The sequence below is a fragment of the Streptomyces sp. NPDC058231 genome (assembly GCF_042882275.1).
In the GTDB taxonomy this organism is placed as follows: domain Bacteria; phylum Actinomycetota; class Actinomycetes; order Streptomycetales; family Streptomycetaceae; genus Streptomyces.
The window spans coordinates 1-55,602 of sequence record NZ_JBHVWN010000049.1 but is presented as its reverse complement, the minus strand read 5'-3'; the positions used below and the strand labels follow the sequence as shown (position 1 = coordinate 55,602).

Genomic DNA, 55,602 nt, shown 5'->3' with positions numbered 1-55,602 from the left:
CCCGGATCGAGTCCAGGACCGCGGCTTCCTTGCTCGTGAAGTACCGGCTGAAGGTGCGCCGGTCGACGTCCGCGTGTGCCGCGATCTCCTCGACCGTCACATCCTTCAGGCCCCGGTCGAGTACGAGCTCGAACGCGGCCTGCGCCAGTGTGTCCCGGGTGCGGCGGGCCTTTCGGTCCCGCCTCTCCGGGGTCTTCCGTTCCGGATTCATAGATGCACAGTACACCTGAAAATGTCCCGTCGGGACAGAAGTCCCGTCGGGACACCCGAGAGGGCATCGGGCTTGCCTCGACAGCGACCGCACCCCCCGCCGACCGCCCGAAATCATTACGGCCTCGTGAACGCTGCGCCGCCGGGAATACGTGCATGTCGAATGGACTTTTCCCTGCTGTAGCAGGCGGTGCAGGCGATGTCATGAACCGGAGCGAGGAAGCTCATGCCCAAGGCGTACGTATTCACCCGCAGCGGCGGACCGGAGGTGGAGGCCTTCATCGATCAGGAGGTGCCCGTCCCCGGGCCGGGGGAACTGCTCGTCGCGGTTCGGGCGGCCGGGGTCAACCCGGTCGACGCGAAGCTGCGCCACGGCTACACCAGGCCCGGCAGCACGCCACCGGAGTTCCCCGCGGTGTTCGGCAGCGAGGTGGCGGGTACCGTCGAGGCGGTCGGCCCCGGCACGGACGGGTTCGCCGTCGGGGACGCGGTCTTCGGCAACCCTCTGACCGGCGGCTACGCCGAGTACACCCTGCTGCCGGTCGCGGTCACCGCGCACAAACCGGAAGGTCTGCCGTTCATCGAGGCGGCCGTGCTGCCGGTCGCGGCCGCCACCGCCTACGACGGCCTCCGCCAGCTGGACCTCGCACCCGGCTCGACCCTGGTGATCACCGGCGCCGGTGGCGGCGTCGGAGTGGCCGCGGTACAGCTCGCCCGCCACTTCGGTGTGCGGGTCATCGGCACGTCCAGCGCGGCCAAGAAGGACTTCGTCGAATCGCTCGGCGCCGTGCACGTCCCCTCGGGCCCCGGGATCGCCGAACGCGTGAGGGCGGCGGCTCCGGACGGTGTGGACGCGATCTACGACCTGGTCGGCGGCGACGACCTGCGAGCCGTGGCCGCCCTGCTCCCGGACCGCAGTCGACTGATCAGTGCCGGAGGCAAGCTCCTGGCCGTGGAGCTCGGCGGGGCGGCCGTGGTCCGTGCCCGCAACGCGGAGGTCCTCGGTGAAGTGGCACGACTGGCCGTCAGCGGCGCCTTCAGGACCTACGTGACGCAGACCTTCCCGCTCGCCGACGCCGCCGCCGCGCTGCGTGCCGTGGAGGGCGGACACACCCGCGGCAAGATCGTGATCGAGGTGGCCGCCTGATGAGCACCGCGCACTCCCCCGGCTCCTCGGGGCACCCGCTGGACAACCCGGTCCACGCCTCGCTGACCGGGCCGCACGCACATTTCGCCAGAGCGCGGGGACGAGTCCTGTGCTACCCGGCCGAAGTCGCGCCGTGGTTCGCGCTGCCGGACGTCCCCGAGCCCGGCGACTGGGACGACGTCGCCGCACTGGCCGGCCCGGGCGGGTCGGTCACCCTCACCGCGCTGCGTGACCTGCCGCCCGCCGACTGGGAGATCACCTTTCAGGCGGAGGGTGTCCAGCTCGTCGACGAAAATCTGGCCGCCGCTCCTGATCCCGAGGCCGTCCGGCTGGGTCCTGCCGATGTGCCGGAGATGCTCGACCTGGTCGACCGCACCCGTCCCGGTCCGTTCCTGCCACGCACCGTCGAGCTCGGCACCTATCTGGGCATCCGGCGCGAAGGAGTCCTTGTCGCGATGGCCGGAGAGCGGCTCCGGCCGACCGGCTACAGCGAGATCAGCGCCGTCTGCACGGACGAGTCGGCACGCGGACAGGGGCTCGCCGGCAGACTCGTCCTCGCTGTGGCGCACGAGATCAGGGAGCGCGGCGCCACACCTTTCCTGCATGCCGCCGCGAGCAACACCAACGCGATCAGGCTCTACGAGTCGCTCGGCTTCCGGCTCCGCCGGATGACCTCGTTCCTCTCCGCCGTGGTTCCGCAGACCCTGCCGGCGGCCGGCTCCACCGACGGCGCGGACGAGTCGCAGTTCCCGGCCCTGCGCTGACCTGCCGGACGTCTTCCTGCCGTGCGGTACGGGTGAATTCGGCCCGGGCCGTCCACCGTCGCTCACCGGTCGCGCCCCATTCGGCCGTGGCGTGTGGCAGGCTGGAGTCGACCGCCCCACCGGGCTCCCCCGTACCGGTGGGGCGGTTCTGTGCTCTCCTGCCGCTCGCCCGGATCGATCTGATGCCGGATCACAACCAATCCCGGCCATTCACGCCGCGCGGCCCGATCGCGCTGCTCCTCCATGCATGGGTGCCCCTCCCGGGGGCAGGGGCTTACACCTGATGGCCTACGAGCAGGGAGCGTGACGAGATGACGGCGCACACTGCGCGGACCGTCGGTGCCGGCACCCGGAACCTGGCCGGCCCCACGGACGATCTCCCCTGGATCGAGGACGCCGGAAAGGTCGCCCCGAAGGACGCGCGCATCCTGTCGCGGCTGTTCTTCGACCGCCTCCAGCTTCTCGAGGAGGGCACCCCCGATCATCAGTACGCGCGGAACACACTCATCGAGATGAACCTCTCCCTCGTCCGGTTCGCCGCGGGCCGGTTCCGGAATCGGGGAAGCGGCGACATGGACGACATCGTCCAGGTCGGCACGGTCGGGCTGATCAAGGCCATCGACCGGTTCGACCTGTCCCGCGAGGTCGAGTTCACCTCATTCGCGGTGCCGTACATCGTCGGTGAGATCAAGCGGTTCTTCCGTGACACCAGCTGGGCGGTCCATGTGCCGCGCCGGTTGCAGGAACTGCGGGTCGACATCGCCAAGGCGAAGGAGGCGCTGGCGGTCGGACTCGACCGTGACCCCACGGTGCAGGAACTCGCCGAGGAGCTCGGTATCACCGAGGAGGAGGTCACCGAAGGCATCATCGCCGCCAATGGTTACACCGCGGGATCGCTGGACATGCCGGCCGACACGGCGGAGGCAGGACGCCTCAACCCGCCGGGACGCACGCTCGCCGACGCCCTCGGTGCCCCGGATCCCGGCATGGAGACGGTCGAGAATCTGCACACCCTCGCCCCGCTGCTGGTCCATCTGGACGCGCGCGAGCGCCGCATCATCGACATGCGCTTCGGCCAGGAGATGACACAGTCGCAGATCGGGGCCGAGCTCGGCATCTCGCAGATGCATGTGTCACGACTGCTCAGCCGGATCCTGCGGAAGCTCCGCAGCGGCATGCTCGTCGAGGAGTGACCCGGCGTGTGCCGTCAGCTGTCCGCAACCGCGACCGGCAGCAGAACCGCGCGGCGGACGGTCCGGCCGGAGCACCGATGACGCAGGCCACTGAGGTCTTCTCGGCAACGTGATGGTTGCGGTGTGTGACGGGGTGCGGGTGCGCGCTCGCGGCCTAGTTCTGCGGTGCCAGGGTGCGTAGGACGTCGAACTCGTTGCCCTCGGGGTCAGCCATGACCACCCAGCTCAGGTCTGAGCCCTGGCCTACATCCGTCGTGGTGGCGCCGAGGCCGAGCAATCTGGACACCTCGTCCTCGGTGCTGCCGTCGATCGGGCTGACGTCGAGGTGAAGCCGGTTCTTGACGGTCTTGCCCTCGGGCACCTGGATGAACTGCAGGGTGGGCGGCATCTGGCGGGCCCGGACATCCTCGACGGTCGGCACCCAGGAGCCGATCTCGACCTTGCCCTCGCTCCGGTCGATCACCTTGAAGTCCAGGACCGCGCACCAGAAGGCCGCGAGCCTCTCCGGATCACGGCAGTCAACGGTCAACTCGGTGAACCTACTTGTCATGACTCTCCCAGATAGCGCGGACGGCGCTCAGAGTATGCCGCCCGTCGGACGGACCCGAGAACCTTCTGGCTGGACGGACTTGACCCTGCATCAGATACACGTGGAGCCCCTGGTGGGAACAGGTCTGCGAAGAACAGGTTCCGGGTACCGAGGGGCTGCACACGTCGGCCAGTTGGTCGGACATGCACAAGCACCACGGCGGCAACGTCCAGGTAGCTCCGCTGACCGGCGAATCATCGGGTCGCACTTGAGCCGCGCACTCGGGATGGAACCGGAGTACGAGCGATATGTGCCACACGCCAGCCTGCGCGTCATCGCCACCGAGCTCGTCAACCCGGCAGGCTTCTCTCCGCCACCACGAGCGCCGGGGGCGCGGCCGGGACGAATGCTGCGGACCGCCCGGGAGAGACAGCGTGGGCCAGGCATCGGCCGCACATTACGTCCGAATGAAATCGAGCCTGCTTCCGGCAGCCTGCAACCGCCGGTCACCCCGACCCCTGTACAACCGTCCATGCCGGAACAATGACCCAGGTCAACGGCGTTCTGCGCAGGAGACGGACGGTCCGGCGGCCGGTGTCGGCGCTCGGCTCGTGCATCGGCCGCCGAGAGTCCAACCGTGTTGACGCCCTCCCTGGCCCGCTGTCACGCTCGCCGCATGTTCGCGACCACGACTCTCGTCTCGCGGCGCCATGTCGACCTGGGACGCGTGGCGTCCGCCGTCTGTCGCCGCGGCCTCCGCTGCGACCGGCCCCGCTGAACTTCCGTCTCCCCGTACGGGCCTTGCCGCAGCGACGACTCCCGGCACAGCGGTGCCGCAGCTCACTCCTCGCTCCCGCACTCATGAACGATTCCGTAGGGAAAGGCTCCGTCATGACCTCCGCGCCCGTCGTGATCACGTCCGACGCCTCCAGCACCCCCGTCACCGTTCAGAAGCTCGGCGGCCGCATCGGCGCCGTCGTCTCCGGAGTACGTCTCGGCGGCGATCTCGAACCAGCGGCCGTGGCGGCCGTCCGCGCCGCCGCCCTGGAACACAAGGTGATCTTCTTCCGCGGCCAGGACCACCTCGACGGCGAGAGTCACGAGGCTTTCGGCAGGCTCCTCGGCACCCCGGTCGCACACCCCACCGTGCCGTCCGCGGACGGACGTTACGCGCTCGGCATCGACTCCGACCACGGCGGCCGGGCGAACCAGTGGCACACCGATGTCACCTTCGTGCCCGCCTATCCGGCCTTCTCCATCCTGCGCGCCGTGACCATTCCCCCGTACGGCGGAAACACCCTGTGGTCCAACACGGCGGCCGCCTACGCCGAACTGCCCGATCAGCTCCGGTCCCTCGCCGACGGTCTCCGGGCGATCCACTCCAACGACTACGACTACGCGGCCCTGCGCCCCGACGCCAGGCCCGAGGCGTTCGCCAAGTACCGCGACGTGTTCACCTCGACCAAGTTCCGCACCGAGCATCCGGTGGTGCGCGTCCACCCGGAGACCGGCGAACGAGTGCTGCTCCTCGGCAACTTCGTCCAGCGCATCGCCGGACTCACCAGCCGGGACTCGCGGGTCCTGATCGACCTGTTCCAGTCCCACATCGAGCGCCCGGAGAACACCGTGCGCTGGCAGTGGCGGACCGGGGACGTCGCCATCTGGGACAACCGCGCCACCCAGCACTACGGCGTGGACGACTCGGACTCCCACGACCGCAAGCTTCGCCGGGTCACCGTGGACGGCGACATACCGGTCGGCACGGACGGCCGCCCGTCCGTCCTGATCAGCCCGGAGACCGTGCCGGCACCCGAGTTCGGAATCCCGTCCGGCGCGTCCACGGCCGCCTGATCCACCCGACCGCCACCATCGTGCGAGGAACGTCATGAGCCAGCCCGTCGATTCCGTCACCGCAGGACACACCCCCGAGGACCAGGACCGCAGGTCCGCGTCCACGGGACCTGCCTGGTCCTTCGAGACCAAGCAGATCCACTCCGGCGCCCGCCCCGACCCCACGACCGGCGCCCGCGCGGTCCCCATCTACCAGACATCGTCGTTCGTCTTCCGCGATACGCAGCACGCGGCCGATCTGTTCTCGCTCGCCGAACCCGGCAACATCTACACACGCATCCACAACCCCACCCAGGACGTCCTGGAACAGCGGATCGCCGCCCTGGAAGGAGGAGTTGCCGCCGTCGCCCTCGCCTCCGGCCAGGCCGCGGAGACCCTCGCCCTGCTGACCCTGGCGGGCGCCGGGGACCACATCGTCTCCTCCACCTCGCTCTACGGCGGCACGTACAACCTGCTGCGCCACACGCTCCCCCGGTTCGGCATCGAGGTGTCGTTCGTCGACGACCCCGACGACATCGGTGCCTGGACGGCGGCGATCCGCCCGAACACCAAGGCGCTGTTCGCGGAGACACTGGGCAACCCGCGCGGCGACGTGCTCGACATCCGCGCCGTGGCCGACGCCGCGCACGCGGCGGGGCTGCCGCTGATCGTCGACAACACCGTGCCCACCCCGTATCTGCTGCGCCCGATCGAGCACGGCGCGGATGTCGTGATCCACTCGGCGACGAAGTTCCTCGGCGGGCACGGCACCACCATCGGCGGAGTGGTGGTGGACGGCGGAACGTTCGACTTCGGCGCGCAGGCCGAGCGGTTCCCCGACTTCTCCGCACCCGACGCGAGCTACCACGGGCTGCGCTACTGGCCCGACCTCGGGCCGGGCGCCTTCGCGGTGAAGCTCCGGGTCCAACTGCTGCGCGACCTGGGGCCCGCGCTCTCCCCGCACTCGGCGTTCCTGCTGCTGCAGGGCGTGGAGACGCTGAGCCTGCGGCTGGAACGGCACACCTCCAACGCCCTGGCACTGGCCACCTGGCTCGAGCAGCGTGACGAGGTGTCGGCCGTGCACTACGCGGGTCTTGAGTCGAGCAAGTGGTACGAGGCGGGGCGCCGTTATCTGCCGCGCGGGGCGGGGGCGGTCCTCGCCTTCGAGCTGCGGGACGGAGTGGAGGCGGGCAAGCGGTTCGTGGACGCGGTCGAGCTGTTCAGCCATCTGGCGAACATCGGAGACGTACGGAGCCTGATCATCCACCCGGCGTCGACCACGCACAGTCAGCTGACCGAGGAACAGCTGGCGGCCACCGGCGCGACCGCCGGACTGGTCCGCCTCTCGGTGGGTCTGGAGAACGTGGACGACCTCAGGGCCGATCTGGAGACGGGGTTCCGCGCCGCGAAGGCGGCGTCCTGAACCGGACGGGCCTCTCACCTCTCGCACTCCCCCTCCCGCCGGCCACCGGAGGCTGGCAGGAGGGGGACCTGCCGGGCCGCCGGCGCTGGGTGACGTTGCGACAGCCGCTGGCGCTGGAGTCCGGTGGCACGCTGCCGGGTGTGCGGCTGGCCTACGAGACCTGGGGGCGGCGAGCAGCGGACGGTTCGAACGCCGTGCTGGTACTGCACGCGCTGACCGGTGACAGTCACCTGGCCGGACCCGCCGGCGAAGGACACCCGAGCGCCGGCTGGTGGGATGCGCTGATCGGCCCGGGAAAGGCCCTCGACACCGACCGGTGGTTCGTGGTCGCCCCGAATGTGCTGGGCGGCTGCCAGGGCAGCACCGGCCCGTCGTCGCGGCGCCCGGACCGCGACGCCCGCTGGGGCGGGGAATTCCCACACCTGACAGTCCGTGACCAGGTTTCTGTCGAGGCGGAGTTGGCCGATGCTCTGGGGATCGAGCGCTGGGCGGCGGTGGTCGGCGGGTCGATGGGCGGCATGCGGGCGATCGAATGGGCGGTGACCTTTCCGGAACGCACCGGATCCCTGCTGGTACTGGCTGCCCCGGCGGCCGCGACCGCGGAGCAGATCGCCTGGGGGTCCCTGCAGGTCTCCGCCATCCGCACCGACCCGGGATGGCAAGGCGGTCACTATCACGAGGCGGCCCCGGGCGGCGGTCCGCACCGCGGCCTCGGGCTGGCCCGGCGGATCGCCCACATCACGTACCGCAGCGAACCGGAGCTCGGAGCGCGGTTCGGCAGAGCACCACAGGCGGGCGAAGTTCCCGGACACGGCGGGCGTTACCAGGTGGAGTCGTATCTCGACCATCATGCGTCCAAGCTGGTGCACCGCTTCGACGCGGGCAGTTATGTCACGCTCACCGACGCCATGAACGGCCACGACGTCGGGCGGGGCCGGGGAGGGATCGCACAGGCGCTGCGCCGTGCGACCATGCCCGCCCTGATCGCGGGCGTCGACTCGGACCGGCTCTACCCGACGGCGCAGCAGGCCGAGTTGGCGGCGCTGCTGCCCGGATCGGACCGGCTGCGGATCATCACATCGCCCTACGGGCACGACGGCTTCCTGATCGAGACGTCTCAGGTAGGCGCCCTGGTGCGGGAGTTGCTCGCCGGATCCACCGGCCGTACGCCCGTCAGACCCGCCGGCCACCCGCCCGGGCCCTGAAGCCGGCACGGAGTGCGGGCAGCACGGGGCGGCGGGAAAAAGCGCTGGTCACCCCGCTGTCTGCGCTGGTAGAACTTCGGCATGTCGAACCACTTGCCTGCGCCCCTCGACCCGCTCGACCTGCTGCTGGCAGAACGGGCCTGCGAACGCCTCGTCATCGACTTCGTCCGCCGTCTCGATCTCGGGGAACCGGGTACGGTCGCCGAGCTGTTCACCGCCGACGGCGTCTGGAACTGGCCCGCCGGTGAGCGCCGTGTCGAGGGGCGTGAGGCCCTGCGGGACTACTTCGGCGGACGCCCGTCGGACCGACTGTCGCGGCGGATGTGTACGAACATACTCGTCACGGTGGATTCGGCGACGACCGCGTCGTCGACGACGTACTTCGCGACGTACCGGGTCGACGGCAGGGGCGACAGTCTTCCGTCGCCCCGTCTGCCCGCCAACATCGGGCACTACGAGGACACCTTCCGCAAGGTCGACGGAGTCTGGCAGCTCGCCTCGCGCACCCTGTTCCTGGCATTCGGCGGAGACACCGAACGCGTGGCCCCGGCGCCCGCCGCGTCCGGCGACGGTCAGTCGCCGGTCCTCTCCGCGGGGAGGCCCGCGTAGTAGGTGGCGATCATGTCCTCGGCGCCGTGTCCGGCCGCCTCCGCACGAGCGAACCGGGCGGCCGACGCGGCGACCAGATCGAGCATCACCCCGGACTGTCCGGCGGCGTCGAGGATGAGCCGGGTGTCCTTCAGCGCGGTCGACAGGGCGAAGTCCGCGGTGAGATCGCCGGAGAGCACCGCGGCGGACTTGCCCTGGAGGTACGCGGAGTCCAGCGGCCCGCCCTTCATCGCGTCGAGGAACGACTGCGGGTCGATTCCGAGTCCCTCCGCCAGATTGAGGCACTCGGCGACGCTGCTCACCATATTGATCACCCAGGTGTTGACCACGAGCTTCAGCCGCGAAGCCGCGCCCGGTGCCTCGCCGACCCAGACCGTGCGCTGCCCGATCGCGTCCAGCACCGGCCCGACGGAAGGGCGGGCGGCGGACGGGCCGGAGACGAACACCGTCAACTTGCCCTGTTCCGCGGGCTGTCGAGTTCCGGACACCGGCGCGTCGAGGTAGACGAGCCCCAAGTCCGCTGCCCGCTGCGCGAGTTCGTTGGTGGCTTGGAGTCCGACGGTGGAGCTCTGCAGCAGCACCTGGCCGCGGTGCACCCCCGACGCGGCGGCGGTGAGTGCCGCGGCAACGGCGAGGCCGTCGTTCAGCATCGTCACGATGACGTCGGCGCCGCTCACCGCCTCCTCCGCCGTTTCGGTGACCGTGGCACCGTCGGCGGCGAGGGGGGCGGCCTTGGCCTGTGTACGGTTCCAGGCGCGGACGTCGAGTCCGGCCCGGAGCAGGCTCCGGGCCATCCCGGAGCCCATGATCCCGGTGCCGAGGACGGCCACGGTCGGCCGCTCGGATGTGGCGTGGACGGGGATGGACGTCATGGCAGGAGGGTCCTTTCGTGGCTGCGGCGCGGTCAGCAGGTCAAGACTGCCGCAGAGCGCCTTCGAGTACGGCGGTGTGGACGGCCCGGGCGAGTCGCGATCCCCACCGCGAGCGGGGTCCCGCGAACGGCTCCGCCGCGGCGGCGTTCGCGGGTCGGGGCGCGGCTATGCAGACGGCGTCCGTGGGAGTGCCGGAACAGTCGAGCCCCGCGTCCAGGAGCGCCTGGACCTTCGCTTCCGTGGCGGTTGCGACGGCGTTGACCAGGGCCGCGTCCGAGAGCGCAACGGGCACGGTCACCACGATGTTGACCGTGCCCGGTGGCAGTGGTCCGTCGGTTCCCGCGGCGGGACCGGCCGCCCAGCCCCGTACACCGAGACCGCTGGTGACGGTGACGGTGACGCCCTCGTCGACGGCGACGGTACGCGCGGTGACATCGGCCGCGGTCATCAGCCCGGCGCCGGGGCCGGTGAGCCCCTCGGCGTCGGCGATCTCGGCGAGGTGCCGGTCGGGGTCGAGCCGCGGATAGCCGCCGGGAACCTGCGCGTTGAGGATCCATTCGCGCGGTCCGATGCCGCCGCCGAGGACGGCGCTGCTGCACACCCGCCAGCCGGGGCCGAGCCGCCAGACGAGGTGGTGCAGGCCGACTCCGTCCTCCTGCCGGGCCAGCAGTTCGCCGCGGAACCCGGGCGGGCGTACGTCTACGGAACGGATGGTGCACCCCCGGAGGCAGAGCGGGAAGACGGTCGGCGACGGCCGGTCGATCATATGCGGCGGGCCGGCCGTCCTCCGTGCGGTGCCGCGTCTCAGCCCGCGGCGGAATCCGCATCGGGCCGGAGCCGTACCCGCAGGGTCCGCACCCCGTTGCCGACGAAGCTGGCGTGCCTCGGCAGCTCCGGGTCGGGAACGGTGACCTCCAGCGCCGGGAACCGGCGGAACAGCTGTTCCAGCGCGATGGTCGCCTCCATCCTGGCGAGCGGAGCTCCCAGGCAGTAGTGCGGACCGTGCCCCAGGGAGAGGTTCCGGACCGCCGAGGCACTGGCCGGCCGCGTGACGTCGAAGCGGTCCGCGTCCGGACCGTGCGACGCCGTGTCACGTCCGGCCGCCGAATACCCGGCGAGTACCGGGGTGCCCTTCGGGATGACGGTCCCGTCGACAGTCAGGTCCCGGGTCGGATAGCGGAACGGGAAGTAGCTGACCGGACTGTCCCAGCGCAGCGTCTCCTCCACCACGTCCGGCCACCCGGCCCGGCCCGAGAGAACCAGGTCGAGCTGGTCCCGGTGGGCGCACAGGGCGCGCACGGCGTTGGCGATCAGGTTCAGCGTGGTCTCATGGCCCGCGATGATCATCAGGAGCAGGGTGCCGATGAGTTCGTGCTGGCTGAGCCGGTCGCCGCCCTCGTCGCGGGCGGCGATCAGCGCGGTGGTCAGGTCGTCGCCGGGCTGCTCGGCCCGGGCGGCGGCGACCGCACCCAACAGTTCCACCAGCTCCCGGTTGGCGGCCATGGCTTCCGCGGGGGCGATGTCGGTGGAGACGATCTGGTTCGACAGGTGGTGCAGACGGTCCTGATGCCGCTCGTCCACCCCGAGGAGCTCGCAGATGACGCCCAGCGGCAGCGGCAGCGCGAACCCGGCGCGCAGGTCCACCGTCCCGTCCCCCGCCGCGGCCACCGCGTCGACGCCGTCGAGCAGTTCGGCGGTGAGGAGTTCGATGCGGGGCCGCAGCTGCTCCACCCTCCGTGCGGTGAACGCCTTGCTGACCAGCGAGCGGAGCCGCCGGTGGTCCTCGTCGTCGGCGGTGGTCATGCCCTGCACGGTGGCGAATGTGCTCAGTGGCCAGCCGTCGGGGATCCTCCCCTCGCCCAGTGCGGTGAAGTGGCGTGCACCCTTGGCCACATCGGGGTGGGCGAGGAACTCCTTGAGTGCGTCGTGCCCGAGCACCGCCATCGCCGGTACCTCCCCGGGCAGCACGACGGATGCCACGGCGCCCCGGGCGAGCAGCCGCGCGTTGTCGGCGTGCGGGCATCCTCCGGCCGGGTCCATCCGGTGCGGTGCGGCCTGGTCACGTATCGGCGGAGTGTTCAACGGGCCTCTCCTGTACGGTCGTCGGCTCGAACCGGCGGCGGGTCGGGGCAGCCGGTCGGGGTCGCCGAGGCAAGGATGCAGATCCTACGGTCGTCGGCTCGAACCGGCCGCGGGTCGGGGGCTGCCGGCTCAGGCCGCTGGGGGCCACCGTCCGGCTGGCTCCGCTCACCCCGGAGCACTGGAGCCACCTCGCACCAGGCGACGTGATCACGATGTACGAAGGAAGGCCGGTGGCGGGTACGGCCACCCTCATCGAGATCGCGCCGCCCGCGCCGATCACGCGCACCTGACACGACGGGACCCGGGGCCCGCTCCCCGAGCACGCCGATGCTCACACGGGCTGGTGCCGCCGCGGCCGGCCGGTCCGCCCGGGTACGCGCGCCGGAACCGGTCCGCCCCCCGTTCACTCGGATGGCCCAGTGCGTGCGCCGGTCGTGCCCCGACCGCGGCGCCCCCTCCGTACAGGGGCGGGAGGGCAGTGGGCGCGCCGTCGCCGGGTCGGGGAGGTTGCACCGGCCATTCGGGTGAGGCGCGATGGGATCCGGAGGCGCCGCCCCTTGGTGCCCCGCCCAATCAGGACGCGCCCGGGCGAGGAGGAGACCGGTTATGGATGCCTCTGACGGTTTCACGGGTTCCGGGGAGCTCGACGGCCTGACGGTGTACGACCCGGCGGGCGAGAAGGTCGGCAGCGTGGGACGGGTGTACGTCGACGACAACACCGGCCAGCCGGACTGGATCACGGTCAAGACCGGTCTGTTCGGTATGAAGGAGAGTTTCGTACCCCTGAACGGTGCTCGCCGGGTCGGCTCCGATCTGCACATCACCCATCCGAAGGAGCGCGTGAAGGACGCCCCCAGGGTGGACGCGGACGCTCATCTCACCGTCTCCGAGGAGGAGGAGCTCTACCGGCATTACGACGCGCCGTGGCGAGGCTGAGGGGCGCTTTCCTCTGAGGGTGCGTCGTCGGACGCGGGAACCGGCGGCGGGCCCTAATCCGCCGGGCCGGGCAGGAAGCGGACCGAAGGCCGCCCGTCCGGACCGTCCCGGGTGACCACCGCCCGTACCCGGTAGACGTCCGCGATCAGGACCTCGGTGATCACCTCCGCCGGAGTGCCGGCGGCCACCACCCGCCCTTCCTTCAGGACGACGATCCGGTCGCAGAACATCGCGGCCAGGTTGAGGTCGTGCAGGGCGACGACGACGGTGACGGGCAGTGAGGTGATCAGCGACAGCAGCTCCAACTGGTGCTGGATGTCGAGATGGTTCGTCGGCTCGTCCAGCAGCAGTTCGCGGGGTTGCTGGGCGAGCGCCCGGGCGATCTGGACACGCTGGCGCTCGCCTCCGGAGAGCGTGTGCCAGGACTGGTCCCGCCGGTCGGTGAGACCGGTGCGCTCCAGCGCCTCGCGAATCGCGTCGTGGTCCGCGCCGGTCGGCGCGGACCAGGCGCGGCGGTGCGGGATGCGTCCGAGTGCCACGACGTCCCCGACGCTCAGTTCGACCTGGGTGACGGCATGCTGGTCGACGACGGCGACCCGCCGGGCCACGGTGCGTCGGCCGATCGCGGCGAGCGGCTCGCCGTCGAGCGTGACCGCACCCGCCGCCGGCACGAGCGTCCCCGCGAGCACCCGTAGCAGTGTGGACTTGCCGGAACCGTTCGGTCCGAGCAGTCCGACGGTGGCGCCGGGCGGCGGGGTGAGGGTGACCCCGTCCAGGACGAGGCGGCCGCCCGCCTCCCGGGAGACCCGTTCCGCGCGCAGGCCGGCGGCGCCGTGGCGCGTGCCGGTGATGGGGTTCATGCCACCCTCCGGGTGCGATGGAGGACGAGGACGAACGCGGGTACGCCGATGAGGGCGGTGACGACACCCACCGGCACCTCCTGCGGGTCGAGGACGGTCCGCGCGAGGGTGTCGACCCAGACCAGGAAGACCGCCCCGGCGAGCGCGGTGACGGGCAGCAGCCGCCGGTGTCCGGAGCCGGTGATCGCCCGGGCGGCGTGCGGCAGTACCAGCCCGACGAAGCCGATGGCGCCCGCCGAACTGACGAGCGCGGCGGTCAGCAGTGCGGTCGTGCAGAGCAGCACGATCCGGGTGCGGGCGACACGGACCCCGAGCGTGGCAGCGGCGTCCTGACCGAACGCGAAGGCGTCGAGGGTCCGGGCGTACCCGAGGCAGATCACCAGGGTCACGACGAGCACGGCGAAGCACACGCCCGTGTCGGTCCAGCCGACCCCGCTGAGTGAGCCGAGCAGCCAGAAGAGCACACCGCGGGTCTGCTCGGCGTCCGCCGACGTCATCACCACGAAGGAGGTGAGCGCGGAGAACAGCTGCATGGCCGCGACCCCGGAGAGGACGACCCGGTCCGCCGTGCCGCCGAGGGTGTGGCTGAGCAGGAGCACGAGCGCGAACGAGCAGAGCGCCCCGGCGAACGCGCCGGTCGAGAGGGACAGCGCTCCCCCGCCGACCCCCAGCACGACGACCAGCACCGCACCCGTCGACGCACCGGAGGAGACACCGAGCACGAACGGGTCGGCGAGCGGGTTGCGGAGCAGGGACTGCATGACCGTTCCGCACACCGCGAGCCCTGCGCCGCAGACGGCGGCGAGCAGCGTACGGGGCATGCGCAGGTTCCAGATGATGCCGTCCCGGATCGGGGTGAGCCGCGATTCACCCATGCCGAGGTGGGCGGCGACCGCGGACCAGACGTCGGCGACGGATATCCGGGCCGGGCCGATGGTGACGGCGACGGCGACGGACAGCACCAACAGCGCGACGCCCGCGCCCCACAGGGCAGCACCGCGCACCCCCCGTCCGCCGATGACGCCGCGCACGTGGATTGCGGGTGCCTTCACCGTGCGTACCGCGGTGGGCCGTTCGGTGTCCGTCACCCGGCGAGCCCGAACGACCGCAGCCCGGCGGCGACCTGCTCCAGGCCCTCGACCGTCCTGATGGACGGGTTCATGGCCTGTCCGCTGAGCAGCACGTACCGCTTGTGCCGGACGGCGTCCATGTTCTTCGTCACGGGGTCGGACTCCAGGAACTCGATCTTCTTGGCGGCGCTCTCTGCGGTCTGGGCCTTGCGCGTCAGGTCGCCTATGACCAGAACGTCGGGGTTGCGGTCGGCGACGGTCTCCCAGTTGATCTGCGGCCATTCCTCGTGGGTGTCGTCGAAGGCGTTCTTCGCGCCGAGTTCCCTGGTGATGATGCCGGGTGCCCCGCAGCAGCCTGCCAGGTAGGGGGACTTGGAGTCCGAGAACCAGTAGAGGAGTGAGGTTCCGGAGGCGTTCACGCCGTCCGTCGCCTCATTCACCCGCCCCCGCAGCTGTGCGACGAGCCTGTCCCCGCGCTCGGGGACGCCGAACACCTGGGCAAGTTCGTGTACTTCACGGTAGACGCTGTCCATGGTCAGTGCCTCGGTCCGCGCTCCGTCGCCACCGCCGCTGTTGTCCTTGCCGGTGCAGTCGGCGGGCGACACGTAGGTCGGGACGCCGAGTTCCTCGAACTGTTCGCGCGGAGCGACGCCGCCCTTGGCGAGGGTGGACTCGAACGACGCGCTGACGAAGTCGGGTTCCTGGTCGAGGACCTTCTCCGACGAGGGCCGGTTCTCCGAGATCCGCGCCACCTTCGCGTTGGCCTTCTCCAGCCCCTTCATCACCGGGTCGGTCCAGGTGGCGGTCGCAGCCAGCCGGCCGGCGAGGCCGAGGGAGAGCAGGATCTCCGTCGACCCCTGGTCGACGGAGACGGCGTGGTGCGGAGCGGCTTCGACGGTGACGGTGGGGCCGCAGTTCCTGAGCGTCACCGGATAGCCTGCGCCCCCGGCGGGCTCGGCCCCGGATCTGTCGGTGCCGCCGCCGCAGGCGGTCAGCAGGAGAAGCGCCACCGAGAGCAGGGCAGCGGTGCGGGCGGGGCTGGCTATGGACGGCACGGAGTCCCTCTGCGTCTCAGGGCCCATGCGCGGGGCCCGGTGTACGGAGTACTGCCGCCCGGCACCGGGCGGCAGTTGCCAGCAGGTCTTCGGACTCGGGTTCCTTCGGACGGGACGCCTTCCCGGGGCATCCGTGGATGCGTCCCAGTGGCCGTGGCCCCGTCCGTCCCCCTCACCGCTGCGCGTCAGTTCCGGATTCGCACCGGATTCCCTGACCCCTACGTGGAGTTTGACTGGCTTCGGCAAGCTATCACGCGGCTCCGCGTGCCCCGGTGGCGGTGCGGTCGCCGGTGCGGGTACGGCCGCAGTGCCCCGGCCGGGCTAAGTCCGGCCGGAGCCCGAAGTCCTTCGGGGCTGATCATGTTGCCGGTGCGGCCGGCATACAGGTCCATGATGCGGGCGGCCTTGGGCCGGAACTTCGGATCGCGGATGAAGATCCAGGACCGGTACTGCCAGGGCTTGAGTGTGTCGTCGCGCAGCCAGCGGCGGACGGTGGAGGCGGAGATCGAGTCGGCGATGCGGCGGACGACGACCTCACGTGCCAGTTCCGGGCACGACCAGCGCGACAGCGGGGTGCCGGTCTCGGCGGGCAGTTGGCAGGCCAGGGCCTTGACCTCGGCGACCTGCACCGGGGTGAAGCGTCGTGGACGGCTGCAGCGCCTGCGGTCGGCCAGGGCAGCCAGGCCGCCGTCGGCGAAGCGGACCCGCCAGGTGCGCACGTGGCCAGGTGCGCTCCCGTTTCGCGGGCGATCGCTGCGTTGCCCCGCCCCCGGGCAGCCTGCAGCACGATCTGCGCCCGCAGGCGGTCACGGTGCGGGGTCCTGTGGCCGTAGGCCGCTTTCTTGAGCCGGTGCCGTTCGGCGGCGGTCACGACGATCGGGCGCGCAGTGGCTACGGGCAAGGCAGGCAGGCCGTTCAGCAGAAGCGGATCAGGGCACCCGGAGCCTCCCGCATCCAGCCCGGCTGTTGGCCGCCCAGGTCCATCAGATGATGAACAAGCTGTCCGGCCCGCCGATCCGGCGGATCGCCTCCAGGGGATACGGGGTCTGCCTGCTCTCAAAACGGAACTCGCGGTAGTAGTCCGTCATCACTGCGGCGATCGGGGCGTGGCGGGTGAGGATCGCCGCGACCTGCGACGGGATTCCCGTCGGAGGTTCCCCTCGGGCGCAGGCGTGCACGAACGCGCTGCGCTCGTCCCGCTCGTACCCGTACAGGGCAGTGACGAGCCACTGCACAAGGTGGGTGACGGTGTAGCAGCGGTCATAGGTCTGGTGTTCGGCGAAGAAGTCGGCCTCCTCCTTCGACAGGTCGAACCGGGAGGAGATCGCGAGGCCGTAGTCCGTGAAGAACAGACGCTTGCCGTCGGTGAGGATGTTCTGGAAATGGCCATCGAAATGCAGGAGCCCGCGGGCGTTCATGAAAGAGGTTCCGGCCTCAAGTTCCTTCGCCACCATGGTGCATGCCTGCTCGGCCGTCTCATCGTCGGCTTTGACCTGAATGTCCAGCCAGTCGTGCAGGTTCTGCGGGATGTACTCCAGGAACAGTGCGACGCTCGCCGAGGAGTCCCGCAGCGCCTCGATCCGGTGGCGCACCTGCGGTTTGCCTCCCCAGTAGGCGACAGCCTTCTCCACGTCGGCCAGTTGCTCGGGCAGCGCCTGCCCGGGGTGCGGCAGCACCCGCCAGTGGTACATCAGGGGAAAGCCCTCATGGTCTTGTGCGAGCACCCAGTTCGTCGTCATGGTGTGCACGGCCAACTCCCGCCAGGCCCCCCATCCCGGGCTTCCGGGAACCCCGAGGCCGGGATGGCAGAAGGTTGGAAGCTCGAAGAGGTTCGCCGTGGATTGGACGTTCTCCAGCTGCCTTTCCAGATCGGTCAGCGGCAGCCGCTTAACGAAGACCGGGGTTCCGCCGACCTCCAGCAGCGCTGAGGTCCCGCCGATGCCAGAACCCATCGGCGTAGCCGTATCCACAAGGTCGCGCAGTTCGCGATCACTGCACAGCGCCAGCGATGTGGAGACGGCACTGTAGGCCGCCAAACGCGCACCACGCGACGCGTCGAAGCTCTCGACGGCTACCTCCACCAGGGCACCAACCTCTCTGAAATACCTGGGCCCGTCCAAAGGGCGCGCACACGCGACACATAGCCCTGCGGTTCGCCCCTGGCACGGGCGAAGGGAATCCAGGACCCGTTTGTGAACGCGGATCCGAACACCCATTTGGCCGCACTGTACGTGAAGATCGACAACAAGGTCGGGCGAACACGATGCCCCGGCAGACCGCCACTGCTCAGCGACTCGGATCTGGTCTGTCTCGCCGTGGTCGAGCTCCATCCGCACCGTCTTCGACGCCCGGACCGCGAACACACCCTCCAGGCCCAGGAGGCAACCCCCTAAGGACTTCCGGACCCCGCTCCTTCCCCCACCCTCCGATTGCCCGCCGGGCTAAGGACTCCGCAGGGCGACCACGGCGTTGTGGCCACCGAACCCGAACGAGTGGCTGACGGCCCGCCGGACAGGCAGTCTGAGGGGCTGTTTGGTGACGCATTCGATGTCGAACCCCGGCGCAGGGGCGTCCAGGTTGGCGATCGGCGGTACGACACCGTGCTGGAGCGTGAGGACCGTCAGCCCCGCCTCGATGGCACCGGCCGCCCCCATACAGTGACCCAGTACCCCCTTGGGGGCGGTGACGGGCGGCCGGTGCGGATAGACCCGGCCGATGAGGGCTGCCTCGGTGGCATCGTTGAGCAGCGTCGACGTGCCGTGCGCGTTGACGTGTTCGACGTCCTCGGCCCGCCAGCCCGCGTCCCGCAGCGCGGCCTCGACCGCTGCCCGGGCGACGGTGCCGGACGGGAGCGGGCTGGTCGGATGGTGGGCGTCGGTGGTGGCGCCCGCTCCGGCGAGCAGAGCCCTCGGCGCCGCGCCCCGGGCCTCGGCGTCGTCGGCCCGTTCCAGCACCATCACGGCGGCGCCCTCGCCCATCACCAGCCCGGCGCGGTCGGCCGCGAACGGCCGGCACAGCAGGGCCGGGTCGCCGTCACCGCGGGCCGCGGCGCCGGACCGGGCGAATCCGGTCATGGCGACCGGGAAGACGATCGACTCGGTGGCTCCGGCGATCGCGAGATCGCACTGCCCGGTGACCAGGAGGTCGCGGGCCGTGGACAGTGCGGTGACGCCGGACGAACAGGCGGTGCACGGCGCCAGGCTGGGACCGGTGGCCCCCATCTCGATGGCGATCTCCGCCGCGGGCATGTTCGGAATGGTGAGGAGAATGCCCGACGGCGAGGTGGCCTCCGGCCCCCGACGGTCCAGCGCGACCGCCTGTTCGGTCAGCCTCGCGGACCCTCCGCTGCTGGTGCCGATGACCACGGCGACCCGGCTGCCGTCCCAGACGGCGGGGTCGAGTCCGGCGTCCGCGACGGCTTCCCGTGCGGCGAGGACGGCCAGCTTGACGTACTTCCCCATCCGGTACGCCGTGCGGCCGCCGACCGCTTCGTCCAGGTCGATGCCCGACACCGTACAGGCGAAGTCGATCTCGCAGCCCCGGAGCGAGGGGACCGTTCGGGCCTGTGAGACCCCGGTGCAGACCCCGGCCCAGGTGGTTGCGGTGTCGTTGCCGGCCGGGGTGATCATCCCCAGGCCGGTGATGGCGACGGCGGGCCTGTTCATCGGGGGCTGCTCGTCGCTGCCTCGCCGCTCGCCGGAACCTCGGCGACGGCCGCCGCGCCGATGAACTCCGTGATGTCCGCCAGGGTGGCGTTCCTGTACAGCTGATCGGGGTCGGCGTGGATGCCCAGCGTCTCCTTGATGATGGCGGCGAATTCGGCGACGGCGAGGGAGTCCATCTCCAGGCTGTCCATCGTGGAATCCGGCAGGATCTCGGCGGCGGGCACTTTGAAGGTGTGCGCGAGGACCTCGGTGATCCTGGGATGAATGGCGGTCACGATCTTCCTCTTCCCTGTGGCGTACGGGTGCGCGGGACCGGGAATGCACCGTCCCGACGCCGGAGTAACTGGCTGCCGATCGTCCGGTTACGCCTGGCGTCGAACCGATTCACCAGCGCGCACCGACGGCTGCGTACACCGGGCGAGGAGGGCTGCCGTGCCCCAGTACGCCAGCAGAACGGCCCGCACACCGAGGACCTCGGCCGTCTTCCGCACCTGGCGCATCAGCCCGGCCCCGCGGTCCTCCCGGGCGCTCACCGGGCCGCCTCGGCTGCCGCTCCGGTCTGCCAGGGGGCGCCCGGGTCGTCGTAGGCATCGGCGTAGTCCGGCCGCGCGATCGGCCAGTCGGCGAGCACTTCCTCCGGCAGCGCGAAGGACTCGACCAGAGCGGGCAGATGCCCGGCGACCCCGGTGACGAGCTGTTCGACGGACTCGGGCAGGGCCCGGACCTGCGTAGGGGTCAGGGAACCGGTGGCGAGCAGATCGCCGCTGTTGCGGTCCACCCACCGGAGGGCGAACAGCCGCTCCAGTTCGGCCAGCCGCTCGCGGGCCGGCCCCTCGGGGAGAGCGGCGACCGCTTCCGCGTACGCCTCGGCCGCCAGCCGGTGGGCGTGGGCCTCCACGCCGCGCAGAGCCGGCCCGGACGCGGCGTTCCACCGCCCCAGCGCATCACCTTGCGGTGCCCCGCTCATCCGGTTTCCGGCCCGGGCGAACCAGATGTCCTCCACCTGCCTGTGCAGCCGCCCGAGGAATCGGGGGTCGGTGAGATCTCCGGGGGCCGCACCGGGAACACCGCCGCCCGCGACCGGTGCGGCGGCGAAGAGCATTTCGGCGGCCGCTTTGGCGTGGATGGCGAGGTTGTCGCCCTCTGCGGTGACCACCGCTTCGGCGCCGGCGAGCAGTTCGGCCATGCCGTTGTTCTCCAGCAGCGCCTGTGCACCGCACCGTTCACGGCATTCGACGACAACGTCGCGGGCCCGCCAGGTGATCCAGCCCTTGGCGACGGCGACCAGCCGTTCCGTCTCCGCCCGCCCGCCCTCCGTGCCGCCCGCGAGCTGCGCCTCCCAGCGGTCGAGCGCCCTGCGGTGCAGCAGACTCATCGCGAACACGGTGGCCATGGCTTCGGCGAGCGGACCGTGGTGGCTGCGGTGGGCGATGACCGGCACCCGCTGCGCGGCACGGGGCCCGGAGATGTAGCGGTGGCCGCCGTAGCGGACGGCGACGGCGAGTGCCGTGCGCGCGGATCCGACCGCACCGGCGCTCATGGAGAGCTTGCCGACCGTTACGCGCCCGATCGAAGTGAGGAGGCGGCGCCTGCGGTTGGGCAGCGCACTGCTGAACTCCCCGTCGTCGCCGATGCGTCCGTGCGCGCCGCCGAGCAGGGCGTCGCGCTCCACGAAGACCTGGTCGAACGAGGTCAGACAGTGGTCGACCGGGCTGCCCAGGCGCACCGGGAGCCGACGGACCCGCACCCCGGGGAGCGGCCGTACCTCATCGGTGAGCGGCACCAGGAAGAGGAAGACGCCGTGGTCGGCGTCGTCGGCCAGCAGGCGCGCCGCGACCAGTCCGGTCTTGGGGCCGCCGGCCGGACTGGTGTTGGGCATGAACTTCTGTGCCCCGGAGTGCGGGGTGTGCAGGACGAATCCGTCCCGCCCCCGGTGGTAGGTGGCCGTGGTCTCGACGGCCGCCGCGTCGTTGCCGTGTGCCACCTCCGTGCAGAGGAAGGTGCCGATGCGCCGCAACTCCAGGAATTCCGACAGATCACGGCGGCTGTCGCCGTCGTGGTCGAGGAGGCTGCCCAGGAAGAGGTTGTAGTGGATGCCCGCGACGGTGGTGAGCGCCGGGTCGACCGGGCCGAGCCACTCGTGCATCGCCGCGAGGGCGCGCGGGTCGGAGGCGGGCCGGGCCGCGCTGTCGAGCGTGCCGTTGAGGATCCTCAGCCGTTCGTACGCAAGTGAGAGACGCTCGTCGGGGGTGAGGTCTCCCCGGCGGCGGAACGGCTGGGTGGAGACCAGCCGCCGCCAGGGACCGTGCTCCCGGCGGAAGTCTCCGCCGAGGAGCACACCCTTCAGCAGGTCGGTGGTGGACAGGGCCGGGTCGGTGGCGATCGTTGCGGTCACGCCGTGGTGAACGATCCTGGAACGGCGAGGACACACCTTCGCCGCGTCCGCCGGGCGGGCGAGCGGGACCGACGTGCCGGTGGGACGGACGGTCAGACGCGTGCGAAGGCCAGCGCGACATTGTGTCCGCCGAAGCCGAAGGAGTGGCTGACGGCACGCTCGACGGGCTGATGCCGGGGAGCCTTCGTCACACAGTCGAGCTCGAAGCCGTCCGGCAGCGCGTCCAGATTGGCGATCGGCGGCACGATGCCCTGTTCCAGGGTGAGCACGGTCGCCACCGCCTCGATCGCGCCGGCGGCGGCGAGGGTGTGCCCGAGCACGCCCTTCGGGGCGGTGACCGAGGGCCGGTGCGGGAAGAGCCGGGAGATGAGCGCGGTCTCCATCGCGTCGTTCAGCGGGGTGGACGTGCCATGGGCGTTGATGTGGCCGACCTCGCCGGGCGCCCAGCCGGCCTGGTGGAGCGCCGCTTCCACCGCCCACTGGGCACCGTGGCCATCGGGTGCCGGGGCGGTGGGATGGTGCCCGTCGGTACTGAACCCCGCGCCGGCCAGCAGCGCGCGCGGCCGTCCGCCCCGGGCAAGGGCGTCGTCGGTCCGCTCCAGTACGACCACGGCGGCACCCTCGCCGAGGACGAACCCGTCCCGGTCCGCGGCGAACGGCCGCGAGGCGCCCGCCGGGTCGCAGGTACGTGTGGAGAGTGCCCCCAGTTTCGCGAAGGCCGAGACCACCAGCGGTGTCAGAGCGGCCTCCGCCCCGCCCGCCACCACGGCATCGCAGCGGCCGCTGGTCAGCAGGTCACGGCCGACCGCGATCGCGGTCGCCCCGGACGCGCAGGCGGTGGCCGGTGCCAGGCTCGGACCGTGGGCACGGAGCGCGATCGCGAGCTCTCCGGCCGCCGCGTTCGGGATCATCATCGGCACCAGGAGCGGAGAGACTGTCTCCGGACCTTCTTCATCCAGTTTGCGCAGGTTGTCGACGAGCAGGGAGACGCCTCCCACACCCACGCCGAGCACTACACCGACCCTGGTCCCGTCCCAGTCGTCCGGTGAGAGCCCGGCGTCCGCGACGGCCTGCCGGGCTGCGATCAGCGCCAGTTTCACGAACCGGGCCATCCGCCACACCGACCTCCCGCCCACCGCCGTGTCCAGGTCGAGTCCGTCGACCGGACAGGCGAAGTCGACCGGAAGGCCGGCCAGTTCGTCGCAGCGCCGCGCCACGGAGCGTCCCGCGCACAGCCCGGCCCAGAAGGTGTGCTCGTCGGTGCCCGCGGGGGTCACCACTCCCACTCCCGTCACCGCGACACCGGTGTCGGCGTGTCCCATGTCCCATTCCTTCCGTCGCGCACGGTGCGTGGCCCGTGCGGGTGCCCGGCCGGCGAAGGGGCGGCCGTCGCACGTCGTCACTCACGCCTCTGCTGCCGAACGGCGTTCGCCCCGGTGAGGATGCGTTCACTGGGCCGAACGAGGGTGGGCCGCGCCCGGGAACGCGCCCGGCTCACTCGGGAGGGCCGTCCGCTCCCCCGTATGCATCAACCCGCCGCGCCGCACAGACGCGCGCGGCATCCCCTTGAGGCATGGCATCACCGGACCGGAACGAGTCGAAGCCCCTCTCAGCGGGCGACGAACTGGACTCGCTGCGCGCGCGGGTGGCGCGGCTGGAGACACGTAGTCCGCCACGCTCCCGGCCGCGATTCCGGTCGTTCTTCGCCGTGCTGCTGATCCTCCTCGCGGCCCTGCTCACTCCGCTGAGCGCCGTCGCCGCGTGGGCCAGGAACGACGTCGGCGACACCGACCGCTATGTGGCGATGGTGACCCCCTTGGCCTCCGACCCCGACGTGCAGCACGCGGTGTCGAAACGGGTCACCGACGTTCTGATGACGCATCTCGACGTCCATTCCCTGGTCCAGCAGGTGGCACCTGCGGACCGGCCCGTTCTCGACAAGGCGCTGGGTCGGCTCAGCGCCCCGCTCACCGCGGGCATCACCGACTTCGTGCAGGGAACCGTGGACAAGTTCGTGGCCTCCGACGCCTTCGAGAAGGTGTGGGTCGGCCTCAACCGGAACGCCCACGCGGCGGTCGTCAAGGCTCTGACCGGCAGCGGCGGCGGGGCGGTGAAGCTCACCGACGACACCGTCGTCATCGATCTCGCCCCGGTGATCGACCGGGTCAAGCGACTCCTGGTCGACCAGGGGCTGACGATCGCCGCCAAGATCCCCGAGGTCCACACGGACTTCACCGTGCTGACCTCCGACGCGATCGGCAAGGCGAAGAAGGGGTTCCTGGTGTTGCAGCTCGCCGGCTTCTGGTTGCCGCTGCTGACCCTGCTCCTCGCCGCGGGCGGGGTGCTGCTCGCGGTGCGCCGGCGCCGGGCCCTGGTCACCGCGGCACTCGCGGTCGCGGTGGGCGGCGCGGTCCTGGGTCTGGCCCTGTCGGTGTTCCGCGCGTTCTATCTGGACAGCCTGCCGGACACGGTGTCGCAGCCGGCGGCCGCATCCGTCTTCGACGCGCTGGTCGTCTATCTGCGCGGCGTGGTCAGGCTGGTGGTCACGCTGGGCGTGGTGGTGGCGCTCGCTGCCTGGCTCTCGGGCGGGGGCCGGGCCGCCACCCGGGTCAAGGCCATGTGGAACGGTGGCATCGGGGCCGTACGCGACGCGGCCGGACTCACCGGCGGGCCCGTCGGCGCGTGGGTGCACCGGGCGAAGCGCTGGCTCAACTGGACGGTCGTCGTGGTGGCCGCCGCGGTCCTGCTGGTGTGGGACCGGCCGACCGGGCTGGTCACGGTGTGGATCGCCCTGGGAGCGCTGTTCGCCCTCGCGGTCGTGGAGTTCCTCGACGACGACAGCACACCCCATCTCCTCCCGGCGCCGCACGGTTGACCGTACGTCGGACGTGCCGCTGACGACCCGCCAGGACTCCCGCGGGCCGGCAGTGGCACGGCCGGCTTCAGACGCGCGGGAGTGCCGCGTGCAGCTCCCGCGCGTCGGGCGGGTTGGCGCCGGCGCGGGCGACGGTCAGCGCGGCGGACGCCGCCGCGTGCCGCAGCACATCGGTGACGGTCACAGGATCGATCGCGTGCAGTCCGGCGCGTCCTGCGGAGCCGAGCAGCCCGTGCGCGGCGAGGGCGTGCAGGGCGCCCGACATGAACGCGTCGCCCGCCCCCACCGTGTCGACGACCTCCGTACGCGGTGCGCCGACCACGGCCCGGGCGCCCGGGGTGAAGGCCAGCGCGCCGTCGGCCCCCCGGGTGACGAGCACGAGAGCGGGGCCGCCGGTGGCGAGCCACTCGGCGGCCACGGACTCGGGGGACCGCCCCGGGTACAGCCAGTCCAGGTCCTCGTCGCTGGCCTTGACCACGTCGCTCAGGGCGACACACCGCTCCACCCGGCGGACGGCCGTGGCGTGGTCGCCCATCAGGGCGGGCCGCACATTGGGGTCGTAGCTGACGGTCGCGGTGGTACGCAGCGACTCGACCGCGGCGACGACGGTGGCCGCCCCCGGCTCCATCACCGCCGCGATCGAGCCGGTGTGCACATGGTGCGGCGGCCGCTCCGGCACCACCGCGGAGAGTGTCCAGGTGATGTCGAAGGTGTACGCGGGCCGACCTCCTGCGTCCAGGGCCACCGACGCGGACGGGGTGGGCGCGATGGAACCGTCCGTCCGCAGCACCACTCCGGCCGAGGTCAGGTGGTCCGCGATCAGCCGGCCTCCGTCGTCCGGTCCGAGCTGGGTGAGCAGGGTGCTGCAGCGGCCCAGTCTGGCCAGTCCGTACGCGACGTTGGCCGGACTGCCGCCGGGGTGGACCCGGTCGGCCTCGTGCGGCAGCCGGACGATGTCGGCGACGCACTCGCCGATGACCAGGAAACCGAGCGGGTCGGGCGCGTCGAGGGGGTCGGCCGTGTCGTGCATGGGCGGGATGTCTCCTAGCGTGCGCGTACCTGCGTGTCCTGGCGGCGTGCGCCGCCAGGACACATTCAAGTCGGATCCTCCCCCTCGCGGCCCGGTCGCGGCCACATCGATGTCCGCGGGCCGCGGGTGAACCAGGGTCCGATCGCCCCGGCGCGGATCCGCAGCGGTGGCGCCGTCGCGGGGCCCGCCGGATGGCCCCGCGCGACGCTCACCTGCATCCCATGGCCGGCCTGACGGCGGGCCAGGCCTCCACCCCGTCCGATGTCCGGACGTAGGCCCTGGATGTGTCGTCCGTCAGCCACAGTTCCCGGTCGTCCAGGTGGTACCCCGTGGAGTGCGCACCGGCCGGCATGACGACGTCCCCGTCGTAGGCGGACGTGAGCATGCCTGACGGGAGTACGCCCTTCGGGTCGCGCGCGTACACCTTCCGGTCGGCGGAGCCCTCGTCCGAACCCGCGTCCAGTTCGAGGAAGTCCGCGTCCTGCCAGTCGCAGTGCTCCGCCCCCGCCGAACTGTTCAGCCTGGATATGGGCACCCGGTGGCCGTCCCGGTCGGTCCAGACCCGGTACGGCTGCTTGTCCGTATAGCTCGACGGCAGCTCCGCCGGGTCGCACCGGGCCGAGGTCTCCGGCCCCCAGCCCGGGCGTCCCTTGCGGTCCTTGGCGACCACGACGGCGATCTTCGTCCTGCGGTGCACGTCGAAGGAGTACAGCACCCGGCCCGCTTCCTCGTGTTCCACCCGGTAGCCGTACCGGGGCACGTCGGGCTGCTCGATCTCGAAGTACAGCTTCAGCCCTTCCTCCGGTGTCGCCCCACCGTCGCCGTTGCTCCAGGGCTCGCTGCCACCGCCGGCGTAGATGTCCCCGTCGCACTCCAGAGCGCGGCCCGCGGCCCCGGATTCCGTCTTCCGCGCCTGTGGACCGTCCGTCTCGACGGTCTTGGACGGGACGTACAGCGGACCTCGGTAGGGAGCCGCGGGCGGACTCCCCTCGATCACGAGATCCTCGGAGGCGCCGGCACCGCACGCCCCCGCCGACAGTGCCGTCACCAGCGCCACCACGACCGATCCGCCCACCCTGCGTCCGTACATGCCCCACCCCTGTCCGCCATCGGTCGTTGCTGTCGCCGGTCGGTGCTGTCGCCGGTCGGTGCTGCCGCCGGTCGGACGCAGCGGGTGATCCGGCGGTTCCGGTGCGCTCTATCCCTGCCGCGCCGCTTCCACCGCGTCCGCCACGAGCGTCAGGAATCGCGCATGGGTCTGAGGACTGCAGACCGGCTCCGGGTTCCACGGCACGACCGCGGCCGCGCGCTCCAGCGCCGACCAGTCCGCGTTCGACCGGAGGCGGTCCACGGGCGTGGCGTTGGACCGGATGTCGGTGAGCACGACGGCGGGCCGCAGTTCCGCCGCTGCCGCCCAGCCGGCCGTCGACCAGTTGGCACCGGGTCCTTCGGCAGGCTCCACCAGATCGACCCCCAGCTCCGTCAGCACGCGCAGCTCCGGCCACATGCGGGGGCGGGCGAGATGTGCCTGCTCCTGCCCGGCCGGCGACAGGGCGAGAACCCTGGGGCGGGACGGGCCGGCGCCGAGGGCGCGCAGGCGGTCGCGGACGGTGTCCAGGTCCTGCGTCGCCGCCGGTGTCCCCCCGGCACCGAGCGAGCGGGCCAGCTCGGCGAAGCGCTCCCCGATCCCGTCGAAGCTGCGTGCCTGGCCCACGTCCACAACGACGACCGGGACGTGCTCCTCAAGATGTTTGGCGGTCTCCGGGGCCAACCCGTAGACGTGCCCTCCCCCGTAGCTGACCGCGACGACCAGATCCGGTGCCCCCCGCAACAGGGTGTCCACGTCAAGTGCGCTGCCCGCGCCGAGGTAGTCGACCTCGTCCGGTGGCAGCGATCCGGTCTTGGCCCGGTCGGGCACGGCGCCGTCGTGGTCCGAGCCGAATATCCCGCTCGGGCGTATCCCGTGGTCCCAGAGCGTGGCTCCGGCCTGGACGTAGGCGAGCACACGCGACGGGCGCCGTCCGGCGGTCGACAGTTGTCCACGGTCGTCGGAGAACTGCCACACGGTCTGCTCGCTCACGTCGCGCACCCCTCTGCACCCGGCCGGCCCGGCCCGGTCCCGGACTCGTACACCAGTACCTGCCCAGGTGCTGGCCGCGCCATCCCTCGGCCGGCCCTGTCGGAGCCCGCTCCCGCATCTTCTGGACGGCGGCGACTCGCTCGTGGTCATGACCGGCCTGACGTCCGGCGGTCCGTGGCCCCATGTGATCCTGTCGGCATGAGCACCCCCTCACCGATCGCCGTCGATCGCCGCCCCGGCCGCGACCTCGCCCCCGCCGCCGCGGAGGGGCTGGCCGGACTGCTCGCGGACTACCACCTCCAGACGCAGGCGGAGAAGGGCGAGGCCGTCGCCGGTGTGACGGAGCTTCCCGACCGGTACCGTTCCGAGATCACTGATCCGCGCTCCGCCTTCCGCGACGATCTCGTCCTGCTGGCGTCGTGCGGAGGCACGCCGGCGGGCTGTCTCGTCGTGACCTCCCCGGTGGGGGGAGGCGCGGAGGTCAAGCGGCTGTGGACGGCCCCAAAGTTCCGGGGCGTCGGCGTCGCGTCCCGGCTGATCGGCGCCGCGCTCGCGTACACCGACGAGCACGGAGTCCGCACGGTCCGCCTCTCCGTGTGGAAGTGGCGGACCGGCGCCGTCGCTCTGTACGAACGGCTCGGCTTCACGGTCACGGACCCGTGGGAAGCACGGGACCGGCTGGTGTGCATGGAACGCCGCACGGCCTGAGCACAGCGCACCGGCGCTTCCCGGGCCGCCGCTTCCGGCACCCGGCCGCGACGGCCCTGCGACCCGGACTCCTTGCGGTGTCGAGGCGTTCGGTGTCGAGACCGGGCCGGCCCGCTACAGGCCCGGGGCGGTGCTCCGTCCCAGGTATGTGACCGGTCCTGGGCCGGGAACGTCGATCTCGGTGAATCCCAGGCGGTCGTAGAACGCTCGCGCCGGGGTGTTCGACGTGAGCATGGAGAGGTGCACGGCCTCCACCCCCTTCGCCCGGAGGGCCGCCAGGAATGTGCGCATCAGCGCCCTGCCGTATCCCTTCCGCTGCCAATCGGGCAGCAGATCGATGTGCAGGTGTGCCGGGTGGGCGGCCAGTTCGGGCAGGACCATCCGCTCGGGATTGTGCAGGAGGGCGGTCATCTCCTCGCTGGGGGTGTCCGGCGGGCCTTCGGGCTGCGGGAAACGGTCCTCGACCAGAGGCAGCCACCGCTTGCGGAATTCCGTCACGAACCGCGGCGTGTCGGCGGTCCCCAGGATGTAGCCGACTGCCCGGCCCGTACCGTCGTCGATCACGAAGGCCAGATCGGGCTCGAGGTACGCATAGGGCGTGGCGAAGATCGTGGGCATCAGTTCCAGGTCCGGATACAGATGCCGGGAGTCGCCGCCGTTGTCGGCCGTGCGGACGCAGATGTCCGAGAGGGCCGCATGGTCGTCGGGGTGGTAGGCCCGTGGGCCCGCAGGCTTGGTCACCCGCCCATCGTGCCGAATCTGGGAGCGCTCCCACAAGGCTCCTTGGGCGGAAATCGCGGGCATCCTCGCGCGGCATCTACCTCGCCGGGGGAAAAATCCCGCAACACGTGCGCGTTCCGTGTCGATCCGGAAGGCAGCCGTTCGTATAGAGGGTGGACACCGGTACCAAGCCGGTGTCGTACCCGAGGAGGAACACCGTGAAGCACTATCTGCTCAGCGTGGTCACACCGACCGGGGGCGAGCCGCCGGCCCCCGAGGTGCTGGACGGCATCATGCGGAACGTCGAGACGTTCCACCAGGAGCTCCAGGAGGCCGGGGCGTGGGTGTTCGCCGGAGGGCTGAGCTCGCCGGGCACGGCCACCGTGGTGCGGGCCGAGGGCGGCGAGACCCTGCTCACCGATGGGCCGTACATCGAGGGAAAGGAGTATCTGGGCGGGCTGTGCATCATCAAGGCACCCGACCTGGACGCCGCTCTCGACTGGGGCCGCAGGGCCGCGCTGGCGATCACGCTGCCCATCGAGGTCCGGCCGTTCGAGGGTGACGTGGAGCGCTGATGACCGGCCCCTCGCGGCCACCGGGCGGCGCCGACTCGCCCTGCGCCCCCGCCGTACTCACCGCGGACATCGAGCTGCTCTTCCGCGCGGAGTACGGCCGCTCGGTGGCCGTGCTCGTCCGCGCATTCGGCGACATCGACATCGCGGAGGAGGCGGTCCAGGAGGCGTTCGCCACCGCGCTGGACCGGTGGCCGTCGGACGGCCTGCCGCCCGCTCCCGCCGGCTGGATCATCACCACCGCACGCAACCGGGCGATCGACCGCCTGCGCCGGGAGGCGTCCCGCGCCGACCGGTACGCCCGAGCGGCGCTGACCCACGCGCGGAACGAACCCGCCGAGGAGGGGCCCGTGCACGACGACCGGCTGCGGCTGATCTTCACCTGCTGCCATCCGGCGCTCTCCACCGGCGCGCAGGTCGCGCTGACGCTCCGGCTGCTGGGCGGACTGTCGACGGCGGAACTCGCGCATGCGTTCCTGGTGCCCGAACCGACGATGGCGCAGCGACTGGTGCGCGCCAAGGGAAAGATCCGTGACGCCGGGATCCCGTATCGGGTCCCGGCCGACGCCGATCTTCCGGACCGGGTCCGGGCCGTACTCGCCGTCATCTATCTGATCTTCAACGAGGGGTACGCGGCAAGCTCCGGAGAGCGCCTGGTGCGGGAGGACCTCTGCCTGGAGGCGATCCGTCTCGGACGGCTCCTGGCGGGTCTGATGCCGGATGAGCCGGAGGCGCTGGGGCTGCTCGCACTGATGCTGCTGGCCGAGTCGCGCCGCCCGGCCCGCATCGGCGCGCACGGTGAACTGGTGCCGCTGGCCGAGCAGGACCGCGGCCGGTGGGACCGCGCACTGGTCGCGGAGGGCCAGTCGCTCGTACGGCAGTGCCTGCGCCGCGACCGCCCCGGCCCGTATCAGATCCAGGCGGCGATCAACGCGGTGCACAGTGACGCGTCGGCCGCGTCCGCCACCGACTGGGGCCAGATCCTCCGGCTGTACGACCAGTTGTCGGCGCAGGCGCCGTCTCCGGTGGTGGCGCTCAACCGCGCCGTCGCGGTGGCCGAGACCGACGGGCCGGATGCGGCACTCGCCCTCGTCGACGAGCTCGGGCTCGACCGCTACCACGTCTTCCACGCCGTACGGGCCGACCTGTTGCGCCGGCTGGGCCGCTGGGCCGAGGCGGCATCGGCGTACGACGCCGCCGTAGCCCGCACCGGCAACGCGGCCGAGCAGGAGTTCCTGCGCCGCAGAGCCCGTTCGCTGCCGTCTGCCTGACGCGATGTCATCGGCCGGCCGCGGACCGTCTCCTCGTCGATGCCCAGCCCGGTCGGGACCACCGTGGCGACGGGTGCGCCGCGGAACCCGCTCCGGACCAGGCGTTCCGTGCGCGCCGGGGCATCGCGCCCCGGCCCGCACGGTGGCACCCGACAGGAGGGGATCAGTCGTTGACCGCGGTCAGCAGCACCACCGCGTCCTCCAGCGCCAGCAGCCCGTGCCGCTCCTGCGGGACGGGCTGCAGCCCTCCGGCGGTCAGTTCGACGTCACCGGAGGCTGCGGTGAGGCGGACGCTCCCGCGCAGGACCTGGAGCGAGGCCGCGGGCGGTGCGTTGTGCTCGTCGAGGGCCGAACCGGCGGTGAGCGCGATGACCGTCTGCCGCAGCGGCTCCTGCCGGAGCAGGAGATGGGCACTGCGTCCGTGCGGCGACGTGCGGGCCGCGGTCAGATGCTCGTCGGCGAGGGCGTTGAGATCATCCATGTGCCCACTGTGCCGCAGCCCCGAGTCCGCCGCGATCCGCACGCTCACCCGCGTGTCGGCCCGCGGGTACGCGCCGCGATCAGCCCCGCAGCCAGGCGGCCGTGTCCCGCGGAAGGCGCCCTCCCTCGGCCGGTGGGCCACTGATGAGGAGCACCTCGGTGTGGCCGGGCAGCTCGATGGGCTCATCGGTCAGATTCACGACACAGATCAGCCGGTCCGCACGGGTGAAGGCCAGCACACCCGGCTCGGTCGGCAGCCACACCAGCCGCTCACCCGATGCCCCCGGGCCGCCGAAGCCGGGCTCGGTACGGCGCAGCCGGAGCGCCTCGCGGTACAGGCTGAGCATCGAGTCGGGGTCGGCGCTCTGCAGATCGGCGGCGTACGACGCCCAGTCCGCGGGTTGCGGCAGCCAGGGCTCGGCGGTGGATCCGAAACCGGCGTACGGTGCGTGCGCCGCCCAGGGCAGCGGCACTCGGCAGCCGTCGCGTCCCGGGTCGGTCCCGCCGGAGCGGAAGTGCATCGGGTCCTGGATCCGGTCCCGTGGGATGTCCGCTTCCGGAAGACCCAGCTCCTCACCCTGGTAGAGGTAGGCCGCGCCCGGCAGCGCCAGTGAGAGCAGCGCCGCGGCGCGGGCCCGCCGGGTGCCCAGGGCCAGGTCGGTGGGGGTTCCGAAGGTCTTCGCCGCGAAGTCGAAGCCGGTGTCCCCACGACCGTACCGGGTGACGGTGCGGGTCACGTCGTGGTTGCACAGGACCCAGGTGGCGGGGGCGCCGACGGAGGCGTGTTCGGCGAGCGTGTCGTCGATCGCGGAGCGCAGCAGTCCGGCGTCCCAGGGGCAGGCGAGGAAGTTGAAGTTGAAGGCGGTGTGCAGCTCGTCGGGGCGCAGATAGCGGGCGAACCGCTCGGCGTCGGGGAGCCACACCTCGCCGACGAAGATCGCCCCGTACTCGTCGGCGATGGCGCGCCATGAGCGGTAGACGTCGTGCAGTTCGTCCCGGTCGATGTACGGATGGGGGTCGTGGCCCTCGGTGAAGTCCGGGAGCGCGGGGTCCTTGGCGGGCAGGGCCGCCGAGTCGATCCGTACACCTGCCACGCCCCGCTCGAACCAGAAGCGCAGTACGTCCTCGTGTTCCTGACGGACCGCAGGGTGGGCCCAGTTGAGGTCGGGCTGCTGGGTGGCGAACAGATGGAGGTACCACTCGCCGTCGTCGAGCCGGGTCCAGGGCGTGCCGCCGAACTCGGATACCCAGTCGTTCGGCGGGACGGCTCCGTCCGGACCGCGGCCGGGCCGGAAGTGGAAGAGTTCGCGCTCCGGGCTGCCGGGGCCGGCCGCCAGCGCCGCGGTGAACCATGCGTGCTGGTCCGAGACGTGGTTGGGGACGATGTCGATGATCGTGCGGATGCCGAGTCCGCGGGCCTCGGCGATCAGCTTCTCGGCCTCGGCGAGAGTGCCGAACGCCGGGTCGATGGCGCGGTAGTCGGCCACGTCGTATCCGCCGTCGGCCAGCGGCGAGAGGTACCAGGGGGTGAACCAGAGGGCGTCCACGCCCAGTTCGACGAGGTAGGGCAGCTTGGCCCGTACCCCCGCGAGATCACCGGTGCCGTCACCGTCGCCATCGGCGAAGCTGCGTACATAGACCTGGTAGATGGCGGCGTCGCGCCACCAGTTCGCGTTGGCCTCGGACGGGCGGTTGGCTGCCACGTGGCGTTCCTTTCGGGCAGGTGGGACTCCGCCGCCGGCCCCGGACAGCGGGGCGCTGGATGGGAGAGCCGGCGGCGGAGTGCTGGGGAGGATCCGTTTGCTGTGGGAGCGGGGAGGTCAGCCCTTGAGGCCGCCGGCCGTGAGTCCGCTCATGATGTTGCGCTGGAAGAGCAGGAAGACGAGGAGCGTCGGAACGGACGCGATGGTGAGCGCTGCGATCAGGACGTTCTCGGGGACTCCGTTGGCCAGCGAGTAGATGCCCACGTTGAGCGTCTGTCTGCCAGGGTCGGGCAGGGTGAGCATCGGCCAGAGGAAGTCCTTCCAGACACCGACGATCGCGAAGATGGAGACGACACCGAGGATCGGCCTGGAGATCGGCAGGACGACCGAGCGCAGGGTCCGCAGGGGGGATGCCCCGTCGATGGCCGCGGCGTCCAGGAGTTCGCGCGGGATCGAGTCGAAGAACCGCTTCAGCAGGAAGATGTTGAAGGCGTTGGTCACGGACGGCAGCCAGATCACCCAGGGCGAGTTCAGCAGGTTGCGTTGCACGATCGGCACGTCGAGGACCGTGAGGTACTGCGGTACGACGAGGACGGTGGCCGGGATCATCAGCGTGGCCAGCATCATCCCGAGGATGGCCTTGCCGAAGACGGGCCGCAGTCTGGACAGCGAGTACGCGGCGGTGACGTCGAAGAGCAGCTGGAAGGCGAGCGCGCCGAATGCGTAGTAGAGCGTGTTGAAGAGCAGCCGGGACAGGTCCATCACGGTCCAGGCCCGGGAGTAGTTCTCCGTGTGGACGGAGCTGGGAAAGGCCGTGGGCGGGCTCTGGACGACTTCCTGGGTGGTCTTGAGTCCGCCGGTGACCATCCAGTAGAGCGGCCCGAGGAAGGCCACCGTGAACAGGACGACCACCAGGGCGAGGACGATCCAGTAGACGGCCCTGCCTCGGGGCCGGGCGAGTTGGGCCGGCGAGATCAGGGTCCGCTGGCGGCCCGTGTCGGCGGCACGCCGTTCGGCCCTGCGCCGTCCGGTGGCGCGCCGCCGGGAGACAAAGGTGTTCGATGCCATGGTCGGTCCCCCGCCTAGTCTTCGCTGGTGCGGCTGAGTCGTACGTACACGGCGGAGAAGCCCGCGAGGACGACGAGCAGGACGAGTCCGAGCGCGGCCGCACTGCCGTAGTTGTTGAAGTTGAAGGCGTACTGGTAGATGAGGTAGACGACGGTCGTGGTGGAGCCTTCGGGACCCGCGCCGTTGGTGAGCAGGAACGGTTCGGTGAAGACCTGCATCGTCGCGATGATCTGCATCAGCAGGAGCAGCGAGAGGATGAGCCGGGTCTGCGGAACGGTGACGTGCCAGACCTTGCGCAGCAGTCCCGCACCGTCGAGTTCGGCAGCCTCGTACAGCTCGCCGGGGATCGACTGGAGTGCGGCGAGGTAGATCAGGGTGGCTCCGCCCATGTTCATCCAGGTGGCCGCGATGACGACGGAGAGCATCGCGGTGTCCGTGGACTGGAGCCATTGCTGGGCGGGGAGGTGGAAGAGCTCCAGGACACGGTTGAAGAGCCCGTACCCGGGATCGTAGAAGTACTTGAAGAGCAGGACGGACGCGACCGGCGGCAGCATGACGGGCAGATAGACCAGCAGCCGCAGATAGCCCTGTCCGTGCCGGAATTCGTTGAGCACGATGGCGACGACGAACGGGACCAGGAACCCCAGGAGCAGGGCGAGGCCGGTGAAGAGCAGGGTGTTGCGCCAGGCCTGCCAGAACGCCGGGTCGTTCACGACGTAACTGAGGTTGGACCAGCCGGCCCAGGTGGTCTTTCCGTTCTCGTTCTTCTGGAAGGCCAGGATGAACTCCCTGACCATCGGATACCAGGAGAAGAACGAGAAACAGAGCACCGCGCCGATCAGGAAGCCGTGCGCCGAGAGGTTGCGGCGCAGGGCTCGTACGAACTCCTCACGGGCGGAGTTCGGGCGGGCGGGGCCCGGGTGTCCGTGGCGTGGCCTGGTCGCCTCGGCTGTGGACAGGGTGGGGGCCGACATGGTCTCTCCTCGGTGCCGGTGTGCCGCTGGGGCAGGTGGACGTTCCGGATGCGGGGCCGGGTCCGCGTGACCCGGCCCCGCGCGTCCTCACTGGTTCGCCAGCACCTGGTTGACCTGCTTCTCCGCGTCGGAGAGCAGCTTGCCGATGTTCGCGTTCTTGTTGGTCAGGACACCCGACATGGCGTTGTCGAGGATCTTGTAGATCTCCTGGGCCTTCGGCGGCTCGGCCTTGCCGGCGACCGGGTTGTCCATGAAGGCCTTGAAGTTCGCGACCGGCATGGTGGCGTTGGCGACGCGCTCCGCGTCGTCCTTCGTCTTGGTGTCGCCGAGGAAGAAGTTCGGCTGTGGCAGCCCCACCGGCAGCTGGTCGGACTTGGTGCGCGCCCAGTCGAACTGTCCCTTGCCCTGGGTGAGGTTCTTGAAGTTGAGCCAGGCGACGGCCGCCTTGATCTGGTCGGGCGAACTGCCCTTCTTGATCATGTAGTTGTTACCACCGAAGAGCGTCCCCTTGGCGCCGGGGATCGGACCCATCCCGAAGTTCTCGTACTTGGCGCCGAGCTGCTGGACCATGTACGTGATGTCGTCGGGCGCGGCGAGGAACATGCCGAGCTTGTCGCTGGCGATCTGCTTCTGCAGATCACCCCACTTCAGCAGCTGGGTCTGACCCATGCTGTCGTCCTCCCAGCGCATGTCGTGCAGCTGCTGGAGGACCTGCTTGCCGGTGGCGTCGTTGAAGGCGGCCTTCTTGCCGGTCGAGTCGACCACGTCGCCGCCGAGGGAGTACTGGGCGGCGGTGAAGTGCCAGCCGCCCGTGTTGGCCGCGCTGTACTCGCCGTAGCCGGCGATGCCCTTGCCGAGCGCCGCGATCTTCTTGGCAGCGGCCCGGACCTCCTCCCAGGTGGCCGGCGGCGTGTCCGGGTCGAGACCGGCCTGGGTGAACAGCTTCCGGTTGATCATCAGGCCCATGGTGTAGTTGCTGGTCGGCAGGGCGTACAGCTTGCCGTCCTTGCGCGCCACGTCGAGCACCTGGGGCTGGATGTCCCCCAGCGCCGGGACGGTCTTGTCGGTGACGTACGCGGAGATGTCCGTGGCCCCGTCGTTGTCCAGCACCTGCTCCAGGTCGGTGAAGTAGGCGTAGAACACATCGGGCTGCGACTTCGCCTTCAGCATGGCGGTGAAGCGCGGCGGCTCCAGACACTGCCCCGGGGTGGACTTCCCGTGGATCGTGACGTTCGGGTACTTCTTGTTGAACGTCTTGATGTCCTCGTTCCACTCCCGCAGTTCCGCGGCCTTGGCGGCCGGCGGCATGCAGTCGATCGAGATCGTCACCTTCGTCTTCGGGTCCAGCGGAGCTGACGGGTCGGACGAACCACCGCCGGAACCACCGCCGTTGTTGTCACCACTGCTGCTCGTACCGCAGGAGGCGAGGGCGGTCAGGGCAAGGGCGGTGACGAGGGCGGCCGCAGCGGTGCGGCGTGTACGGCGATGACGGCGGAACCCAGCACTTCTCATCGTTGGTCCCCTTCGGGCATGAGCACGGAAGGCCCTCGGCCGGCTCTCTGCCGGGGCGCGGCACACTCAACCACCGCCGTCATGCCGACGCAATATCTCGCGCAGATTTCGTAAAAGTTTGACAGTGAGACGCATGTGGCGTGCGCGTCCATGACGGCGCGCAGGACGGAGCGCCGTCCGGCCTGCCGGACGGCGCCCCCGCCTGCGGGTGATCGCTTGCTACGGGTTGGTGTTGATCTTGAAGGTGGAGGTCGTGTTCTTCACGTCCTGCGCGTTGTTGCTCAGCTTCAGACCGTTGAACGTGACCTCACCGACGGCCGGCCCCTGCCCGGCCTCCGGCATCTCGTTGGCCCAGAGCCCGAAGCCGGACTTGGCGTCGAAGGCGTCCCCGCTCTTGTGGGCGCCGGAGATCGAGATGTTGCTGAGGACCGTGTCCTTGATCGGGAACTGGGGCTGCCCTCCTACGTAGTTGGTCTGGAACATGATGCCGCTGTAGGTCGGATCGACGATGTCCACGTTGTTGATCCGAATACCCTGGAACACCTTGGACGCCGAGAACAGCCAGATTCCGGGAAATGTCTGAGACCCCCAGAAGTGACCGCCGGACCGTACGACCGAGACGTTCTCGATCGTGGTCGGATCGGTCCCGAAGCCATTCATCGGGTAACCGAAGTCCAGCGAGCTGACCGTGATCCCGGAGTAGACCAGGGTGTCCGCGACACGGATATTGCGGAAGGTGTTGTTGTACCCGCCATATACGGCGATTCCGGCGGCACGCCAGGTGAGGATCGAGGTGAGATTCTCGTAGACGTTGTTCTTCATGTCCGAGCCCCCGGCGTCGATCGCCGAGAACAGGGCGAAGCTGTCGTCGCCGGTGGCCCGGGCCTCGTTGTTGGTCACGAGGTTGTCCGTGGAGCCGTTGGTCATGTTGATGCCGTCGGCGAACAGGTCGCGGATACGGGAGTTCTTGATGGTGATGCCGTCGGTGTTCGCCCCCCAGTAGAGGCACACCATGTGTTCGTTCCAGATGTTGTCGATGACGATGTCGGAGACGTTCGAGAAGTCGAACACCTTGCCCGGGCCGTCGATGCGCGAGGTGTAGTTGCCGAAGTACGCGAAGTTCGCGAACGAAGACCCCTTGGCACCGGCGTCCGCACGGAAGCCGATATCGGTGTTCTCCTGCCCTGACGGGGCGTGGAATCTGGTGTACCAGGGTCCCGCGCCGACGACCTTCACAGCCTTTCCGTAGACCTGGAACTTGCTGGACGTCTCGTAGTCACCGGCCGGCAGGTAGACCCCGACGAGCTTCCCGGTGGTGTCCATCCGGACCTTGTCCAGAGCGTTCTGGACGTCCTGCTGGGTGAATCCGGCGGGGACGGTGTACGCGGCGGGGTCGGGGTTGGAGATCTGCTCGGCCTGCTCCAGGCTGACGAAGTCGATCGCGTACGTGCTGGTGTTGGCCGCATCCTTCTGCAGCCGGATCTTGCTGCCCGCCGGCACCGTCCTGCCCAGCATGACGTTCGCCTCGTCGTAGATGTGACGGGGCGCACCCGAGCCGGGCGAATTGCCGGGGCCGGTCTCGGCGCCGTACAGCCAGGCGTATTTCGACGTGAGGTCGATCGCCTTCAGGAAGGTTCCGTCCACATAGACGTCGAGCTTGGTGTCGATGCCGCCGCCGCCCGCGGAGTCCGGCACGGAGAACCTGGTCACCAGGGTGTTGGTGCTGGACCTTGCGGTGAACTCCACATAGTTGCCGGTGTTGTTGAGCGTGACGGCCTTACGGCCCGATGCCTCACCGGCGATGTCACCCACGGTCCTGTTCGGACCGACGACCTGGGCGCCGCCGCCCGTGACACCGTCCTCCGCCTCGTACATGTCGTACGGCATGTGGGCGCCGCGGCCGACGAAGAGGGACTCGGTGCTGGTGTTGTTCCCCCGTTTGACCGGGAGTTCATTGGCGTCGTCGGCCAGCACGACCTTCACGGTGTACGAGCCGTTGACCGCGGTCCAACTGCCCAGATTCACCGGCGTGGTGGCCGCGCCGGCGGCGATGGATCCGCTGTACGCGCCGGTGAGAGTCTTTACCGTGGCGCCCTTGGAGTCGGTCAGATTCAGGGTGATGGCGTGGCTGCCGCCCGCGGAGGCCACGGTGCCCTGGTTCCTGATGGCGACGGAGAAGGTGACGGCGTCGCCTTCGGCCGGGGCGGACGGCGAGGTGGCGACCGCGGAGGCCACCAGGTCCGAGCTGGAGACCGGTTTCACCACCAGCGCGTCCGCCCGCGTGTAGATGTTGTCCGTCTCGTTCTGTTCGATGACATCGCCCGCCGAGTCGGCGACGGCGCTCAGTACGTACGATCCCGCGTCGCGCGGCCCGATGTCGGCGGTGACCTGAGTGGACGCTCCCGCCGCGAGCGCGCCCACTGAGGCGGTTGCGATCTTCGAGCCGCCCAGCTGGAATTCGAGCTTGCTCGCGGGCGCGGCGACCGTACCGCTGTTGCGCACGGTCGCCGAGAGGGTGACCGGGTCCGACTCGACCGGTGCGGCAGGAGTCGCACCGATCGCGGTGACCTGCAGATCGGGGTTGGGAGCGGGTGCACCCATGACCTGGAACTCGGCGACCTGGCCGGCGGCGGAGCCGGTGTTGGAGGTGAACTTCAGCTGGACGTCGGCGACCCGGGCGACGACCGGGATGGTGACCGTGTTGCCGGTCGCCGGACTGAACGCGTAGTCCTTCGCCGCGACCAGACCGGTGAAGGACGTGGCGCTCTGTTCCCTTCCGAGCACCTGGATGTTCTGTGTCCGGGCGCCCCAGCTGCTGTCCGGGTTGAGTTTGATCACGACACGGTCCGTGTCGGCGTTGGCGCCCAGCTTCACGGTGAGGGTGTTCGGGTAACTGCCGCCCGCTCCCTCCCAGTAGGTCGTCACCTGGTTGTCGTTGGCGTTCTCGGCGACGTAGGTCTGGACGACGGACGAGGCGGTGATCGGCCTGCCCACGGCGAGATTGGAGGCCGCGCCCGTACTGCCGTTGCGGACGACCGTGTTGCTGTCGCCGGATATGTTGCCCGCCGCGTCCTTGGCCCGTACGAAGTAGGAGACCGTGGCGCCCGCCGGCTGGCTGTCCGTGTACGTGGTGACGTCGCCCGCCACGCTCTTGCGGAGCACGTTGTCGGCGTAGATGTCGTACCCGGTGACCCCCTTGTTGTCGCTCGACGCCTGCCAGGCCAGCCTGATCTGCCCGGACGCCGGCTCGGTGAAGGACAGCCCGCTGGGCGCGGTGGGTGCCTGGGTGTCACCCGTGCCCGCCGTGCGGGTCACGGTGTTGCTGTTGGCCGACTCGTTGCCCGCCGCGTCCCTGGCCCGTACGAAGTAGGAGACCGTGGTGCCCGCCGGGCGGGTGTCCGTGTACGTGGTGACGTCGCCGGAGACGCTGGTCAGGAGCGTGTTGTCGGCGTAGATGTCGTACCCGCTGACCCCCTTGTTGTCGGTCGACGCCTGCCAGGTCAGCTTGATCTGCCCGGAAGACGGCTCGGTGTAGGCGAGCGTCCCGGGCGCGGTCGGCGCCTCGGTGTCGCCGGTCGTGGGGCCGTAGATCTCCAGTTCGGACAGCTGGGCCGCCGTGCGGCCGGTGTTGGCGCTGACCAGCACCCGTACGTACCGGGTGGTGGTGGTGTCGAAGGAGATCGTCGCCGTCTCACCGCCGCTGGGGCTGAACGCGTACTCCTTGGAGGGCGTCAGATCGGTGAAGTCGGAGCCGTTGGTGCTGCCCTGGATCTTCAGCGTCTGGCTCCTGGCCTCCCAGCCGTCGGGGAGCCGTAGGACCACCCGGTTCACGCCTACCGAGGACCCCAGATCGGCCTGGATCCACTGCGGAAGCGAGCCGTTGGCCGACTCCCAGTACGTGGCCGAACTGCCGTCGTTGGCCTGGGCGGCCACATACGTCTCGGTGTAACTGCTCGCCTTGAGCGTGCGGCCCGCCGCGAGGTTGACTGACGACTCCCCCGCCGCGTGGACCTCCAGCTCGGAGAGCTGCGCGGTCCGCCACCCGGTGTTCGCCGTGATGTCCACCCGGACGAAGCGGGTCTGGGTGGCCGGGAACGTGATGGTCACCGAGTTGGAGTTGCCCGGAGCGAAGGTGTACACGGCGGAGGACTTCAGTGTCGAGAAGCTGGTGCCGTCTGCACTTCCCTGGAGCGAGAGCGTCTGCTGCCGGCTCTCCCATGCCGGGGGAAGTTTCAGTGTGACCTCGTCGATCCGGGTGCCGCTTCCGAGGTCGGTCTGCACCCACTGGGGCAGAGAGTTGCCCGCGCCCTCCCAGTACGTCGACGCGTCCGCGTCGGTGATGTTCCGGGCCGTGTACTCGCTGTTGGCGCTGCTCGCTGCGGCGGGCCGGCCGGCGGCGACATTGGGTCCGCCTGCCGCCGACGCACTGAGCGCCGGCCAGCCGATCATCAGAAGTGTGGTGGTGACCACGGCGGAAAGGACCCGCCGTCTCCAGCGTTGCGTTCTCATCGGTCCCCGATCTTCGGCCTCGGCGCAGAACGCGTCGAGGGCGCGGCTCTGACTGCATACACGTGCGACATGCATTTCTGCACTGGGTAACGAGACTTTTGCGTTTTGCGGTCAGAGAGTTGCAGAGAAATGAGAGCGAGTCCACAGTTGTCACAGAACGAATAGCCCGGGACGACCCCGCGGAGCCCGGCCGGCTCGACTTGCATCCCGGCCGGCGGCCAAGGGCTGCCACGTAATCCACGACAGATCGGGGCGCGTCGTCGAATGCGGCGCACCACAAGGCGGAGGGACACTCCGGGGCGTCCTCATACTGGGCATATTCGGGCGTTCCGACACCATGTGAGATGCCGCCGCCGCGCCGCGCGCCCACCATGGATTACGGAACCGCGCGAGGGCGGCAGTGCACCGCGAAAGTGTCCGCAAATAACGCAAGGAATTTGCGTGAAAGCGAAAGGCTGTGCAGGGTCCAGCGGAAAACGGGAGGGTAGCCGCCGTTGCCGCGCGTCGGATGTTTCCACCGGTCGGCCCGGGATTCGAGCTCCGGGGCTTCGAAGACCGTCGCCGATGCGCGGGTCCCCGCCGGGTGCACGCCGCGGTGGCGGTCCGTACGGCGGGGCACTCTCCTGCCCGGGGAGGCCACCGGCGAAAATGATCCGGCGGGCAGTACGCAACGACCGACCGACACGGAGGAGTGGGCAGATGCCGCACGAACGAGCTGGACAGCAGGCACGTCCGGAGGACCTGACCGATGTGGCCCGGCTGGTGACGGCGTATTACACGCTGCATCCCGATCCGGCCGAGCCCGGCCAACGGGTGGCGTTCGGCACCTCCGGCCACCGCGGGACGTCGACGGCCACCGCGTTCAACGAGGATCACATCGCCGCGACCAGCCAGGCCATCAGCGAGTACCGGGCGCAACAGGGCACGGACGGTCCGCTGTTCCTCGGCGCCGACACCCATGCGCTGTCGGAGCCCGCGCGGGTCACCGCCATCGAGGTGTTCGCCGCCAACGATGTGACCGTGCTGATCGACTCCGCCGACGGCTACACCCCCACCCCCGCCGTCTCGCACGCCATCCTCACCCACAACCGCGGCCGTACGTCGGGGCTCGCAGACGGTGTGGTCATCACCCCGTCGCACAACCCGCCGGGCGACGGCGGGTTCAAGTACAACCCGCCGAACGGCGGTCCTGCCGGATCCGAGGCGACGGGCTGGATCCAGGAGCGGGCCAACGAGATCATCGCGGCCGGGATGAAGGACGTGCGGAGGCTGCCGTACGTCCGCGCGCTGGCGGCGCCCACCACCGCCGGGTACGACTTCCTCGGCACCTATGTCGCCGACCTGCCGTCCGTCCTCGACCTGGACGCCGTCCGCGCGGCCGGGGTACGGATCGGCGCGGATCCGCTGGGCGGTGCGTCGGTCGCGTACTGGAGCCGGATCGCGGAGCAGCACCGCCTCGACCTGACCGTCGTCAATCCGCTGACCGACCCGACCTGGCGGTTCATGACGCTGGACTGGGACGGGAAGATCCGGATGGACTGCTCATCGCCCTATGCCATGGCGTCCCTGATCGGGCAGCGCGAGCGCTACCAGATCGCCACGGGTAATGACGCCGATGCCGACCGGCACGGCATCGTCACCCCGGATGCCGGCCTGATGAACCCGAACCACTACCTCGCCGTCGCCATCAACTACCTGTACGCGCACCGCGGGCAGTGGCCGGCCGCGGCGGGCGTCGGCAAGACACTGGTGTCGTCGGGCATGATCGACCGGGTCGCCGCCGGTCTCGGCCGGCAGCTGGTCGAGGTACCGGTCGGCTTCAAGTGGTTCGTGGACGGTCTGGTCGACGGGACGCTCGGCTTCGGGGGCGAGGAGTCGGCCGGAGCGTCGTTCCTGCGCCGTGACGGATCGGTGTGGACGACCGACAAGGACGGCATCATCCTGGCGCTGCTCGCCTCGGAGATCCTCGCTGTGACGGAGAAGTCGCCGTCGGAGCAGTACGCGGCGCTCACCGACCGCTTCGGCGCACCCGCGTACGCCCGCATCGATGCCCCGGCGGACCGCGAGCAGAAGGCGGTGCTCGGCCGCCTCTCACCCGAGCAGGTAACGGCCGACACGCTGGCCGGGGAACCGGTCACGGGGGTGCTGACCTCGGCTCCCGGCAACGGCGCACCGATCGGCGGCATCAAGGTGTCCACGGAGAACGCCTGGTTCGCAGCCCGCCCCTCGGGCACCGAGGACGTCTACAAGATCTACGCGGAGTCGTTCCTCGGGTCCGACCACCTGGCCCGGGTGCAGGAGGAGGCCAAGGCCGTCGTGTCGGCCGCCCTGAGTGCCTGAGTCCGGCTGCTGAGCCGTCTTCCGCCGGGGCGTCGGCGGCCTTCCGGAGCCGAGAGGTGCCCGGCAGGCCGCCATGCGTCACACGCTCAGGGCAGGGAGACGGTCGGCCGTGGCCGGTTCACTCCCCAGCCGGCACCGCTTTCAGCGCGCCTCGCCCCGGCAGCAAGGCCCAGCCCGGAACTCGTTGTCGAGGATGTGCGCGCCGAGCCGGTCAACGATGATCCCGGCGCTGACGGCGCCGGAGGTGAGAGGCCGGCGGCAGCAGACGCTGGCGCGGCCTGCGGCCTGGTCCCACGTCAGCTTTCCCGGATCGGGCAGCGGGCGAGAGACCCGGAGAAGCAGCAGGTGGGGTCAGTCCCAGACCAGGTTGAGGGAACGTTCGAAGTTGGCGTATCCGGCTCGGGCGAAGGCTTTTGCCATCGGGACGTTGCCGAGGTCCGTCGATGCCCTGATCCGGTCGACGCCCTCGGCGGCCAGGATGCGGGTGCCCTCGGCGAGGATCTCGTCGATGTAGCCGTTGCCGCGGTGTGCGGGCAGGACACCGATGTACGCGATGATCGGGTGGTAGCTGTTGCGGGCCGGGATCACGAAACCCACCGGGCCGCTACCGTCGGGCAGTTCGGCGATGCGCCACCATTCATGCGGGCTCTTGAATCCGGCGAACTCCCCGTCGTAGTGCCGTTCGGCGGCCTCGCGGGGGCTCAGTCCGGATGCCAGGTCCGCCTGGCCGTGGGCGTCGAGGGTGCCTTCCATGACCGGGGTCATGAGGGCGAGGAGGTCCTCGCGGCCGACCACCGGACGGAAGACGAGACGCTCCTTGAGTTCCGGGAGTGGGGACAAGGGGGTCCACTGCAGCCGCAGCCGCTCGACCAGCAGCCGTGCGCCGGTGTTCTCCAGCACGCGCGTGCGGGATTCGACCACCTCCCGGGCTGCGGGGTCCTCATGCCAGTCGGGCGGGACGAAGCGGCCGTACTCCGGCAGTTGGGCACCCGCCGGGAAGACGGTCGCCGTCGCCGTCTTGAACAGTCGCTGACCGATCTCGTCGCGGTCCGCCCTGGGCAGCGTGTCGTCGATGTCGAAGAAGTCGAACTGCAGCGGGATGTCACCGCCTGGGGTCGCCCACCAGGCGAGCCGGGCGAGGAGGCGGTCGCCGTCCAGGGCCACCCAGGTCCACTCAGGGCGGCGGCATCCGTTTGCGAAGTCGTCGGTCAGCTCGTGGTCCAGGACGTAGTGGAGCCGGCAGAAGAGTTCGATCTCCTCGGGGCCGGTCAGAGATCGGTAGCTCACCGATGTCGGTATCAAGTCAACTCCTGTGAAGAGGTACAGCGCTTGGGACCCATCCGGCGTGCCGGTCAGGCACGCCGGATGTCCGGGCAGAGAGCGGCGAGAGCCACCTGCCGCTCAGGCCGATTCGAGGACGGGGCGGATTTCGAGCGCCTCCGGGGTGGGGAAGCCGCGGGCCAGCTCGATGGCCTCGGCGTGGTCGGCCACCTCCAGGACGAACCAGCCGCCGAGGGTCTCCTCGCCGCTGTGTACGGGTCCCTCGGTCACGGCCACGGACCCGTCCGCCGTTTTGCGCACGGTGACGGGGCCCTGGTGCTCGGTGTCAAGGGCGTCGCCGCCCGCCAGTTTGCCCGCTGCCGCGAGCTCGCCGATCCACGTCTCGTACGCCTTGCGGTAGGCGTCGCGGTCGGCCTGGATCCGCGCGCGTGACGCGTGCGTCTCGAAGATCACGAGTGCGTATTTCATGGGGTGTTCCTCTGTTCGGTGTTCCTGGTGGTGGTGGTGTTGGTTCTGGTGGTGGGTGAGATGCGGGCCAGTGCGCCTGTCTCCAGGGCCGTCCACAGGGCGCCGTCCGGGCCCACCGTGATCCCGTGCGGTTCCGAGGCCGGCGTGGGCAGATCGTGGACGGTGACCGTGCCGTCGGCGGTGATCGAGCCGACGCGGTTGCCGGACCACTCGGTGAACCACGCCGTGCCGTTGGTATCGGTGGTGACGGCGTGCGGCCGGCCCGAGCGGTCGGGCAGCGGATACTCGGTGATCTGGCCGTCGGGCGCGCGGTGACCGATCTGACCGGCGGCGATCTCGGTGAACCAGACGCCACCGTCATGGCTCACGGCGATACCCACCGGGGCGGCGGCCTCGGTGGGCAGATCGTGAATCGTGATGCGGCCGTCCATGCCGATGCGGCCGATGGCGTTGGCCTGGTTCATCGTGAACCACATCGCGTCCCCGGCCGCGGCGATCGCGGAGGGGAACGCGCGGGTGCACGGCAGGGGATACTCCGTAACCGATCCGTCAGTGGTGAGGCGGCCGATGCACCCGGCGGCGGTTTCGGTGAACCACAGCGCGCCGTCCGGGCCCGCGGCGATACCGAAGGGACCGCACTGCGCGGTCGGCAGCGCGAACTCCGTCATGTGGCCGGCCGTCGTGATCCTGCCGATCCGGTGCGCCCGGTACTGGGTGAACCACAGGGCGCCGTCCGGCCCGTTGCTGATGACCGTCGGACCGCTGTCCGGGGCGATCTGATGGCTGGTCGGCTTCTGTCCCGGGACGAGTCGGCCGATCTGGCCGCTCTGCACCATGGTGAACCACAGCGCGCCGTCCGGGCCGGTGGTGATCGCGTACGGGCCGCTGTCGCGACCGGACACCGCGTACTCTTCGACGGTCCGCGTCGTCACTGCTGCTCCAGACCCTCGGCGGCGGCGATGCGCTCGACGTCCTGCGGGGAACCGGCCATGATGGTGCGCGCGTGCGCGGTCACCAGCTCGACGGGCCAGTCCCACCAGGCGGCGCGCACGAGCCGTTCGATGTCGCTGTCGTCGAAGCGCTGTCTGATCGTTCTGGCCGGGTTCCCGCCCACGACGGTGTACGGCGGCACGTCGGCGGTGACCGTCGCACCGGCCGCGATCACGGCACCGTCACCGATCCGTACTCCGGGCATCACGGTGGCTCCGTATCCGAACCACACGTCGTTGCCGACCACCGTGTCCCCGCGGCTGGGCATGCCGGTGACGATGTCGAGGGTCTGCTCGGCCCACTCCCCGCCGAACATGGTGAAGGGGAAGGTGGACACCCCCATCGACGGGTGGTCGGCGCCCGCCATCAGGAATCGAGTGCCCGTGGCGATCGCGCAGTACTTGCCGATGATCAGCCGTTCCGGACCGTAGGCGTAGAGCACATTGCGCTGCACGAAGTCGGTCGCGCCGTCGGGGTCGTCGTAGTAGGTGAAGTCACCTGCCACGACGTTGGTTCCGGCGACCAGTGGCTTGAGGAAGACGACCCGCTCGTGGGCAGGCAGCGGGTGGAGCGTGGCCGGGTCAGGTGTCCGGGCAGCTCTCGGGTCGGATGGCACGTGGGAATCGCTCCGTGGGGGTTCGTGCGCGGCGGCCGGGGCCCGAGTCGTGAGGCCCAGGGCCGGTGAGGTACGCGACTTCCGCGCGGTCCGGGTTTGCGGGCCGTCGGCTGGATCGAGCGAGCCGATCCTGCTGTCTCGTGCCGGTTCATGCCGTCACCTGTGAGGGGCGGCTGACCGGTTCGGTACCCAGCATGCGGAGCGAGCAGCCTGGGAACAACGACCGATCTTGTTATGGTCGTTAACCCAGAGGTTCATGAATTCAGGAGCCATGAGGGAACCGGGGGCGGAATGGAACTGCGGGACATAGAGATCTTCCTGATGCTCGCGGAGGAACTCCACTTCGGCCGCAGCGCCGAACGCCTGCATGTCTCCCCGGCCCGTGTCAGTCAGGCGATCAAGAAACAGGAACGCATCATCGGCGCTCAGCTCTTCGAGCGGACCAGCCGCCACGTGCGGATGACCCCTGTAGGAGAGGTGCTGCTCCAGCGGCTGAAGCCGGCATACGAGGGCATCCAGGAAGCCATGGCCGAGGTGACCACCATCGCCCGCCGTCCGTCCGGCACGCTGACGCTGGGGGTCATGGGTGCACAGATGCATGACATGCGCCCGGTCCTGACCCATTTCCGGGCCGGGCATCCGTCCGTCGAACTCCGGTTCAAAGAGGTGTTCTTCAGCAATCCGTTCGGAGCCTTGCGGGCCGGTGAGGTCGACGCGGTGACCACCTGGCTGCCCGTTCGCGAGCCGGACCTGACCGTCGGGGTGGTGCTGCGCGAGGAACCGCTCCACTTGATGGTGGCCACCGACCACCCGCTCGCCCGGCAGGAGTCGGTGAGCGTGGAGGTGCTCGGTGACCACATCGTGCCGCGCCTGAACGGCCCTCTTCCCACGTACTGGGAGAGCGCGGTCCTGCCGGCCCGCACACCGGCCGGACGCCCTGTCCGCCGTGGTCCGGCCGTCTCGACCTTCAACGAGATCCTTGCCCTCGTCGCGGCAGGCGACGTGGTGTGCACGGTCCCCGACGAGGGACGGCGCTACAACGCGCAGCCCGACGTCGCCTTCCTTCCCCTCCGCGATGCCCCGCCCGTCCAGTGGGCCCTGATCTGGCGCACCGACCGCGCGACCCCACTGGTACGCGCACTCGCCGAGGCGGCGGCGGACTGCGGGGACGGGTCGTAGTGGTCACCCTCGTGACCGGGGTCCCGTCTGCAGCGCGCCGCCGTCTGTGGATCCATGTCCCAGCAGCAATGCGTGATGATGTCGGTCGACTCGGTCTTCACGACACCCTCCGCTCCGCCGCCTGCTGCGCCTGGCGCAGCCACGCGCCGGCCTCGCACGGACGGCTCTCACCGCACGAAGTGCAGAGTTCAATGTGGTCGAGGAGTGCCCGGTACGTCGTGCGCTGCATCTCAGTCGGCAAAGGTGCCGTGGGCTGCCTCATCGGGTCTGCTTCGCTTCGCGGGCCATGCAACCTGCGACGTCCGAACAGGCCCGCGGGAACCAGCTGTACGCGGCGCCACCGTCACGCCGGGCCCGCTTCTCGCCAAGGTCCACGTCCTCGCCAACAGTGAGAGCTGTCCTGCACCAGACACAAGCCCATCCGCGCTGCTGCTGCTCGCTCAGCTCACTGACTGGCGGTAAATCCCTCACTGTCATGGCGCGTCCCCGGTTCGTCGTTGATCAGGTACGAGACCAGCGTGACGGGCGGGGAAGGGCTCAACGCTCACGAATCTGTGAGCGTTGGCAGGTCAGGGCGTGAGCGCTGCTATAGGCCGATCCAGGCGGCCATGTGCCCGAGGGGTAGCGGGTCTGTTCTGGGGCGGCATGCCGGGCGTCGATGATGCTGCTTAGCGCGGCCTCGGTGCGGCCGGTCTCCATCTCGGAGCGGGCCTTATCGATGAGGAAGTGGTCACGTCGCGACGTGTCGAGCAATTGTCAATAGTTGTGGATCACTCGACTTGTGACGTCCTGGCAGGTCTTGGTGATCAGCTACCAGCTGGCCGGGCTCAGTGCCTACTTCGGAACCTCCTCGCCGTCCTCAGGTGTTCCGTCGGCGGTCTGAAAAATCGGTTCCGGGCTGGTGCCTCCGTCTCTAGAGTGCGGCTGTGGAGATCACCTACGAACGCTTCAAGTCGACCGACGCAGAAGAACTGGTCGGCTTCCTCTCAGGCGACACGTGGCCATTTCACGACTCGGACGTTGTCGACCAGGCCGAAGTCCGGCAGTGGATTGGAGAGGGCCGCTATGACAACCAGGACAACCGGGCGTTCTGGATCATGGTTGCCGGTGAGCGAACCGGTCTTGTCCGGCTGATGGACCTGTGCGACGACACGCCGCTGTTCGATCTGCGGATCCGCTCCGAGCACCGAGGGCGGGGACTCGGAGGACAGGCCCTGCCCTGGCTCACCAGGTACGTGTTCACCGAGTTCCCCCAGGTCCAGCGGATCGAAGGCACCACTCGTCAGGACAACGTAGCGATGCGCCGTGCCTTTCAAAGGTGTGGTTACGCGAAGGAAGCGCACTATCGCGACGCGTGGCCGACGGCCGACGGCAAGGTTCGTGACGCCGTCGGGTATGCGATTCTGCGACGTGACTGGCTCTCCGGCAGCACAACGGTTCCTGATTGGAACGATGAGTGCATCCTTGGAGCAAGTGGCGATTGATCAAGCTGCTGCGGTCTCTTCGCGCTTGACCAGGATGCCGCTCTCGAAGCGGGCTCCGGCGCGGACAAGTGGGACGAGGTGGGCTCCGGTGATCGCGCGCCAGCGTTCCTGGGCGGCCTCGACGAGCTTGAACACCATCGCCAGGGCCGCGGCCGGGCTGCCGGCCCCGCGGGTGGCCTTGGTCCTCAGCTTCACGGTGCGCGCCTACGGAGCGAAGTGGCCGAAATGTAGAACGACTCGTGCTCCAGGCGGCCTTCGGCTGTCAGGAATACAGGCTCGACCCTGTTGCCGACGTCGTCCCCGCCGGATCGGATGAACGACGTGGTGAGGTAGTCGCCCACTGGGTTCCCAAAGGCCATCTCGCCGATCCTCTGGAACTCCGCCAGAAGGTAGTCGGTGTACATGCTCTTCAGGCTGTCGATGTCGTTGTTCATGGCGGCGCCGTACCCCTCAAGGGTGACGCCTTCCGCGAGCTGGACGGTCACTCGCTCTCCAGATGGAAGCGGGCGGCGATGTCTCCGAACAGTGACGCTGCTGCGTCGACGTGCGCGGCGTTGCGCTCATCCTTGTTGCGGGCCGGCGCTGCGAAGCCGTCCCACAGCGAGCCGTATTGCTCCTCAACCCCGAGCATCACGGCCGGAGGACGCTCCCGGTAGGCGACGAACGCTGGTGCACTCTGCAGGCCCTCGGCTGTGTTGCAGCTGGTGCACAGCAGTCCTCGCACGAGGCCGCTCTGATGGCAGTGGTCGACGAGAAGGCGACTGCCATGAGCGCTGCACAATGCACAGGCACCTGCCTGCCAACGCCGAAGCGCGTCGATGGCGGACAGATGTGGCGGCACTTCACCGGCGGGGACTTGCCAGACGTGGCAGGAAGGAATCCCCTGTCGGTCGAGGACTTTCGCCTCGGCGAAGGTGGGTCGCCCCTCCGCTGTGGAACCCAGCCATTCGCGCTCGGCCACGTCGCGGCGCCGCGTCTCCTCGAAGGCCCACTCCATATTGGCGGTCACAGGCCGATTCCTCTCTCAGTCGTCGATGGTGTTGCGTGCTTGCGCATCGAGGCGCATGGCGATGGCCTGCTGCTCCTGCTCGGCCTTCTTGCGGCGCATGGCGGTGATGGTGTTGTTGGCCTCGCCCTGTGCCGGTTCTACGTAGTGCTTCCGCACGGTGAGGGAGCCGGGCTTCCAGCGTCCCTGGCCGGTGGGGTCTTCTCCTGCCTCGGCGATCTCCTGGGCGGGGCCGCGTCGGAGTCCGTGAGCGGTGGCCTTCGACGGATCGGGTAGATCGGCGAGCTTGGCGCGCGCTTTGACGATGGCCCCGATGGCGTCCGGGGTGAGGACCGCTTCATTCACGGCTGCTGGACCTACGACCCTGACCGTCAGTCCTGGCTGACGGTCAAGGACAGCAGGGTCAAGGGCGCGAACTACCCAGAGGAGGAACTCGCGTCGGCCTCAGAGATATGGGGGCCGGCCGCAGAGTTCAGCCGACTCGACGCCAAGCTGACCTCCTGGGACGCGACCTACTTCGGCGAGGCAGGAGACTCCTCCGCGGGGGAGCCCGAGACCGTATCCGTGAAGAGGCTCTGACCGCCCGCGATATGGCATGTTGTGGCCCCGGACTCCTACCGCGGACACCAGGGGACACGTAACTGACGGGTAGCGGCCCCGGTGCCACCGTTTGCCGACGTTGATTTCCGACACGGGTTGCCGACACTGCCGACCTGCGGAAACACTCCGGCCGGTTCGAGTGTCGACAGACCCTCGTTCTTCCGGCACTTGCCCCTTGCGGCTGGTGACAGCGTTCTTACTTCGCAGTCGGCCGAACCGTTGACCAGCGGAGAAGTGCCTACTTTGCGCCTGGTGTCAGAGATAGGAGTCCAGGGCCATGTCGTCGGTGATCACCGGGGCCGCTGTGCTTGGCGGTGTCGAATCCGTCGAGCGTGGACTGCCGGGCCGACGAGAAGACCACGACTCCAGCCTGTTCAGCCCGCGAGGCGTCGACGGCGGGCCCGCTGCCGACAAGTAGCCCCGCAGTAACGTACCGGCCGACCGGTGGGCCGGACCGTGAGCGTAGCTCCGCATTCCTCACAGAACACGACAGTTTCCCGGCGGATACCGAGGCCATCACGAAAGCCTTGTCGTTCCGTGACGATAGCGGAAGGGCGCAGACCGTCCAGGGTTAGCTGGATGAGCCTGAGGCCGGCAGATCGATCGCGGCGGGCAGCGAGCATCGAGGCGCATCCGACGGTGAGTGAGACGACATCGTCGGGGCCGATGTCAGCGCGGACACCGCCGGCCCGCTGCGCCGCGTGGAGCAGCGCGGTCAGGACCTGGCGGAATCGCAGCACGGACGCCGTGAGCATCGGGCGCGGCCAGCTCGCGTCGGCGGCCACGACATCGCATATATGCCCGCGCCTGTGGGACTTCTCGACGACGTCCAGCAGGAACCCGAAAAACGCCTCGGTAGGCGCGAATCGGGCCATCCGCCGCTCGCCAGAGGCGACCAGTTCGTCCAGGTGCTGGGCGAACACCGCCTCAAGGAGAGCCTGTTTATTCGGAAAGTGCCGGTACACGGTGCCGGCGCCGACACCGGCCCGGCGCGCGATCTCGCCGAGCGGGACGTCGAGTCCCTGTTCGGCGAATGCCTCACCAGCGGCGAACAGCACCTTGGCCCGGTTGCGGCGGGCGTCGGCCCGGTCGCCGCCGCCGATCACTGTAGTCATGTCACGAAACCCCTTGTGCACCCGACTCAACCGGGTTGGAGTATTCCAGATATCCCCGGGTTCACCACCCTGTCCATAGCAACCGGCCCCCGGGGAAAGGAGAGGACGACATGACCGCCGAACCCATCCATTCCATCACCGGCCCGACCCAGGGCCCCGCCGACGGCCCCGTCGCTGTGACCGGCGCGACCGGCAAGCAGGGCGGCGCGACAGCACGACGGCTGCTGGCCAGCGGCCGACCGGTGCGCGCGCTGGTACGGGACAAGACCGCGCCCGCCGCCGCAGCGCTCGCGGACGCAGGAGCCGAGTTGGCCCTCGCAGACTTCGACGAGCCGTCAGGCCTGGCGCCGGCACTGGATGGCACCACCGCTCTGTTCGCCGTGCCACCGGTTGCCTACGGGCCAGCTGGCAGCAACCCAGAACTGGAATTCGCCCGCGGCCGGGCCCTGGCCGACGCAGCAGCAACCGCAGGTGTCCGCCACGTGGTGTTCACCGGCGTCGCCTCGACCTCCGGAGACGCTTTCGCAGCCCCGGGAAAGCGGCGCATCGAGCAGTACCTGCGCGAACAGATCCCACTCGTGACCGTGCTGCGCCCGGTACGGTTCATGACGAACTACCTCGCGGCACCCGGCATCGGCCTCGACGGGTTCGTTGACGGCGTCCACCGGCACCTCTTTCCGCCGAACGAGCCCGTACAGATCATCGCCCTCGAAGACATCGCCGAGTTCGCCGTTCTGGCCTTCGGGCAACCGGACCGGTTCGCTGGACGGACTCTGGAGTTGGCCGGTGACAGCCCGACCCCGGCTGAGGCTGTCGCCGCGATCAGCGCTGCGACCGGAATCGTCGTGCGCTACGAGCAGCTCACCCACGACGAGGCCGCCGCGCTGAACCCGGGGATCGCCGAGACCCGGCAACAATGGATCTCTGGCCAGCGCTGGCACGCCGACATCGAGGCTCTGCGGGTCATCCACCCCGGACTGCGCACCCTGGCGGACTGGCTCTCCAAGGGCGGCGCCGCCGCACTGCGCCTCCGGTTGCTCGGCACCCCGTAGCAGCAGGCTGCGCCTGGCCGCCCGGGTGATCCGTCAGGCATCTGATTGCTTCCGACGACCTGGTTGCCCACCGCCTGGTTGAACAGGCCCCGGACTCCTATCTCTGACACCAGGCGCAAAGTAGGCACGTCTCCGCTGGTCAACGGTTCGGCCGACTACAACATCTGCACGGCCCAGTTGAACAGCGACTTCTTCGGCAGCTTCAGCTAGGCCCAGCCGGGCGGCGTGACGGCGCCCCACCGCGCCAGGGGTGAACAGCAACAATGCCCCCTCCCGCCCAGACTTGAGTTCTAGTGGTTGTCGCAACACCCCAGCTCAGGGGATGCGATGGACTTCGAGGTCCGGGACCGAATAGTCAACCAGGGGTGCAAGAAGCTGCGACAGGAGCGGGAGAAATACTTCCGCCTCATGCATCTGGGGTACTCGAACAAAGAAGCCTGCCGGGTCGTAGGCAGCAACCTGAGGACCGGCCGTGAATGGCGGAACGGCAGGACGAGCCCCAACAGGACCGTCGCGCCCGCGCACGCTCCGCGGACGCCACGGTCCACCTCGTCGCGGTACCTGCGCGAGGACGAGCGCATCCACATAGCCGACCGGCTGCGAGAGAAGGCCACCGTCCGGGCCATCGCGGCCGAGCTGGGCCGCAGCCCGTCGACGATCAGTCGGGAGATCCGCCGCAATGGCATGCTCGTGCGCAAGGACAGCGCCCGATGGGTCTACCGGCCTTACGCGGCCCAGTCTCGCGCCGATGCCCGCCGGCCCCGTCCCGAGCCGGGGAAGATCGGCCAAAATCCTGAGCTGCGGGACTTCGTCCAGGACCACCTGACCCGCCGGTGGAGTCCCGAGCAGATCTGCCAGGCTCTGCGGGCCCGCTTCCCTGACCGGCCGGAGATGCACGTGGCCCACGAGACGATGTATCAGGCCCTCTACGTCCAGGGCCGCGGAGAACTCCGCCGCGAACTGGCCAAGTCGCTACGGACCGGCAGAGCGATGCGACGACCTCACCGCCAGTCCTCCAAGCGCCAGCCCCGCATGGCGCGGGACATGGTGATGATCAGCGACCGGCCGGCCGAAGTGAGTGACCGGGCGGTCCCCGGTCACTGGGAGGGCGACCTCATCATCGGCAAGGCGCACAAGTCCGCGATCGGGACGCTCGTCGAACGCTCCAGCCGATTCGTCACTCTCGTCCGTCTGCCCGAAGGTCGCCAGCCGCCCGGATGGCGACGCACTCGTTCGCACCGTCTCGACCCTGCCCGCCCAGCTCAGACGCTCCCTCACCTGGGACCAGGGCTCGGAGATGCACCTCCACAAGGAGTTCAGCACCGCCACGGAAGTGCCCGTCTTCTTCTGCGACCCGGGCAGTCCCTGGCAGCGCGGCTCGAACGAGAACACCAACGGCCTGCTGCGGCAGTACTTCCCCAAGGGCACCGACCTGGCCCGCTACAGCCGCGAGGAACTGGACGCCGTGGCCGCCGAGCTGAACAGTCGGCCACGCAAAACGCTCGGCTGGGAAACCCCAGCCGAGCGCCTCGCTAAGCTCCTGGCCACAGCCAGTTGATCACTGTGTTGCTACGACCCCTGGAATTCGCCGGAGGCAGGAGGGGGCTTGTTCACGCGGCGTCCTCTGGTGCGGGAGGCAGGTCGGGTTCGAGGAAGAGATCCTCGTACTGCGGTACCGGCTGTTCCTCGGCGAGTCCGAGGTCGACGAGCGTCCCCATGTCGGCGGCGCTGTCGTCCTCTCGGCGCTGTACCGGCCGAGGCGGAAAGTCAGGCATCAAGTCTCCTGTACATCGAGGTTGTCGTGAGAGCCCCGAGGCCGAGGAGGACTTTGCGGGCGCCGGACGATGGCGTTTCCGCAACATCGCGGCGGCAGATCAGGGCGTCCGGGTCGGTCGGCGGGGCCTGGAGAGACTATCCGTCCGGGCAGGTCTGACTTACGTGGAGCCGAAGCAGGGCAAGAACCCGTGGCGCAAGCGGACGTGGGACATGCCGCGCGAGTTCGGCTTCCATGTCCTGAGGCACACCTTCGCTAGTGCCGGATCAGGCAACGTTTGCCCTGTTGTGATGTGACGCGCCGTCCGGGTGCTGTGGTGGACGGCGCGTGGGCGTCATTCTGTCCGGGTG

Annotated in this window: 51 protein-coding genes, 3 pseudogenes and 1 riboswitch (1 of these 55 only partly in view); of the genes and pseudogenes, 19 read left to right on the top strand and 35 right to left on the bottom strand. The window is 69.9% G+C overall.

Annotated features, from left to right (window positions below; genetic code table 11):
- A protein-coding gene (locus ACFVXE_RS27375) for a TetR family transcriptional regulator (protein ID WP_389675011.1) crosses the window boundary here: on the bottom strand, positions 1 to 211 show its 5' end (the start). The gene continues 461 nt to the left of window position 1, outside the view; 211 of the gene's 672 nt are visible here — the first part of the coding sequence; its start codon is at positions 209 to 211; the stop codon falls past the left edge of the window.
- Positions 212 to 436: 225 nt separating this feature from the next.
- Between ACFVXE_RS27375 and ACFVXE_RS27370 the strand changes: the two genes are divergently transcribed.
- From ACFVXE_RS27370 to ACFVXE_RS27360, 3 genes are all read left to right on the top strand, one after another.
- Positions 437 to 1,357, top strand: coding sequence for an NADP-dependent oxidoreductase (locus ACFVXE_RS27370; protein WP_389675009.1), 921 nt, complete (start codon positions 437 to 439; stop codon positions 1,355 to 1,357).
- On the top strand, positions 1,357 to 2,121 hold the full coding sequence (locus ACFVXE_RS27365; protein WP_389675008.1) for a GNAT family N-acetyltransferase: 765 nt from the start codon (positions 1,357 to 1,359) through the stop codon (positions 2,119 to 2,121). Before ACFVXE_RS27370 ends, ACFVXE_RS27365 begins: the two co-directional genes overlap by 1 nt.
- Positions 2,122 to 2,432: 311 nt before the next feature.
- A complete protein-coding gene (locus tag ACFVXE_RS27360; protein ID WP_389675007.1) occupies positions 2,433 to 3,314 on the top strand; it encodes an RNA polymerase sigma factor SigF in 882 nt (293 codons plus the stop codon).
- A gap of 154 nt (positions 3,315 to 3,468) precedes the next feature.
- Here the strand turns inward: ACFVXE_RS27360 and ACFVXE_RS27355 are convergent, their stop codons facing one another.
- The gene (locus tag ACFVXE_RS27355) at positions 3,469 to 3,864 is read right to left on the bottom strand and encodes a VOC family protein (protein ID WP_389675005.1); all 396 of its coding nucleotides are present in this window, start codon (positions 3,862 to 3,864) and stop codon (positions 3,469 to 3,471) included.
- 655 nt (positions 3,865 to 4,519) lie between these two features.
- On the opposite strand from ACFVXE_RS27355, the gene ACFVXE_RS27350 reads away from it, so the two are divergent.
- The 5 genes from ACFVXE_RS27350 to ACFVXE_RS27330 all read left to right on the top strand — a co-directional run bounded on the left by ACFVXE_RS27350 (position 4,520) and on the right by ACFVXE_RS27330 (position 8,910).
- Entirely contained in the window at positions 4,520 to 4,621 is a 102-nt protein-coding gene (locus ACFVXE_RS27350) for a putative leader peptide (RefSeq protein WP_389675004.1), read from the top strand.
- Positions 4,622 to 4,734: 113 nt separating this feature from the next.
- A complete protein-coding gene (locus ACFVXE_RS27345) occupies positions 4,735 to 5,694 on the top strand; it encodes a TauD/TfdA dioxygenase family protein (RefSeq protein ID WP_389675002.1) in 960 nt (319 codons plus the stop codon).
- A 34-nt stretch (positions 5,695 to 5,728) separates the two neighbouring features.
- Positions 5,729 to 7,096, top strand: a complete 1,368-nt coding sequence (locus tag ACFVXE_RS27340; RefSeq protein ID WP_389675001.1) for a bifunctional o-acetylhomoserine/o-acetylserine sulfhydrylase — start codon at positions 5,729 to 5,731, stop codon at positions 7,094 to 7,096.
- On the top strand, positions 7,093 to 8,301 hold the full coding sequence (locus ACFVXE_RS27335; RefSeq protein ID WP_389675029.1) for a homoserine O-acetyltransferase: 1,209 nt from the start codon (positions 7,093 to 7,095) through the stop codon (positions 8,299 to 8,301). Before ACFVXE_RS27340 ends, ACFVXE_RS27335 begins: the two co-directional genes overlap by 4 nt.
- 81 nt (positions 8,302 to 8,382) lie before the next feature.
- A complete protein-coding gene (locus tag ACFVXE_RS27330; RefSeq protein ID WP_389675000.1) occupies positions 8,383 to 8,910 on the top strand; it encodes a nuclear transport factor 2 family protein in 528 nt (175 codons plus the stop codon).
- Here ACFVXE_RS27330 and ACFVXE_RS27325 read toward each other — a convergent pair.
- Genes ACFVXE_RS27325 through ACFVXE_RS27315 form a run of 3 tightly spaced genes read right to left on the bottom strand, consistent with a single transcriptional unit; the run spans position 8,874 to position 11,822 of the window.
- Positions 8,874 to 9,782 (bottom strand): NAD(P)-dependent oxidoreductase, encoded by a 909-nt coding sequence (locus ACFVXE_RS27325; protein WP_389674998.1) that lies wholly within the window; start codon positions 9,780 to 9,782, stop codon positions 8,874 to 8,876. The genes ACFVXE_RS27330 and ACFVXE_RS27325 overlap by 37 nt on opposite strands.
- Before the next feature lie 40 nt (positions 9,783 to 9,822).
- The gene (locus tag ACFVXE_RS27320) at positions 9,823 to 10,548 is read right to left on the bottom strand and encodes an adenosylcobinamide amidohydrolase (protein WP_389674996.1); all 726 of its coding nucleotides are present in this window, start codon (positions 10,546 to 10,548) and stop codon (positions 9,823 to 9,825) included.
- Positions 10,549 to 10,586: 38 nt separating this feature from the next.
- The gene (locus ACFVXE_RS27315; RefSeq protein ID WP_389675028.1) at positions 10,587 to 11,822 is read right to left on the bottom strand and encodes a cytochrome P450; all 1,236 of its coding nucleotides are present in this window, start codon (positions 11,820 to 11,822) and stop codon (positions 10,587 to 10,589) included.
- 648 nt (positions 11,823 to 12,470) lie between these two features.
- Between ACFVXE_RS27315 and ACFVXE_RS27310 the strand changes: the two are divergent.
- Positions 12,471 to 12,779: pseudogene (locus ACFVXE_RS27310) on the top strand (PRC-barrel domain-containing protein); the annotation flags it as partial.
- Positions 12,780 to 12,853: 74 nt separating this feature from the next.
- Here the strand turns inward: ACFVXE_RS27310 and ACFVXE_RS27305 are convergent.
- The 5 genes from ACFVXE_RS27305 to ACFVXE_RS27285 all read right to left on the bottom strand — a co-directional run bounded on the left by ACFVXE_RS27305 (position 12,854) and on the right by ACFVXE_RS27285 (position 17,866).
- The gene (locus tag ACFVXE_RS27305; protein WP_389674994.1) at positions 12,854 to 13,660 is read right to left on the bottom strand and encodes an ABC transporter ATP-binding protein; all 807 of its coding nucleotides are present in this window, start codon (positions 13,658 to 13,660) and stop codon (positions 12,854 to 12,856) included.
- The gene (locus ACFVXE_RS27300) at positions 13,657 to 14,697 is read right to left on the bottom strand and encodes a FecCD family ABC transporter permease (protein ID WP_389675026.1); all 1,041 of its coding nucleotides are present in this window, start codon (positions 14,695 to 14,697) and stop codon (positions 13,657 to 13,659) included. The genes ACFVXE_RS27305 and ACFVXE_RS27300 overlap by 4 nt, the downstream gene beginning before the upstream one ends.
- Before the next feature lie 47 nt (positions 14,698 to 14,744).
- The gene (locus tag ACFVXE_RS27295) at positions 14,745 to 15,785 is read right to left on the bottom strand and encodes an ABC transporter substrate-binding protein (RefSeq protein WP_389674993.1); all 1,041 of its coding nucleotides are present in this window, start codon (positions 15,783 to 15,785) and stop codon (positions 14,745 to 14,747) included.
- Between the two features lie 62 nt (positions 15,786 to 15,847).
- A riboswitch (cobalamin riboswitch) is annotated at positions 15,848 to 16,038 on the bottom strand.
- Complete coding sequence (locus ACFVXE_RS27290) at positions 16,004 to 16,504, bottom strand: helix-turn-helix domain-containing protein (protein ID WP_389674991.1); 501 nt, start codon at positions 16,502 to 16,504, stop codon at positions 16,004 to 16,006. It overlaps the preceding riboswitch by 35 nt.
- A gap of 264 nt (positions 16,505 to 16,768) precedes the next feature.
- The gene (locus tag ACFVXE_RS27285; protein WP_389674989.1) at positions 16,769 to 17,866 is read right to left on the bottom strand and encodes a protein kinase family protein; all 1,098 of its coding nucleotides are present in this window, start codon (positions 17,864 to 17,866) and stop codon (positions 16,769 to 16,771) included.
- Positions 17,867 to 17,977: 111 nt separating this feature from the next.
- On the opposite strand from ACFVXE_RS27285, the gene ACFVXE_RS27280 reads away from it, so the two are divergent.
- On the top strand, positions 17,978 to 18,178 hold the full coding sequence (locus ACFVXE_RS27280; RefSeq protein WP_389674987.1) for a hypothetical protein: 201 nt from the start codon (positions 17,978 to 17,980) through the stop codon (positions 18,176 to 18,178).
- Between the two features lie 48 nt (positions 18,179 to 18,226).
- Here ACFVXE_RS27280 and ACFVXE_RS27275 read toward each other — a convergent pair whose 3' ends face one another.
- From ACFVXE_RS27275 to ACFVXE_RS27255, 5 genes are all read right to left on the bottom strand, one after another.
- Entirely contained in the window at positions 18,227 to 19,450 is a 1,224-nt protein-coding gene (locus tag ACFVXE_RS27275) for a beta-ketoacyl-[acyl-carrier-protein] synthase family protein (protein ID WP_389674985.1), read from the bottom strand.
- Positions 19,447 to 19,725, bottom strand: a complete 279-nt coding sequence (locus tag ACFVXE_RS27270) for an acyl carrier protein (protein WP_389674983.1) — start codon at positions 19,723 to 19,725, stop codon at positions 19,447 to 19,449. Before ACFVXE_RS27270 ends, ACFVXE_RS27275 begins: the two co-directional genes overlap by 4 nt.
- 87 nt (positions 19,726 to 19,812) lie before the next feature.
- The gene (locus tag ACFVXE_RS27265) at positions 19,813 to 19,983 is read right to left on the bottom strand and encodes a hypothetical protein (protein WP_389674982.1); all 171 of its coding nucleotides are present in this window, start codon (positions 19,981 to 19,983) and stop codon (positions 19,813 to 19,815) included.
- Positions 19,980 to 21,845 carry an acyl-CoA dehydrogenase gene (locus ACFVXE_RS27260; RefSeq protein WP_389674981.1) on the bottom strand — a complete coding sequence of 622 codons (1,866 nt, stop codon included), beginning with the start codon at positions 21,843 to 21,845 and terminating at the stop codon, positions 19,980 to 19,982. The genes ACFVXE_RS27265 and ACFVXE_RS27260 overlap by 4 nt, the downstream gene beginning before the upstream one ends.
- Positions 21,846 to 21,937: 92 nt before the next feature.
- A complete protein-coding gene (locus ACFVXE_RS27255) occupies positions 21,938 to 23,167 on the bottom strand; it encodes a beta-ketoacyl-[acyl-carrier-protein] synthase family protein (RefSeq protein WP_389674980.1) in 1,230 nt (409 codons plus the stop codon).
- Positions 23,168 to 23,418: 251 nt separating this feature from the next.
- Between ACFVXE_RS27255 and ACFVXE_RS27250 the strand changes: the two genes are divergently transcribed.
- Positions 23,419 to 24,720: a hypothetical protein gene (locus ACFVXE_RS27250; protein WP_389674978.1), complete on the top strand. Its 1,302-nt coding sequence runs from the start codon at positions 23,419 to 23,421 to the stop codon at positions 24,718 to 24,720.
- A 67-nt stretch (positions 24,721 to 24,787) separates the two neighbouring features.
- Here ACFVXE_RS27250 and ACFVXE_RS27245 read toward each other — a convergent pair whose 3' ends face one another.
- The 3 genes from ACFVXE_RS27245 to ACFVXE_RS27235 form a co-directional block, all read right to left on the bottom strand.
- Positions 24,788 to 25,750, bottom strand: a complete 963-nt coding sequence (locus tag ACFVXE_RS27245; RefSeq protein WP_389674976.1) for a carbohydrate kinase — start codon at positions 25,748 to 25,750, stop codon at positions 24,788 to 24,790.
- A gap of 208 nt (positions 25,751 to 25,958) precedes the next feature.
- Entirely contained in the window at positions 25,959 to 26,840 is an 882-nt protein-coding gene (locus ACFVXE_RS27240; RefSeq protein WP_389674975.1) for a hypothetical protein, read from the bottom strand.
- Positions 26,841 to 26,948: 108 nt separating this feature from the next.
- Entirely contained in the window at positions 26,949 to 27,830 is an 882-nt protein-coding gene (locus tag ACFVXE_RS27235; RefSeq protein ID WP_389674973.1) for an ABC transporter substrate-binding protein, read from the bottom strand.
- A 198-nt stretch (positions 27,831 to 28,028) separates the two neighbouring features.
- Here ACFVXE_RS27235 and ACFVXE_RS27230 point away from each other — a divergent pair, with 198 nt between their 5' ends.
- Positions 28,029 to 28,538 (top strand): GNAT family N-acetyltransferase, encoded by a 510-nt coding sequence (locus ACFVXE_RS27230; protein ID WP_389674972.1) that lies wholly within the window; start codon positions 28,029 to 28,031, stop codon positions 28,536 to 28,538.
- A gap of 114 nt (positions 28,539 to 28,652) precedes the next feature.
- Here the strand turns inward: ACFVXE_RS27230 and ACFVXE_RS27225 are convergent, their stop codons facing one another.
- On the bottom strand, positions 28,653 to 29,279 hold the full coding sequence (locus ACFVXE_RS27225) for a GNAT family N-acetyltransferase (protein WP_389674970.1): 627 nt from the start codon (positions 29,277 to 29,279) through the stop codon (positions 28,653 to 28,655).
- 197 nt (positions 29,280 to 29,476) lie between these two features.
- Between ACFVXE_RS27225 and ACFVXE_RS27220 the strand changes: the two genes are divergently transcribed.
- Together ACFVXE_RS27220 and ACFVXE_RS27215 are read left to right on the top strand one after the other, a co-directional pair.
- Complete coding sequence (locus tag ACFVXE_RS27220) at positions 29,477 to 29,833, top strand: YciI family protein (RefSeq protein ID WP_389674968.1); 357 nt, start codon at positions 29,477 to 29,479, stop codon at positions 29,831 to 29,833.
- Positions 29,833 to 31,101, top strand: coding sequence for an RNA polymerase sigma factor (locus ACFVXE_RS27215; protein WP_389674967.1), 1,269 nt, complete (start codon positions 29,833 to 29,835; stop codon positions 31,099 to 31,101). The genes ACFVXE_RS27220 and ACFVXE_RS27215 overlap by 1 nt, the downstream gene beginning before the upstream one ends.
- A gap of 163 nt (positions 31,102 to 31,264) precedes the next feature.
- On the opposite strand, the gene ACFVXE_RS27210 is transcribed toward ACFVXE_RS27215, so the two are convergent.
- The 6 genes from ACFVXE_RS27210 to ACFVXE_RS27185 all read right to left on the bottom strand — a co-directional run bounded on the left by ACFVXE_RS27210 (position 31,265) and on the right by ACFVXE_RS27185 (position 41,347).
- Positions 31,265 to 31,582: a cupin gene (locus ACFVXE_RS27210; RefSeq protein ID WP_389674966.1), complete on the bottom strand. Its 318-nt coding sequence runs from the start codon at positions 31,580 to 31,582 to the stop codon at positions 31,265 to 31,267.
- 79 nt (positions 31,583 to 31,661) lie between these two features.
- Positions 31,662 to 33,284 (bottom strand): glycoside hydrolase family 13 protein, encoded by a 1,623-nt coding sequence (locus ACFVXE_RS27205; protein WP_389674964.1) that lies wholly within the window; start codon positions 33,282 to 33,284, stop codon positions 31,662 to 31,664.
- A 117-nt stretch (positions 33,285 to 33,401) separates the two neighbouring features.
- On the bottom strand, positions 33,402 to 34,352 hold the full coding sequence (locus tag ACFVXE_RS27200; RefSeq protein ID WP_389674962.1) for a carbohydrate ABC transporter permease: 951 nt from the start codon (positions 34,350 to 34,352) through the stop codon (positions 33,402 to 33,404).
- A 14-nt stretch (positions 34,353 to 34,366) separates the two neighbouring features.
- Positions 34,367 to 35,326 carry a carbohydrate ABC transporter permease gene (locus ACFVXE_RS27195; RefSeq protein ID WP_389674960.1) on the bottom strand — a complete coding sequence of 320 codons (960 nt, stop codon included), beginning with the start codon at positions 35,324 to 35,326 and terminating at the stop codon, positions 34,367 to 34,369.
- 87 nt (positions 35,327 to 35,413) lie between these two features.
- Positions 35,414 to 36,838, bottom strand: a complete 1,425-nt coding sequence (locus ACFVXE_RS27190; RefSeq protein WP_389674958.1) for an extracellular solute-binding protein — start codon at positions 36,836 to 36,838, stop codon at positions 35,414 to 35,416.
- 219 nt (positions 36,839 to 37,057) lie between these two features.
- Complete coding sequence (locus ACFVXE_RS27185) at positions 37,058 to 41,347, bottom strand: discoidin domain-containing protein (RefSeq protein WP_389674956.1); 4,290 nt, start codon at positions 41,345 to 41,347, stop codon at positions 37,058 to 37,060.
- Between the two features lie 699 nt (positions 41,348 to 42,046).
- On the opposite strand from ACFVXE_RS27185, the gene pgm reads away from it, so the two are divergent.
- A complete protein-coding gene (gene pgm, locus ACFVXE_RS27180) occupies positions 42,047 to 43,687 on the top strand; it encodes a phosphoglucomutase (alpha-D-glucose-1,6-bisphosphate-dependent) (protein ID WP_389674954.1) in 1,641 nt (546 codons plus the stop codon).
- A 351-nt stretch (positions 43,688 to 44,038) separates the two neighbouring features.
- Here pgm and ACFVXE_RS27175 read toward each other — a convergent pair whose 3' ends face one another.
- From ACFVXE_RS27175 to ACFVXE_RS27160, 4 genes are all read right to left on the bottom strand, one after another.
- A complete protein-coding gene (locus ACFVXE_RS27175) occupies positions 44,039 to 44,974 on the bottom strand; it encodes a GNAT family N-acetyltransferase (protein WP_389674952.1) in 936 nt (311 codons plus the stop codon).
- A gap of 114 nt (positions 44,975 to 45,088) precedes the next feature.
- Positions 45,089 to 45,436 carry a YciI family protein gene (locus tag ACFVXE_RS27170; RefSeq protein WP_389674950.1) on the bottom strand — a complete coding sequence of 116 codons (348 nt, stop codon included), beginning with the start codon at positions 45,434 to 45,436 and terminating at the stop codon, positions 45,089 to 45,091.
- On the bottom strand, positions 45,433 to 46,368 hold the full coding sequence (locus tag ACFVXE_RS27165; protein ID WP_389674948.1) for a virginiamycin B lyase: 936 nt from the start codon (positions 46,366 to 46,368) through the stop codon (positions 45,433 to 45,435). Before ACFVXE_RS27165 ends, ACFVXE_RS27170 begins: the two co-directional genes overlap by 4 nt.
- Positions 46,365 to 47,042, bottom strand: coding sequence for a CatB-related O-acetyltransferase (locus tag ACFVXE_RS27160; protein ID WP_326793813.1), 678 nt, complete (start codon positions 47,040 to 47,042; stop codon positions 46,365 to 46,367). Before ACFVXE_RS27160 ends, ACFVXE_RS27165 begins: the two co-directional genes overlap by 4 nt.
- A gap of 291 nt (positions 47,043 to 47,333) precedes the next feature.
- Between ACFVXE_RS27160 and ACFVXE_RS27155 the strand changes: the two genes are divergently transcribed.
- Positions 47,334 to 48,221: a LysR family transcriptional regulator gene (locus tag ACFVXE_RS27155; protein WP_389674946.1), complete on the top strand. Its 888-nt coding sequence runs from the start codon at positions 47,334 to 47,336 to the stop codon at positions 48,219 to 48,221.
- Positions 48,222 to 49,147: 926 nt separating this feature from the next.
- Positions 49,148 to 49,705, top strand: coding sequence for a GNAT family N-acetyltransferase (locus tag ACFVXE_RS27150; RefSeq protein WP_389674944.1), 558 nt, complete (start codon positions 49,148 to 49,150; stop codon positions 49,703 to 49,705).
- Here ACFVXE_RS27150 and ACFVXE_RS27145 read toward each other — a convergent pair.
- The 5 genes and pseudogenes from ACFVXE_RS27145 to ACFVXE_RS27125 all read right to left on the bottom strand — a co-directional run.
- A pseudogene (locus ACFVXE_RS27145) lies at positions 49,706 to 49,903 on the bottom strand (IS256 family transposase); the annotation flags it as partial.
- Positions 49,897 to 50,190, bottom strand: a complete 294-nt coding sequence (locus tag ACFVXE_RS27140) for a hypothetical protein (protein WP_389674942.1) — start codon at positions 50,188 to 50,190, stop codon at positions 49,897 to 49,899. The pseudogene ACFVXE_RS27145 and the gene ACFVXE_RS27140, both read right to left, overlap by 7 nt.
- Positions 50,187 to 50,714 carry an endonuclease domain-containing protein gene (locus tag ACFVXE_RS27135; RefSeq protein WP_389674940.1) on the bottom strand — a complete coding sequence of 176 codons (528 nt, stop codon included), beginning with the start codon at positions 50,712 to 50,714 and terminating at the stop codon, positions 50,187 to 50,189. Before ACFVXE_RS27135 ends, ACFVXE_RS27140 begins: the two co-directional genes overlap by 4 nt.
- 15 nt (positions 50,715 to 50,729) lie before the next feature.
- Entirely contained in the window at positions 50,730 to 51,056 is a 327-nt protein-coding gene (locus tag ACFVXE_RS27130; RefSeq protein WP_389674938.1) for a hypothetical protein, read from the bottom strand.
- Between the two features lie 629 nt (positions 51,057 to 51,685).
- Positions 51,686 to 52,426, bottom strand: coding sequence for a TetR/AcrR family transcriptional regulator (locus tag ACFVXE_RS27125; protein WP_389675024.1), 741 nt, complete (start codon positions 52,424 to 52,426; stop codon positions 51,686 to 51,688).
- A 110-nt stretch (positions 52,427 to 52,536) separates the two neighbouring features.
- On the opposite strand from ACFVXE_RS27125, the gene ACFVXE_RS27120 reads away from it, so the two are divergent.
- Positions 52,537 to 53,478, top strand: coding sequence for an NmrA family NAD(P)-binding protein (locus tag ACFVXE_RS27120; RefSeq protein WP_389674936.1), 942 nt, complete (start codon positions 52,537 to 52,539; stop codon positions 53,476 to 53,478).
- Between the two features lie 408 nt (positions 53,479 to 53,886).
- Positions 53,887 to 55,036 (top strand): annotated as a pseudogene (locus tag ACFVXE_RS27115) (IS30 family transposase).
- A 52-nt stretch (positions 55,037 to 55,088) separates the two neighbouring features.
- Here ACFVXE_RS27115 and ACFVXE_RS27110 read toward each other — a convergent pair.
- Complete coding sequence (locus ACFVXE_RS27110) at positions 55,089 to 55,253, bottom strand: hypothetical protein (RefSeq protein WP_389674934.1); 165 nt, start codon at positions 55,251 to 55,253, stop codon at positions 55,089 to 55,091.
- Between the last annotated feature and the right edge of the window lie 349 nt (positions 55,254 to 55,602).

What these genes read in the sequence shown, in the direction of transcription:
- pgm (WP_389674954.1), top strand. Translation starts at nt 42,047, where the DNA reads ATGCCGCACGAACGAGCTGGACAGCAGGCACGTCCGGAGGACCTGACC.
- ACFVXE_RS27210 (WP_389674966.1), bottom strand. Translation starts at nt 31,582, where the DNA reads ATGGATGATCTCAACGCCCTCGCCGACGAGCATCTGACCGCGGCCCGC.
- ACFVXE_RS27245 (WP_389674976.1), bottom strand. Translation starts at nt 25,750, where the DNA reads ATGCACGACACGGCCGACCCCCTCGACGCGCCCGACCCGCTCGGTTTC.
- ACFVXE_RS27255 (WP_389674980.1), bottom strand. Translation starts at nt 23,167, where the DNA reads ATGGGACACGCCGACACCGGTGTCGCGGTGACGGGAGTGGGAGTGGTG.
- ACFVXE_RS27215 (WP_389674967.1), top strand. Translation starts at nt 29,833, where the DNA reads ATGACCGGCCCCTCGCGGCCACCGGGCGGCGCCGACTCGCCCTGCGCC.
- ACFVXE_RS27330 (WP_389675000.1), top strand. Translation starts at nt 8,383, where the DNA reads ATGTCGAACCACTTGCCTGCGCCCCTCGACCCGCTCGACCTGCTGCTG.
- ACFVXE_RS27230 (WP_389674972.1), top strand. Translation starts at nt 28,029, where the DNA reads ATGAGCACCCCCTCACCGATCGCCGTCGATCGCCGCCCCGGCCGCGAC.
- ACFVXE_RS27370 (WP_389675009.1), top strand. Translation starts at nt 437, where the DNA reads ATGCCCAAGGCGTACGTATTCACCCGCAGCGGCGGACCGGAGGTGGAG.
- ACFVXE_RS27240 (WP_389674975.1), bottom strand. Translation starts at nt 26,840, where the DNA reads ATGTACGGACGCAGGGTGGGCGGATCGGTCGTGGTGGCGCTGGTGACG.
- ACFVXE_RS27155 (WP_389674946.1), top strand. Translation starts at nt 47,334, where the DNA reads ATGGAACTGCGGGACATAGAGATCTTCCTGATGCTCGCGGAGGAACTC.
- ACFVXE_RS27325 (WP_389674998.1), bottom strand. Translation starts at nt 9,782, where the DNA reads ATGACGTCCATCCCCGTCCACGCCACATCCGAGCGGCCGACCGTGGCC.
- ACFVXE_RS27350 (WP_389675004.1), top strand. Translation starts at nt 4,520, where the DNA reads ATGTTCGCGACCACGACTCTCGTCTCGCGGCGCCATGTCGACCTGGGA.
- ACFVXE_RS27340 (WP_389675001.1), top strand. Translation starts at nt 5,729, where the DNA reads ATGAGCCAGCCCGTCGATTCCGTCACCGCAGGACACACCCCCGAGGAC.
- ACFVXE_RS27190 (WP_389674958.1), bottom strand. Translation starts at nt 36,838, where the DNA reads ATGAGAAGTGCTGGGTTCCGCCGTCATCGCCGTACACGCCGCACCGCT.
- ACFVXE_RS27320 (WP_389674996.1), bottom strand. Translation starts at nt 10,548, where the DNA reads ATGATCGACCGGCCGTCGCCGACCGTCTTCCCGCTCTGCCTCCGGGGG.
- ACFVXE_RS27275 (WP_389674985.1), bottom strand. Translation starts at nt 19,450, where the DNA reads ATGAACAGGCCCGCCGTCGCCATCACCGGCCTGGGGATGATCACCCCG.
- ACFVXE_RS27355 (WP_389675005.1), bottom strand. Translation starts at nt 3,864, where the DNA reads ATGACAAGTAGGTTCACCGAGTTGACCGTTGACTGCCGTGATCCGGAG.
- ACFVXE_RS27120 (WP_389674936.1), top strand. Translation starts at nt 52,537, where the DNA reads ATGACCGCCGAACCCATCCATTCCATCACCGGCCCGACCCAGGGCCCC.
- ACFVXE_RS27365 (WP_389675008.1), top strand. Translation starts at nt 1,357, where the DNA reads ATGAGCACCGCGCACTCCCCCGGCTCCTCGGGGCACCCGCTGGACAAC.
- ACFVXE_RS27200 (WP_389674962.1), bottom strand. Translation starts at nt 34,352, where the DNA reads ATGGCATCGAACACCTTTGTCTCCCGGCGGCGCGCCACCGGACGGCGC.
- ACFVXE_RS27345 (WP_389675002.1), top strand. Translation starts at nt 4,735, where the DNA reads ATGACCTCCGCGCCCGTCGTGATCACGTCCGACGCCTCCAGCACCCCC.
- ACFVXE_RS27315 (WP_389675028.1), bottom strand. Translation starts at nt 11,822, where the DNA reads ATGGACCCGGCCGGAGGATGCCCGCACGCCGACAACGCGCGGCTGCTC.
- ACFVXE_RS27360 (WP_389675007.1), top strand. Translation starts at nt 2,433, where the DNA reads ATGACGGCGCACACTGCGCGGACCGTCGGTGCCGGCACCCGGAACCTG.
- ACFVXE_RS27125 (WP_389675024.1), bottom strand. Translation starts at nt 52,426, where the DNA reads ATGACTACAGTGATCGGCGGCGGCGACCGGGCCGACGCCCGCCGCAAC.
- ACFVXE_RS27195 (WP_389674960.1), bottom strand. Translation starts at nt 35,326, where the DNA reads ATGTCGGCCCCCACCCTGTCCACAGCCGAGGCGACCAGGCCACGCCAC.
- ACFVXE_RS27170 (WP_389674950.1), bottom strand. Translation starts at nt 45,436, where the DNA reads ATGAAATACGCACTCGTGATCTTCGAGACGCACGCGTCACGCGCGCGG.
- ACFVXE_RS27305 (WP_389674994.1), bottom strand. Translation starts at nt 13,660, where the DNA reads ATGAACCCCATCACCGGCACGCGCCACGGCGCCGCCGGCCTGCGCGCG.
- ACFVXE_RS27110 (WP_389674934.1), bottom strand. Translation starts at nt 55,253, where the DNA reads ATGCCTGACTTTCCGCCTCGGCCGGTACAGCGCCGAGAGGACGACAGC.
- ACFVXE_RS27250 (WP_389674978.1), top strand. Translation starts at nt 23,419, where the DNA reads ATGGCATCACCGGACCGGAACGAGTCGAAGCCCCTCTCAGCGGGCGAC.
- ACFVXE_RS27185 (WP_389674956.1), bottom strand. Translation starts at nt 41,347, where the DNA reads ATGAGAACGCAACGCTGGAGACGGCGGGTCCTTTCCGCCGTGGTCACC.